We start from the raw sequence: 56,106 nt of genomic DNA, 5'->3' as shown, positions 1-56,106 counted from the left end.
GATGAAAATACATTCAGTTATAAGGAGATAAAATGAATCCTGACTTATCCGGCATCGACGTGCTGTTTGTCGCAGGCTTTGGCCCTATTACCCTGGACACTGACGCCAGTAAGGCTTTTTATGCGGATGCGCTGGGCCTGCCGCTAAAAAGCATGGAGGGCAACAGCGACTATCTGCTCACCGGGCACAACGCGCTGAAAGGTGTAAAACATTTTGCGCTGTGGCCGCTCTCTCAGGCCGCGCTCTCCTGCTTCGGCACCGGACAATGGCCGGTGGATCTCCCTACCCCACAGGCCTGGATCGAATTCGAAGTACGTGACATTGATGCAGCAACCCGGGTGCTCAAAAGCAAAGGCTATCGGCTGCTTGTCGCCCAGCGCGAAGAGCCATGGGGACAGACGGTTACTCGTCTGCTGAGCCCGGAAGGACTGCTGGCGGGTGTGACAATTACCCCCTGGCTGCGCCAGGATCAAAAGACGGAATAGTCACGAGCCCATTCAGTTGCGGTCTTCATGGCGTCCGTCACCCCGGCTGCGGTAATTCCCAGCGCCTCGCTGATTTTTGAGGCGCTTTCCCAGTCCAGTTGCTCATAATACCGACAGACGCTGACGATATCGGTAAGTATGCCGGGCTGGCCACACAGCGCTTCGCTGACGTCGGGTGGAACCGCAACCTGCTTTATCAATTCCTCCATCGGGAATTCCAGAATAGTCTCGAGCAAGGAAAACAGCCCCGTCAGAAAGGCACTATATATAAGCGCATCTTTGCCGATATACCCCACCATTAGCTCACAGAACTTTCTGCGCACCATGCTTAAATGATAGAGCTCGCTCACGGAGTCATGGCTCAGATTCGCCAGGGCGACAACCGCGACGAAGCGGCGTAACCCGTCTTCGCCAAGGTACATCAGGATCTCTTTTAACGTTAACTTGTTGAAATTGCAGACGCCATATTGCTTACACACGATATGCTTCATATAACGCATGATTTTATACGATAGCGTCAGGTCGGTTTTCAGCAGCGCTTCTATTCTGGGGAAATCAAGGTTATGGCGGCTCACTTCCATCTGAAGTCTGAAAATCGTTAGCTGATTATGCGATAAACGCCGGTTCTTTATTATTTCCGGCTTACAGAAAAAGAACCCCTGAAACAATGAGAAACCCGCGGCTCTGTATTTTCTGTACTCCTCCTGCGTTTCCACTTTCTCAGCCAGAAATTGGATACGCGACAGCAATGGCCTTCGCTCATTGATATACTGAAAGATCTCATCCGGCGTATTTTTTCTGATATCAAATTTGATAACGGAAACATAGGGCAGGAACGCGTCCCAGTCCGGCGATAGCGTGCAGTCGTCGAGCGCAAAGCAGGCTCCCCGGGCATGCATCGCCCGAACCGCCTGTAACAGCTCAGCGCCTGGGACAGACTCCTCAAGAAGTTCTATCACCACACGGTCGTTTGGCAATGCTTCTCCGCATCGGTTAACAATCATTTGCGCGGGGAAATTAATATACGCCGTATGGCTGCCGGTGATTCGCAGCGACGGTATGCACAGAAACTGGTCGGAAATCATCCGTGACGTGGCGTATTCCGCCGAAACGTCGGGAAAGCGGTTCTCCATCCCATCGCGAAACAGCAGCTCGTAGGCGACGGTTTTCATATTTCTGTCGAAAATCGGTTGCCGCGCGGTGAATGCATACATAAGCAGGCTCCCTCTGGCCAATGTTATAATTATTAGACCCTAACCTGAGAAGCGGTATACCATGCAATATGCGTCATTATTTTGATGTATTCTACAGATTGCCCGCATGCTCACAGCTGGAATATATAAGAAAAAATATCTCGCTGACCTAAGCTAAACCAGAAATCATTTATACGATGCGCCGGATATTCGAGCGATATACCGGAGCAAAGCTGAACGACGGCCCCGCCGCTTCCCTTGCCCCTGTCACCGGACTATAATCACAAAAATCGGAAAATACCGGACTCCACATGACCGCTCACACTTCTAAAGACCCGCTGCATGGCGTAACGCTTGAAATGCAAGTCAATGCGCTGGTCGCCCGTTTTGGCTGGGTTCAGCTTGGCAAACGTATTAATATCAACTGCTTTAAAAGCGACCCTAGCGTCAAATCGAGCTTAAAGTTTCTTCGCCGCACGCCGTGGGCCCGCGCAGAGGTCGAGGCGCTGTACCTTGCGTCTCTGACCGACGAGGCGCCGGTAACGGCGGACACTCCTGAGGTGAATCCCTGGGCTAACAGTCGCTTCACTAAGAGCTAATTCTCTGATGCCGCAACAATCTTCAGCAACAACGGTAAAACGGTTCGCGGCGCTGGCGGGCTGCGCGCTGTTGCTTATCAGCTGTACATCAAAACCGCCGCAGTCGCTGGTGACCCCGCTGCCTTCCGCAAAGCCGCCCGTCGCGCAAAACGGGGAGCCGGTACGCGGCGTCTGGCTGACGACCGTTTCTCGTCTTGACTGGCCGCCGATATCATCGGTCAATGCAAGCCCCAATATTCGTGAAAATATGCAGAAACAGGCGCTTACCGATAAGCTGGACAAGCTGAAGAGCCTGGGCGTCAATACCGTATTCTTCCAGGTAAAACCGGACGGTACGGCGCTGTGGCCGTCAAAGATTTTACCGTGGTCCGATACGCTAACCGGAACGATAGGCGAAGATCCGGGCTACGATCCGCTGCAGTTTATGCTGGATGAGGCGCACAAGCGCGGGATGAAGGTCCACGCCTGGTTCAACCCGTACCGGGTATCGACCAATACCCGGCCATCAACCGTGGCGGAGCTCAACCGCACGCCGTCCAGCGTATTTGTACAGCATCGTGACTGGATTCGTACGGCCAGCGACCGCTTCGTGCTCGACCCTGGTATCCCGGCGGCCCGCGACTGGATAACCAGCATCGTTGCCGAAGTCGTCACCCGCTACCCTGTCGACGGCGTGCAGTTTGACGACTACTTCTATACCGAAACGCCGGGTTCAGCGCTGAACGACAGCCAGACGTTCCGGGAATATGGCCAGGGTTTCGCCTCGAAAGCGGACTGGCGGCGCCACAACACCCAGCAGCTGATCGCCGAGGTGTCCCGCACCATTAAGCAGATAAAACCCAACGTCGAGTTTGGCGTCAGTCCTGCCGGAGTCTGGCGTAACCGGTCGCACGATCCTGCCGGATCCGACACCCGGGGGGCCGCGGCTTACGATGAATCCTACGCCGATACCCGTCAGTGGGTGCAGCAGGGGCTGCTGGATTACATTGCGCCGCAGATTTACTGGCCCTTCTCGCGAAGCGCAGCCCGCTATGACGTGCTGGCGAAATGGTGGGCTGATGTGGTCAAACCGACGAATACGCGCCTGTACATCGGCATTGCATTCTATAAAGTGGGCGAGCCATCGAGAAACGAACCCGACTGGACGGTTCAGGGCGGCGTTCCGGAGCTGAAAAAGCAGCTCGATTTAAACGACTCCGTGCCGCAAATTCAGGGGACCATTCTGTTTCGGGAGAACTACCTTAATGCGCCGCAGACGCAGGATGCCGTCAGCTATTTGAGAAGCCGCTGGGGGAGCTGAACGCTCCCCGTTGTTTTCAAAAACTCATGGCAAAACCAATCCCATAACCGCTGGTATTGTTGCCAAACATATAACGCGCCACCAGGCGCGTTCGGGTGACGAATACGTTATATTTGCTGCTGTCGAGCTCCAGGCCAACCCCCACTGAGCTCAGATTGTCAAAGCCGAGCTTGCCGCGCTGATCGCCCAGATATTCCGTATGCGCCCCCTCCAGAACATAGCGTACCGGGCTTTGCAGCAGCGTCCAGTCAGAGATCGGCGCGCGGCGGCGAACGTACAGCCCAAGGTTTTCCGCGCTGGCCTGCCCCTGAACCGCTTCGGCGGTATCGCCGAACGTTTCCAGGTTCATTCCGGAGTAGCGAAGCTCCACGTCAATATCCTGAGATTCCGAGAACAGCTCGTAATCGAGCATTAATGAGCCTCCCAGACCGTAGGCGTTCAGCCTGCCGCCGTCGAGAAACTGCATGTCGGCATCGCGCTTTTGCTGTATGGCCCATGTCCCGACGCGCAGATCGCTCACCATCGTACCCAGCATGACGTTAAAAATGGGGCGAAACACCAGATTACCGCCCCACCTGTCTTTGTATAAATGGAAATCCCAGCCAATGCCGCCAGTGGCCGTCAGGCTGTTCCATTTGGTGGGAATATTGCGCTTTTCGGCGCCATCAGAGAAAACGAACTGCGGATCGTAGCGGCTGTACCCCATCGTACCTTCGAGATACAGGGGAAATGATTCGCTTAGCGTGGCGCCGCCGCCGAACTGGGTAATGGAAAGCGCGTTTTTATCGTTAGTGCCGCTACCGATATTAAGATCGCTGGCGGTAACGTCAGGCACAACCGTATAGCTCATCAGAGACAGTACGGCATCCGCACGTTGCTTAAGGCGGTGACCGTCTGCGGCAATACCGGCCTGGCTGGAAAGCAATAACGCAACCAGCAGGAGACTGCGGGGCATAACCGACGTCGGCAATGACATACCACTCACCTGTAGCGTTAAAGGCTAACGTTATTCTGCGAAAAAGAGATTTGACGAATTAATTGAAGTTAATGGTTATCAAATATTGGTATTAAAGGTGGGAAACGTTCGCTCCCCACCCGAAACACGCTGGCTAAATCATTTTTTCTTATAAATGTTAGCGCTGGCGTGAATCTTCTTGCTGGTGCTGCCAGAAGTCAGAACCAGAACATCAGCCCCTTTTTCGTCAGCCTTTTTAATCAGCTCAGATTTTGCATCAGCCTGAGAGGTCTCATTTGAAACTGAAACGGTACCAATTTTTTTATAGTGAGAAGCAACCTTTTTAAAAGCGTCGTGAGTCATCAGTTCAGCCGCGCTAACGCTGGTGACAAAAGCAAAAGAAGCCATTGCAATCATTAACTTAGGAATAATACGCATGATGTAACCCTTAGTATTGTTTATGGGATAGCCAGTATAATAGTAAGTTCTTCGTAAATTGACATATCGAAATACAGCAGCAAAAAGCCAGTACTCAGGTTATAAAAGAGAGTCATTCTCATATGGAACCTGCTCTCTGCGATCTAAGTGTATTACCTGAATTTCAACCTGTCATTCTTCATGGAAAAAATATTTGTTGTTTTAAAATAAACAAATACGTGTTGCATTTTGACAATGCTCACGGTATCGGCGTCATTATTATGCGCTATGAAGGTAATCGATCGACTGGAGGCGTGACGCCGTCACAGTTTGATTGATAATGTTGACACAGCATCATTTCGCCTGGCATAAATAATGACTTTATTCGCACACATTGGTTTTTCACCTGCCTTACGGGACTCATAATGAATAAAAACGCTTGCTACCACGAACTTACCCTCACCTTTCAGCGCCTTTCCCGCTTCTCTCATCTCTCCGCCATCGCCAGTTGGGACATGTTTGCCATGATGCCCTCCGGCGGCAGCGCGGCGCGCGGTGAAGCGCTGGCGGAGCTGGGGCTCTTGCAACATCAAATCCTCACCGATAAGAAAATCGGTGAGCGCCTTCTGGCCGCATCGCAGGAAGACCTCACCGATGACGAACGGGCGAATCTGCGGGAAATGTCCCGCGCGCATAAGCAGGCCGCCCTGCTTCCTGAAAGCCTGGTTGAAGCCAAAGCGCTGGCCGGCAGCCGCTGCGAACACGCGTGGCGCACGCAGCGTAAAAACAATGACTGGCAGGGCTTTGCGCCAAATCTGAAGGAAGTCGTCAGGCTGAGCCGTGAAGAAGCTCGGCTGCGGGCCGAAGCCCGCGGCGGTTCTCGGTATGACGCCCTGCTGGACATTTTTGAACCCGGAATGACCAGCAAGCGCCTTGATACGCTGTTTGCCGATCTCAAAAGCTGGCTGCCCGAGCTGTTGGCTACCGTAGTCGATAAGCAGGCGTCGCAGCGCGTGGCGACGCCCCAGGGGCCGTTCCCGACGGAAAGCCAGCGTCAGGTCGGGCTGGAAGCCATGAAGATGCTCGGTTTCGATTTTGACGGCGGTCGTCTGGACGTCAGCGCGCATCCGTTTTGCGGCGGCGTTCCTGAGGATGTGCGCATCACGACCCGCTATGATGAAAACGATCTGCTGAGCGCATTGTTTGGCGTAATTCACGAGACCGGCCATGCGCGTTATGAGCAAAATCTGCCCCGCCACTGGCCCGGACAGCCGATCGCGCTGGCGCGTTCGACGGCGATTCACGAATCGCAGAGCCTGTTTTTTGAAATGCAGCTTGGCCGCAGCCCGGCATTTTTACAGCGCATTCTCCCGACGCTCCGCCAGCACTTTGGCGATCAGCCCGCTTTCAGCGAAGAGAATTTCATCGCCTGGAGCCAGCGCGTAGCGCCGGGCTATATCCGTGTGGACGCCGATGAAGTCAGCTATCCCGCTCACGTCATTTTGCGCTACGACATTGAGCGGGCGCTGATCGACGGCGATATTGACGTAGACGATATTCCCGCGCTCTGGGATGAAAAAATGCAGCACTGGCTGGGGCTGTCCACTGCAGGGAATTACCGCAACGGCTGCATGCAGGATATTCACTGGACCGACGGCGGGTTTGGCTACTTCCCCTCCTATACCCTCGGGGCAATGTACGCCGCTCAGCTCTTTCAGGCGGCGCGTAAGGCGCTGCCGACGCTCGACAGCGCTCTGGCTAACGGCGATTTCAGCCCGCTGTTCGGCTGGCTGCAGCAGAATATCTGGCAGCACGGCAGCCGCTACAGCACCTCGGAGCTTATCATCAACGCAACCGGCGAAGACCTTAACAGCCAGCATTTCCGTCAGCACCTGACGTCACGCTACCTGTAATACAGCGCCGGGGATTATCCCGGCGTTGTACATTCGGTTACACGCCGATACTAATCACCAACGGAATCCTCGAAAGGACAAGAATATAGTGTTTTCAACGGCCCCGCAGTGGGGTTGAACATTAGAAACCAATTCGAGGATTTCAGAATGAAAAAAGTATTAGCTCTGGTTGTTGCCGCTGCTATGGGTCTGTCTTCTGCTGCTTTCGCTGCTGACACTGCAACCGCTCCGGCGCCTGCTGCTGCCGCTCCTGCAACTCACGCTGCGCCGGCGAAGACCACCCATCATAAAAAACACAAAAAACACGAAGCCGCTAAACCAGCTGTAGAGCAGAAAGCTCAGGCCGCTAAAAAGCACACTAAAAAGCATCACACTGCTAAACCAGTTGCGCAGAAAGCTCAGGCTGCTAAAAAACATACCAAAAAACACACCAAGCATCACGCTGCTAAACCAGCAGTTCAGCCGGCGGCATAATTTCGCCCCCGGTAGTTCGGTCCTGTATATTAAATCGGCGCTGTTTCAGCGCCGTTTTTTTCTGGAGAGCAATGATGTTGCGCCGCTATCGCTTTGAGCTCATCCTTATATTGCTGATTATCTGCGCGCTGGTTGCCACTCGCTTCTTCCTGTCCTGAGTGTAGCACGCTGATTTTACTCCCACTTTTGACTCGTCCCGTCTATAGTAATCTCATTGGGTTCTACTTTTTATAATCATAATTGCCCCACCAGAGAATGTTATGCGCCAAACCGTAGTGGTATTACTGGGATCGCTTTGCCTGCTCTCCTCTTATGCTCATGCTGATGACAGCACTGACGATGGCCTGAGCGCTAAAGAGGTTAAGACCTTATTTTTCGGCCATGATGACCGCGTTCGCGTCAGCAACCCGGCCGAGTCGCCATGGGACGCTATCGGCCAGCTGGAAACCGCCAGCGGCAACCTTTGCACCGCGACGCTTATCTCTCCGCACCTGGCCTTAACGGCGGGACACTGTCTGCTGACCCCGCCGCGCGGCAAGCCGGATAAAGCCGTCGCGCTGCGGTTTGTCTCACAGAAAGGGAGCTGGCGCTACGAGATCCACGGCATTGAAGGCCGCGTTGACCCGTCGCTTGGCAAGCGGCTGAAAGCCGATGGCGATGGCTGGATCGTCCCCCCCTCCGCGGCACCGTGGGACTTTGGGCTTATCGTATTACGCTATCCGCCTTCCGGAATCACGCCGCTGCCGCTGTTTGACGGTGATAAGGCCGCGCTGACCGAGGCGCTAAAAGCGACCGAGCGCAAGGTCACCCAGTCCGGCTATCCGCTCGACCATCTCGATTCCCTCTATACGCACAATGACTGCGTGGTGACCGGCTGGGCGCAAACCAGCGTGCTATCGCACCAGTGCGATACGCTGCCGGGCGACAGCGGCTCTCCGCTGATGTTGAAAACCGACGCCGGCTGGCAGGTGATCGGCGTCCAGAGCTCAGCGCCTGCGGCAAAAGACCGCTGGCGGGCCGACAACCGGGCCATCTCGGTGACCGGGTTTCGCGATAAGCTCGAAGCGCTGGCCAACGAATAACCGGCTAGCACTGTCGCTGCTGTCGAATCTGCAGCAGCGACGCCAGGGGCATCGGCTCGCTGAACAAAAAGCCCTGCAGCTGATCGCACCCGGCGAGGCGCAGCAGCTTCATCTGTTTTTCATTCTCCACCCCTTCTGCGATCACCGTCATACCTAACGCGCTGGCGATACGGATAGTGCCGCTGACCAGTGCCGCCGCCTGATCGTCATCGTCAACAAGACCCGCCAGCGATTTGTCGATTTTGATGGTGTCGAAATTGAAGCGACGCAGATAGCCAATGCTTGAATAGCCGGTGCCAAAATCATCCAGCGCCACGTCGGTACCAAGCATTTTCAGATTGGAAATTGCCGAATGCGCCCGTTCCGGGTTTTCCAGCACATAGGTTTCGGTAACCTCCAGCTGCAGCCTTTGCGCCGGAAAGCCGCTGGTCACAAGCACCTGTGAGACTTTGTCCTCAAACTCCGGGTCGCGAAACTGCGCCGGTGAGATATTGACCGACAGCTTCAGGTCGCCCAGATTTTTCATGTCGGAACAGGCGCGGCGTAAGACGAACTGGCCAAGGGAATAAATCAGGCCGCTGCTTTCGGCAATGGCGATAAAAGCATCCGGTTTTAGCTCACCGGCGGGCCGGCGCGGCCAGCGTACCAGCGCCTCGACGGCCGTCATCGTCAGGCTGCGGGCATCCACGATCGGCTGATACCAGACGTCAAATTCGTTACGCTCCAGCCCTGCGCGGATATCATTTTCGATGGTGAGCTGATGCTCCCGGGCGCTGTTGAGCTCAGCGTCATAATGGGTGATGCGCCCTTTGCCGGTAATTTTTGAATGGTACATCGCGATATCCGCCCGCCGGAAAAGCTCCGAGGTGGTGCATTCCCGCAGTATGCCGCTGGCGATACCGATACTGGCGCTGATATGGATGGTGCGCCCGCGGATGCGAAGGGGGCTGTTGAGAAAATCAAGCACGCTGCCGGCAAATGCCGCCGCGTGTTGCTCCGACAGCGCGCCGCCGAGGGTCATGGCAAACTCGTCGCCGCCCATTCTGGCCAGCATCCCGTCGTCCGGAACCAGCGCGTGAAGCGTATGCGCAATATGGACGATCAGCGCGTCGCCGACGTCATGACCATAGATATCATTCACGTCCTTGAAGCCGTCGAGGTCAATAAACACCACGGTTTTGAGCTCATCATCGCCGTGTTTTCTTACCCGTTCCAGTTGCTCAATCAGCGCCCGTCGGTTTGGCAGATGGCTGAGCCAGTCGGTCAGCGCAATCTCCCGCGCCTGCTTTTCGCCGCGCGCCAGCTTATACAGCCCAAGGCTGCTCAGCACGATAAAAAACAGAATGAGCCCGGCGGCGAGCGCCACTATCTGGCGAATTTCCGCGGAGGCAGCGGCTGCGGCCTCAGCACCTGGCAGCCGCGGCTGCCAGTTAAGAAATCCCACCGGTTTCCCGCCGGAGGTCAGCAAAGGGATACTGTACTCGCTGCTTTTTTCGCGGGTCAGATGAAGGTTGGCAATCTGAAAGGTATTGCCCAGATCCCGCAAAATTTGTGCATTGATGTGCCGGGTAATCACCAGATACCGGCGGGTAGCGTCATAAATCTGCAGGCGTCCGGTCATTGGCCGTATCAGCCCAATGCCGACAAACGCAATACCGGCGCTGGTTTGGGTGATGCCTGCAAAAATGTGTTTCCCCGTCAGCAGGTCGTTGCGATGATGTGCGATCAGCGCCTGCAGCCCCTCGCCAAAGAAACGGAGATCGTTTTCCTGGAACGGCTGGCGGCGGAACGCGCCCCACAGCACGCGGTACTGCTCATCAAGCACAAAGGTGCCGTCGTAGAGGTCATTAATTTTGTATCCCGCCCCCCAGGTATTGTACAGCCAGGCGGTATCCAGTTTCGGGGCATACGTCTGGTGCACGGCATCGTCCCAGACGGCGTTATCCATCACCAGCGACAGTATCCGGTTAACGGAGGTCTGCAGCGCGCCCTCCACCGACAGCGCCGAGCGATGGGCGTCAATTTCATTGGTTTTACTGCTGATAAGATGCTGTGAGAGATAAAGAAGTGAAACAATAGAGACAATCAAGCCGATACCGGCCAGGAAAATCATGACAAACAACGTCTTGGCTGTTGCTATATTGCGCCAGCCTGATGGATTAAACATTCGCTATCCTCATGCACGCATTGGGCGTCCGGAGGCGTTTTCCCTCCGTTGTACAAGCGTAATACAGCTAGCGTATTTCGCTGCCCGCAAACAGGGGCAGCGATCACATCAGGCAAGTTTAATCATCACCATTCCGACCAGCAGCAGGCCTAAACCAACCCAGCCTTTGGCGTTCAGGCGCTGGCCAAACAGGATCCAGCCTGCCGCAAGCGTGGCCGCGACGCCAAAACCGCCCCAGACGGCGTAGGCGACCGACAGGTCAATACCCTTCACCGCCTGCGACAGCGCGCTAAAGGCGGCGAGCACGGCCAGCAGGGACAGTACGCCGTAGGTTTTACGGCGAAAACCGTCAGAGAATTTGAGGAAAATGTTGGCGACGATTTCCAGAATGATGGACCCGGCAAGCCAGGCCCCGTGAACCCACTCAAACTGTTGCATGATTCACCTCAGCACGCGGCGCTTTCGCTTTGCGAGTGCCCGATTTAATCAGCACAATTCCCGCCACCAGGGTGGCCAGCCCCACCGCTTTCATCGGCGACAGGCTCTCATCAAACAACAGTACGCTGAACAGAGTGATCAGCAAAATACCCACGCCTTCCCACAGCGCGTACGCCACGCCAAGGGCTATTTTTTTAATGGCGAACGACAGAAAAATATACGACAGCGCAATCATTGCCAGCATTAAAATATAGCCGGTGTGGCCATCGCTGACGCTGGCCCATTTCATCGACAGGGTGCCAGTAATTTCAGCAACGATCGCCAGGCCTAATAAAATCCAGTAGAACATGATGTTTCTCCTGCAAGAGAATATAAATCGCCGCGGCTCACGCTGCGCGCAAACCGAAAAAAAGCTTAAAATTCAGATGATGCAGAAGAGACGACTAAAGCGCTGAGCGCCAGTGTTTTTCACCAGATAGCAGGCAGAAAGAGGGAGATAAAACAGAAGTAGTAAAAGTGAACGTCCTGAGTACGTTGTCCATAAAATTACAATTATCCGCGGTGTTGCTTCTCGTCATTGCGGATGAAAATTGTCCTCGGTAGTTAAACACACCATGATTCTGGCATAGCGCTACAATAAACACAAAGTCTTTGCACTTCTTTACCCAGAATATTTGCTGTGAATACGTTTATTCTGTCGGAGTTCACCTTTATGATGCATTCCCGGATTATTTGCAGGAGTTGCTATGGCAAAGCCCATCATTACGCTTAATGGATTAAAGATAGTCATCATGCTGGGCATGCTGGTCATCATCCTCACCGGTATCCGCTTCGCCGCTGATATCGTTGTCCCCTTTATTCTCGCCCTGTTCATTGCGGTGATCCTTAATCCGGCGGTGCAGTTTATGGTGCGCTGGCGGATCCCGCGCGTTGTGGCCGTTACGCTGCTAATTGCGTTCATTATCCTGCTGGCGGTGCTGCTGCTGGCCTCGCTCGGCACCTCGTTGAATGAGCTGGGGCGCACCGCGCCGCAGTACCGTTCGTCGTTGGTTGTCCCGCTGCAAAACGTTGAGCCGATGCTGCAGCGGTTGGGTATTCAGGTGTCGGTCGAACAGCTGAGCAAGTTTATCGATCCCAACGCCGCTATGCTGCTGGTCACGCGGTTTTTGACGCAGTTATCTAACGCGATGTCGTCAATTTTCCTGCTGCTGTTGACCGTAGTATTTATGCTGCTCGAGGTTCCTCAGCTCCCCACCAAGCTGCAGCAGCTGATGTCGCGCCCGGTGGAAGGTATGGCCGCTATCCAGCGAGCGATTGACAGCGTAACGCATTATCTGGTTCTGAAAACCGCCATCAGCCTGGTGACAGGGCTGGTCGCCTGGTGGATGCTGGCGCTGCTTGACGTCCGCTTTGCGTTTATCTGGGGGATGGTGGCCTTTGCGCTGAACTATATTCCCAATATTGGTTCTATTCTGGCGGCCATCCCCCCCATTTTGCAGGTGCTGGTTTTCGGCGGTATTTCCGACGCGCTGCTGGTAATGGCTGGCTATCTGGCGATCAATATGCTGTTCGGCAATATTCTCGAACCGCGGATCATGGGCCGTGGCCTGGGGCTATCAACGCTGGTCGTGTTTTTATCGTTGATTTTCTGGGGCTGGCTGCTTGGTCCGGTGGGGATGCTGCTGTCGGTGCCGTTGACCATTATCGTTAAAATCGCGCTGGAGCATTCGGCGGGCGGTAAAGGGATTGCCATCTTGCTGAGCGATCTCAGCAAACCGTAATTACGCTATCCCAGTACGATAGTCTCCCCCGTTGCCGGCGCCGTAACCGCCGGCAACCACCACCGACCCCATTCGCCCGTACAGTGGCACCCCATTAGTTTATCCGGCGATTGCTGCTGTAAAAATTGACGAACTCGCCAGAGCGACCAGGGCGACGCGCTGCGCAAATGAAATCCGCCAATCAGCGCATGAATTCGGGTCACACCGGCGATCTGCTGGCAATGGCGAACGATGTTAATTACCCCCCGATGCCCGCAGCCGACAATAATCACCAGACCTCGGTCGGACTTATAAATCAGAGCCCCCTCATCCACCACGTAGTCTGTTGAGTCTCTGTCGCCGGTAATAACACCGTAGGCGTTTGGCGCAGGGACGGCAATTTCCCCCGACCATATAAAGCGTTCGCTTAATGCTACCGGATGACTGCTGTACTCCATGCGATGGCGGCCATAATCGACCTCGCGCGAGAGTTTTTTTATTTTTCGGCTAAAACCAGGAAAACGGAAGGCCGAATAACGTTCATCCGCAATGCGGGGGTGACAAACGATGCGGCTGTTATCCGGAAGCCAGGGCACCCCACCGCAGTGATCGTAATGACCATGGGAGAGCACCGTCGCCGTTATTGCGGACAGGTCGACGCCCATCAGCGCGGCATTATGCAGAAAACTACCGTCCGGACCGGTATCAAACAGAATCGCATCTGACTCATCCTGGAGCAGCAGGCTTAATCCGGCTTTCGCCTGTAAACGCGAGTCCGCGCCAGGGGCTCGTCGATTCTCCAGCAGGACCCTGATAGTTAACGCCATATTCCTCAACCTCCATGCTCGAAAGATGTCGTATGATATTCACCCTCTGAACGCCATTCTATGTTGAGCCGATGCGTTATGAAAAGTGAGTTAAACGCCCTGCCCATTTTTATCGCCGCGGCGGAATAAGGCTATCACCGTTTATCAATCCCCGTTGTTGATTGTTTTATTTTCATGGGTTCTCCTGAGGAACCCATGAGCCCCATCACCCCGCAGGCGACAGCGAAGAGCGCCATGATCCACGCCATCGTCCACGGCGTGCCGTCGCTAAACCACGTCAGCAGCAGCGATGAAATAATACCGCTACCGTACTGCAGCGCGCCAATGAGCGCGGAGGCGGAACCGGCAATGTGCGGAACCTCGTCCAGCGCGGCAGCGGTCGAGGTGGCGGCGAGAATGCCGTTCATGGCAAAAAAGATGAACACCGTCGCCGCAATCACCACAATGCCACCAGTCTGTAATTTCACCGCGACGGCCAGCAGCAGCGCGGCAATAGCGGCTGCGCCAGCCGCCGCTTTCAGCAGCGTATCCAGAGAGTGGCGCTGAACCAGATGGCGATTTACGACGCTCATCGTCATTACGCCGACGATATTCAGTGCAAACAGCCAGCCGTAATGCTGCGGGGCAACGCCGTAGAAGCGGATATAAACAAAAGGCGAACCGGTGATAAACGCATACGCCGCCACGTAGAAGAAAGTCAGACAGAGCGTATAGCGCATAAAACGACGGTTTCTCAGCAGCAGCAGGTAGTTGTGAAACGCACCGGTTAGCGAGGTTTTCACCCTCTTCTCCGCCGGCAGCGTTTCCGGCAGCCAGAATAACGAACAGAACATGACGGCGCCAATCAGCGCCAGCAGCCAGAAGATGGCGTGCCAGGAGCTAAAGCGGATCATCTGTCCGCCGATAAGCGGCCCGGCGATGGGGGCTATCGCCATGATCAGCATCAGCGTCGACAGCATCTGCGCTGCGCGGGTTCGCACGAATAAATCGCGGATCATGGCGCGCGCCAGCATCGGGCCGGTACAGGCGCCCAGCGCCTGGAAAACGCGCCAGAAGACGATTTGCTCAATCGACGTTGAAAGCGCGCAGCCTGCCGAACCGATGATGAAGAGCAGCATGCCGATGAGCAGCGGCAGGCGGCGGCCATAGCGGTCGCTGATGGGCCCCCAGACAAGCTGAGCCACGGCAAAGCCAATCAGAAAACCGGTGATAGTGAGTTCGGTATTGCCCCGTAGCTCATTCGCCATGACCGGCATCGCCGGAAGATAGATATCGGTGGATAACGAGGTAAACGCCATCAGCCCGCTGAGGATAAGAATAAACAACAGCCCGCCAGTAGCGGGTTTCTGCCCGTGGGAGGTATTCATGATGCGATGATATCCAGAGTAAAACGTGACAATGTCACTTATCGGTGACGCAGGAATACCATCTTACTCTGGCGCTGAATAGCAATAATCCCCATAAATTCGCTTAGGGTTATGAACAGCATTCATTAATAGGGGGGTTAGCGGCTACGTTTGGCGTGTCGTTCCCAGTTTTCCTGTTTTGCTTCCGCCGATTTCTTCAGCGCCACATAGCACGCCCCGCTGCCGCCATGATGTGGTAGCGCCGCGCAAAAAGCCTGTACATCTTCAAATTCGGTCAGCCAGCGCGCCAGATAGCTGCGAATAATATTGGCATGCGAGCGATCGTCACGGCCCTTGCCATGAATAATGAGGATATTGCGTAGCCCGTCCTGCCTGGCCTGATGGATAAAGGCAAATAGCGATTGTCGACACTGCTCGACCGGCTTCCCCAGAAGGTTGAGGCTTGCCTGCTGGCTGTATTTGCCCTGCCGCAGCTTATCCAGTACGCCCGTTTGCAGCCCTTCGCGCTTAAACGTCAACGGCTCGCCAAGCGGCAGCACGTCCAGAAACCCGGTGGTCAGGAAGTTATCCAGCTGTAGCATATCAATACGCTGCACGGTGCGGGTGTTGCGGCTGGGCTGCCAGCAGATATCGCTGCTGCACCGCTTCAGAGGCTGGACATCCTCCATGGCGTCAAGAAACAGCGATTTGTCGTCAGGGTTCATGATCTCTCCTCCGCGTACAGCGACGACGCTACTATAGCGCCCGTCAGGTCCCTGCTCAACGCGTTTTAAGTTCGCAACCTTCGCGCCGGTTTGTCCGGTATGCAAACCTTTGGGGGTATGGTTGCAGGTACACGAGCATGATATTGTGGCGCTATGCCTGCGATGCATAATATCGTTGCCGCTCAATGAAAAGGAACCGCCATGCTGACACTGCTTGAAGACAAAATCGCCACGCCGGTAGGGCCGCTGTGGATCCTGTGCGATGAGCAGTTTCGCCTGCGCGCGGTCGAGTGGGAAGAGCACAGCGACCGTATGGAGCAACTGCTGGAAATCCACTATCGCCGCGAAGGCTATCAGCGCCGCGCCTCAGACAACCCGGGCGGGCTGAGCGCTCAGCTGCGGGCCTACTTTGACGGCGATCTCGCCGTCATCGACACGCTGCCAAGCGAAACGGCGGGAACGCCTTTTCAGCGCGAGGTCTGGAAGACCTTACGCTCCATCCCCTGCGGTCAGGTGATGCACTACGGGCAGCTGGCGGAGCAGCTTGGGCGCCCAGGCGCCGCCCGCGCGGTAGGTGCCGCAAATGGCTCGAATCCCGTCAGTATCGTTGTGCCCTGCCACCGCGTCATTGGCCGTAATGGCACCATGACCGGATACGCCGGCGGCGTACAGCGCAAAGAGTGGCTGTTGCGTCACGAAGGGTATCTGCTGCTTTGATTTTCTGTGCCTTATCTGGAAAGCCCGAGGAACTTTACATTCAAAAAAGACCTAATAAAACCATAGATATCAGCACGATATAATCCATATCTCATTTCCCATTCCAATATTGTGTGAATCGGGTTTTCGAGACTTACTTGCTCACCAAAAAGATGTTAAAATTGACTAATATCAATTACGGCTTGAGCATATCTATGATCCCGGAAAAGCGAATTATACGACGCATTCAGTCTGGCGGTTGTGCTATCCACTGCCAGGATTGCAGTATCAGCCAACTGTGTATCCCGTTCACCCTGAACGAGCATGAGCTTGATCAACTCGATAATATTATTGAGCGGAAAAAGCCAATTCAGAAAGGGCAAACGCTATTCAAAGCAGGTGACGAACTGAAATCGTTATATGCCATTCGCTCCGGTACCATTAAGAGCTATACCATCACCGAGCAGGGTGATGAGCAGATAACGGGCTTTCATCTCGCAGGCGACCTGGTCGGCTTCGATGCTATCGGCACTGGCCACCACCCGAGCTTTGCACAGGCGCTGGAAACGTCCATGGTCTGCGAAATCCCCTTTGAAACTCTGGATGACCTGTCCGGCAAGATGCCAAACCTGCGCCAGCAGATGATGCGTCTGATGAGCGGCGAGATCAAAGGCGACCAGGATATGATCCTGCTGCTGTCGAAAAAGAACGCGGAAGAGCGTCTGGCGGCCTTTATCTATAACCTCTCCCGCCGCTTTGCGCAGCGCGGCTTTTCACCGCGTGAGTTCCGCTTAACGATGACCCGCGGCGATATTGGTAACTACCTCGGCCTGACCGTGGAAACCATCAGCCGTTTGCTGGGCCGTTTCCAGAAAAGCGGAATGCTGGCGGTAAAAGGCAAATACATCACTATTGAAGATAGCGATGCGCTGGCGCTGCTTGCCGGCCACGCCCGCAACGTCGCCTGACCCTTTCGCCCTTCCTTCGTCGGATCGTTAAATTTTCCTGATTTATTGATCTGGCGGAGGTTCACCTCTGTTTCATTCCTGCCATATGGGTTATCTTTTAATTACAGACTGTGGTTACAGTTGTAAGGAGACCCTGTATGGCGAAATATCAAAATATGCTGGTTGCCATCGATCCGAACCAGGACGATCAGCCTGCATTACGGCGTGCTGTTTATTTGCATCAACGGATTGGTGGCCGCATCAAAGCCTTTTTGCCGATCTATGATTTTTCCTACGAGATGACCACCCTTCTGTCGCCCGATGAGCGCACCGCGATGCGCCAGGGCGTCATCAGCCAACGCGCCGCATGGATCCGCGAGCAGGCGAAATATTACCTCGACGCCGGCGTGCCGATTGAAATTAAAGTGGTCTGGCACAACCGTCCTTTTGAAGCGATTATTCAGGAAATTATCAGCGGCGGCCACGACCTGCTGCTGAAAATGGCGCACCAACACGACAAGCTAGAAGCCGTTATTTTCACCCCGACCGACTGGCATCTGCTGCGCAAATGCCCTTGTCCGGTATGGATGGTTAAAGATCAGCCGTGGCCGGAAGGCGGCAAAGCGCTGGTGGCAGTCAACCTTGCCAGTGAAGAAGAGTACCACAACGCCCTCAACGAGAAGCTGGTTCGCGAAACGCTACAGCTGGCGGAACAGATTAACCATACTGAAGTGCACCTTATCGGCGCCTATCCGGTTACCCCGATTAACATCGCCATCGAGCTGCCGGATTTTGACCCCGGGGTCTATAACGACGCGATTCGCGGGCAGCATCTGCTGGCAATGAAGGCGCTGCGGCAAAAATTCAGCATCTCTGAAAATATGACGCATGTTGAAAAAGGCCTGCCTGAAGAGGTGATCCCGGACCTGGCGGAGCATCTGCAGGCGGGGATTGTGGTGCTGGGCACCGTTGGACGCACCGGGCTTTCCGCCGCGTTCCTCGGCAATACCGCCGAACAGGTTATCGACCATCTGCGCTGCGACCTGCTGGCGCTGAAGCCCGATCAATACCAGAGTCCGGTTGAGCTGGATGATGACGAAGACGACTGATTTCACCGTGCAATAAACAGAAAATCCCGGTGGGAATACCTGCCGGGATTTTTTTTAGCCGCCACCGGCGGCTTAGTGGATACCCAGGCGCCAGGCGAAATCGATCTCTTCTTTGAGCTCAAGCGAGGAAAGCGACATCAGGTCAGCAAATTCCAGTTCAAGCTGTTTTACGCGTTTCAGGTACTGTGCCGGGGTTAAAACGCCGGGGTCGCGACGGAGATATTCGACGGCCAGCTGCGCGGGGGTTAACTCGGTATCCATAACATCCTCATTTATGTTGAAAACCTGTTAAGTATATCACGCCTGGCTGCCGTCTTTTTGACCAAAAGCAATTCGCGAAGAATATTTTTTAACCACCGCATCGCTTATGTTTTAACGGCATAAGCGATGCCGCTATGCCGCTATGCCGTTTTGGCTGTCAGAACGTTTCCCAGTTATCCCCGCCGGCCGTCGCCTGGCGAGAGGCGACAAACTGCGCGCTGGATGGCGCTTTGTGCTGGCGAGCGGCGCTTACGCCGCCCTGCAGGCGAAATACCCCAACCGCTTCGGTCAGGCGTGCCGCCTGCTCTTCCAGCGACAGTGCTGCGGCAGAGGATTCCTCAACCAGCGAGGCGTTTTGCTGGGTCACGTTATCCATTTCAGAAATGGCCTGGCTCACCTGCTGGATCCCCCGGCTCTGCTCGTCAGAGGCTGCCGCGATCTCCAGCATAATGTCGGTAACGCGCTTCACCGCTTCCACGATATCCTTCATCGTGCTGCCCGCCGCCACAACCTCGCCTGACCCGCGTTCGATCAGGGTAACGGATTCGCTGATAAGCCCTTCAATCTCTTTCGCCGCCTGCGCGCTTCGGCTGGCCAGCGTCCGCACTTCGCTGGCGACGACCGCAAATCCGCGTCCCTGCTCGCCTGCGCGCGCGGCTTCTACCGCGGCATTCAGCGCCAGAATATTGGTCTGGAAGGCGATGCTGTTGATCACCGCGGTAATCTCCGAAATTTTCTTTGAGCTGCTGGAGATATTGCCCATTGTCGACACCACGCCGGAAACAATCTGGCCGCCGCGCGTAGCCTTACTGGAGGCATCCTCCGCCAGCTTGCTGGCATGATGCGCATTATCGGCGTTCTGCTTCACCGTAGCGGTCAGCTGTTCCATGCTGGCCGCAGTCTCCTCAATAGCGGCCGCCTGCTGTTCTGTTCGGGATGACAGGTCGGTGTTTCCGGCGGAGATTTCGCTGGTACCGCGATAGATCTCTTCCGTCCCCTGGCGAACGGTGCCCACGGTTTGCGACAGCGCGTGCTGCATTTTCTGCAGCTCATGGCTCAGTTTGCCAATTTCGCTGCGCCCGGCGGGCTCATCCGGCAGCGTTAAGTTACCGCCGGCAATCTGCTCGATGCGCTCCAGGGTGCGCTTAAGCGGGCTTACCACCGTACGGCGTAGCGCGATAAAGGTCATTAACGTTAGCGCCAGCGCCAGCACAAAAGCGCCAATCATAAACGCAATACCCAGCTGCGTACGGCTATGCGCCGACGCCGAAAGGTGGGTCGCTCTGTCGCTGCGAATCTGAATAGCCTTCAGCAGCACGTCGTTGTACGCGGCATCAAGCTGGCGGGCCTGCTCGTTCTCGTGGTTGATAATCGCCTCGAACATGCCGTTTTTGGCATATTTCAGCATCGGCTGAAGGCCCGCGACGTAGGCGCTGTAGCGCGCGTTGATTTCGCCATCCAGCGCTTCATCCGCCGCCGTTTTGACCCGCCGGTTCACATACTCCTGAAAGCCCTGCTGAGATTGCTTAATGCGCAGTTCGGCGTCGGCAATGTTCTGCTTCATATCCTCCATTTCCGCGATGCGGCTGGCCGCGCCGGCATGGATCATATTAATACGTGCGGTACGCAGGTGGTTTGAGCTGTTTGACAGTCCCGTGCGCACCTGCAGTTCTTCGGTCACGTCACGCTGGTCGCGGTCTGCCTGCAGCAAAAAATACCCGGCGAGCCCTGAACTTAATGCGAATAGCAGCAAAATACCGCCCAGAATGGAGGAGAAAAGCGGAACCAACCTGATGTGGTGCAAAAAACTGACTTTTTGTGGCTTGAGCATCGCTGCTGTTTTGTCCATGGCTATCGACTCTCTTTGGGTAAGAGGCGTACCAACACGCCCGTAAGATAGTCATCGGCCTGGCGGCAGAATCTCTTACCGGTAAAAGCGCAACATCGATCACAGTTCCTGCAAAAGAGAAAACCAGCGGGAGAAGCCCGCTGGCTGCCCGCTTAGTTATCGCCGAAGTGGATAACGGTGCGGATTGATTTGCCTTCATGCATCAGGTCAAAGGCTTCATTGATCTGCTCAAGCGGCAGGCGGTGGGTAATAAATGGATCGAGACGAATTTTCCCCGCCATCGCGTCCTCCACCATGCCCGGCAGCTGGCTACGGCCTTTTACGCCGCCGAAGGCCGAACCGCGCCATACGCGGCCGGTTACCAGCTGGAACGGACGGGTGCGAATTTCCTGCCCCGCGCCCGCCACGCCGATAATCACGCTCTCGCCCCACCCTTTATGGCAGCATTCGAGGGCGGCGCGCATCACGTTTACGTTGCCGATACACTCAAAGCTGAAATCCACGCCTCCGTCGGTCATGTCCACAATAACGTCCTGCACCGGCTTATCGAAATCATTGGGATTCACGAAATCCGTCGCGCCCATCTCTTTCGCAAGAGTGAATTTATCCGGATTGGTGTCAACGGCGATAATGCGCCCGGCATTTGCCTGTACCGCGCCCTGAATAACCGCCAGCCCGATTCCGCCAAGGCCAAATACCGCGACCGTATCACCGGCCTTCACCTTCGCCGTATTGTGAACCGCGCCGATCCCGGTGGTCACGCCGCAGCCCAGCAGGCACACTTTGTCGAGCGGCGCCTGCGGATTGACCTTCGCCAGCGAAATCTCTGCGCAGACGGTATATTCACTGAAGGTGCTGGTGCCCATGTAGTGGTAAATCGGCTGACCTTCGTAAGAGAAGCGCGTGGTGCCGTCCGGCATCAGCCCTTTCCCCTGGGTAGCGCGTACCGCCTGGCAGAGGTTGGTTTTGCCGGATTTGCAGAACTTACACTCGCCGCATTCCGCGGTATACAGCGGGATCACGTGGTCGCCTGGCTTCAGGCTGGTTACGCCCTCGCCGACCTCAACCACAATCCCGCCGCCTTCATGACCGAGGACCGCCGGGAATACGCCTTCCGGGTCATCGCCGGACAGGGTAAACGCATCGGTGTGACAAACGCCGGTATGGGTTATCTTAACCAGCACTTCGCCCTTCTTCGGCGGCGCGACGTCAATCTCAACAATCTTGAGCGGCTGGCCGGGGCCAAACGCAACTGCAGCACGTGATTTCATCGTTGTCTTTTCCTGTCGCAGGGTGATTTATTCTCACCAGGATAGTAGCAAATAAAAAAACCACGCCAAAGCGTGGTCGGTTGCCCGGTGTTCTTTTATGACTGCAGGAACGCCAGGCGCGCGGCGAACCCCACAAAGACCAGGCCAATCAGGCTGTTGCCAATCTTCGCCAGCTTCTTACGGGTACGGACATAGCGCGTAACCAGCGAACCGGAAACGATCAGAAAGCTGAGGTAGGCAAAGCTCACCGCCTCCAGGGTAATCGCCAGAATCAGAAACGCCAGACCCGGCGTCTGGGCCTGCACATCGATAAACTGCACAAAAAACGAGACGTAAAACAGGATAGCCTTCGGGTTCGTGAGGCTCAGGGTCAGCGCGCGTTTGAGAATCGCCCCCGGCAGCTCCGCCTGAGACTCATGGGCGCCCGGCTGTTTTTTCAGTACCGACCAGAGCATTTTACCGCCCAGATACAGCAGATAAATCGCCCCGAGATAGCGCACGACGTTAAACAGGACCGGCGTCGTTTTGATCAGCGTCGCCACTCCGGCGTACGACAGAAACATCAGCACCGCATCGCCGACGAATACGCCCAGCGCCGCCAGGTAGCCGATTCGGATACCGTGCGCCGCGCCGGTGCGCAGAACAAAAAACGTATTCGGGCCTGGCACCAGAATGATGAAAATCGCGCCAATCAGGTAGGTCCAGTAGTTCAACACGCCGAAATCAGAAAACACCCTGCTCTCCCTTGTCTGTGTATTCACGAAGTGTGATCTGTATCATAACAAAAAAGCCGCCTCCCTTTTACCGGAGGCGGCTTATATTTTTATGCTATCGCTTACAGCGACTTCAGAATCGCATCCACGCTGGCTTTGGCGTCGCCAAACAGCATATGGGTGTTTTCTTTGAAGAACAGCGGGTTCTGCACGCCGGCATAGCCGGTATTCATCGAACGCTTAAAGACGATAACGTTCTGCGCTTTCCAGACCTCAAGCACCGGCATACCGGCGATCGGGCTCTTCGGATCGTCCTGCGCCGCCGGGTTAACGGTATCGTTCGCGCCGATGACCAGCACGGTGTCGGTATCGATGAAATCATCATTGATTTCGTCCATTTCCAGCACGATATCGTACGGAACTTTCGCTTCCGCCAGCAGAACGTTCATGTGGCCAGGCAGACGTCCGGCAACCGGATGAATACCAAAACGCACCTTCACGCCGCGCGCGCGCAGTCTTTCGGTAATTTCCGCTACCGGATACTGCGCCTGCGCTACCGCCATGCCGTAGCCCGGGGTAATGATGACCGAGTGCGAATTTTTCAGCATTTCAGCGGTGTCTTCCGCGCTGATTTCGCGGTGTTCGCCCATCTCTTCATCGCTACCGGTTGAGGAGCCATCGGTGCCGAAACCGCCAGCGATAACGCTGATGAACGAGCGGTTCATCGCTTTACACATGATGTAGGAGAGGATCGCACCGGAAGAACCGACCAGAGCGCCGGTGACGATCAGCAGGTCATTGCTCAGCATGAAGCCCGCCGCCGCCGCCGCCCACCCGGAGTAGGAGTTGAGCATCGAAACCACGACCGGCATGTCGGCGCCGCCGATAGAGGCGACCAGATGCCAGCCGAAAGCCAGCGCGATAACGGTCATGATGAGCAGCGCCAGCACCTGCATACCCACGCTTTCGGTGCGCACGAAGGTGACCAGCAGCAGGAAGGAGACGACCAGCGCCGCGAGGTTCAGCTTATGACGGTTCGGCAGCATCAGCGGTTTAGAGGAGATCTTACCGCGCAGTTTACCGAAGGCCACGATAGAACCGGTGAAGGTCACCGCGCCGATGAAGATCCCGAGGAAGACTTCGGTCAGGTGAATGTTCACCAGGATCTGCTCCATCCCCGTTTCGTGCTGCAGGTAGCTGTTAAAGCCGACCAGCACCGCCGCCAGGCCCACGAAGCTGTGCAGAATCGCCACCAGTTCCGGCATTTCGGTCATTTCGACGCGCTTCGCCAGACGGATGCCAATAGCGCCGCCGACGATCATCGCGACGATAATCCACGCAACGTTGCCGGTATCCGGCCCGAAAATGGTGGCAATCAGCGCGATCGCCATCCCGGCGATACCGTAGTAGTTCCCCTGCTGGGAGGTTTCGTGCTTGGAAAGCCCCGCCAGACTGAAAATAAACAGGATCGCGGCAACAATGTATGCAGCTGTAACTAATCCTCCAGACATTTGTTACCCCTTAACCTTTGCGGAACATTTTCAGCATGCGCTGAGTGACGGTGAAACCACCGAAAATATTGATGCTGGCAATCAGTACGGCGATAAAGCTTAAGAAACTTACCCAGCCGCCGTGGCCGATTTGCAGCAGCGCCCCAACAACGATGATCCCGGAAATGGCGTTGGTGACCGACATCAGCGGGGTATGCAGCGCGTGGGACACGTTCCACACCACGTAATAGCCGACCACGCAGGAGAGCGCGAACACGGTGAAGTGGCCAAGGAACTCTTTCGGCGCGACGTTCGCCAGCCAGCCGAATAGCACGATAGCCAGCGCCATCAGCGCATATTTACGCCACGGCGAGGCCGGTTTCGCTGGCTCAACCGGCGCAGTCTCGGCTTTAGCCGCCGCTTTCGGCTGTGCGGAAACCTGAATCGGCGGCGCAGGCCAGGTAACTTCACCCTCGCGGATAACCGTTACGCCGCGCACCACGACGTCGTCAAAATCAATCTTGATGTTGCCGTCTTTTTCGCTGCACAGCAGCTTCAGCAGGTTGACCAGGTTGGTGCCATACAGCTGCGAGGATTGTGTCGGCAGGCGCCCGGCAAGGTCGGTGTAGCCGATAACCCGCACGCCGCCTGGGGTGGTGAAAATTTCTCCCGGCACGGTGTATTCGCAGTTGCCGCCGTTTTGCGCCGCCAGATCGACGATCACGCTGCCCGGGGTCATGGAGTCCACCATTTCACGGGTAATCAGCTTCGGCGCCGGTTTACCCGGAATAAGCGCGGTGGTGACGATGATATCCACCTCTTTCGCCTGGGCGGCGAACAGCGCCATTTCCGCTTTGATAAAGGCCTCGGACATGACCTTGGCATAGCCGTCGCCGCTACCGGCCTCTTCTTCGAAATCCAGCTCAAGGAACTCTGCGCCCATACTCTGGACCTGTTCCTTCACTTCCGGCCGCGTATCGAATGCGCGAACGATAGCGCCAAGGCTGTTGGCGGCGCCGATAGCGGCAAGCCCGGCAACGCCGGCGCCGATAACCATCACTTTCGCTGGCGGCACTTTGCCCGCGGCGGTGATTTGCCCGGTGAAGAAGCGGCCAAACTCATGCGCCGCCTCAACGATAGCGCGATAACCCGCGATGTTGGCCATTGAACTTAACGCATCAAGAGACTGGGCGCGGGAAATACGCGGCACCGAGTCCATCGCCATGACGTTAATGTTCCGCTCGGCAAGCTTTGCCAGCAGCCCGGCATTCTGCGCCGGCCAGATAAAGCTGATAAGCGTCGTGCCCGCGTTGAGCAGCGCGATTTCGTCCTCGGTCGGCGCATTCACTTTAAGAATGATATCCGCCTGCCAGATAGCGTTTCCCTCGACAATTTCCGCCCCAGCCCCGACATAGGCCTGGTCGTCAAAACTCGCCAGCTTTCCGGCCCCGCTTTCAATGGCCACGGTGAACCCGAGTTTGCACAGCTGCTCCACCGTTTTCGGTGTGGCTGCGACTCGCGTCTCCAGGGCCAGGGTCTCTTTTGGTACCGCAATACGCATAGTTTTCCCTTCCATCGAATTTAAATGATGGTTTGTTGTTTCACCGGATCGGCCCGTCTACCCTTTATCAAAAGAAGGCGGCGAATCCCGAAAAATAAAACAGTAACAAACTTTCTATAACCTACTGAAAATGCCGATTGTGATCCACCGTCAGAAAACAGGAATTGTGATTTTATTGAGGAAAAGCCGCTTCTTCAGCATTCGGGTAGCAATATTTACCTGAAATTAATCCTCAAGCCTGATAATTCGCTTAAGCGAGGCGGTAAAACATGATTATTTTCGGTGCAAAATACATATTTTAACATTACATTAACTTATAAAACGCATGACGATTATCAATTTTATTGGTCAACCGCCTGTTTTTTCAACATATCATCAAAAGTTATCGTCACCTGTTATCAGGGTCGCACTTGAAGTGAAAAATGACGCAGACAGTGACGCAAATTAAATGCAATAATCAGCGACGTTTTCTAGTCAACAACAATACCAGTACCTGGTTTGCGCAAGGCGAAGGATTATTTTTATGAAGCTTAAGAACACTCTCCTGGCGTCAGCCCTCCTGTCTGCAACCGCGTTTACCGCCAATGCAGCCACCGAGTTGACACCGGAGCAAGCAGCAGCCCTCAAGCCATACGATCGCATCGTGATTACCGGTCGTTTTAACGCTATTGGCGATGCCGTTCAGGCCGTTTCGAATAAAGCGGATCAAGAAGGCGCTGCCTCTTTCTATGTTGTTAGCAACTTTGACTATGGCAACAGCGGCAACTCGCGCGTTACCGCCGACCTTTATAAGCAGGATGCGCCGAAAGCCGATGCGCCGAAAAACCGTGTGATTGACGGCGTGACCGAATTACCAAAAGATCAGGCTGCTCAGCTTGAACCTTTTGATACCGTGACCGTACAGGGCTTCTATCGCAGCCAGCCGGACGTCAACTCCGCTATCGCGAAGGCCGCGAAGGAGAAAGGCGCAGCTTCGTTCTTCATCGTACGCCAGATTGACGCTAACGATGGCGGCAACCAGCGCGTCACCGCTTACGTCTACAAAGCCGATGCGAAAAAACGCGTAGTGCAGAGCGCCGACGCGATTCCGGCCAACTCTGACGCAGGCCGCGCAGCGCTGGCGCAGGGCGGTGAAGCCGCTAAAAACGTTGAAATCCCGGGCGTCGCCAGCTCCTCCACCGTCGGTTCAGCCACGGGCGTAGGTCTGTTCTATGAAACCCAGTCGTCGAAAGGCGGACGTTACAGTGTCACGCTGCCAGACGGTACCAAAATTGAAGAGCTGAACAAAATCACCGCGGCACAGATGGTGCCGTTTGACAGCGTTCAGTTCACCGGCAACTACGGCAACATGACCGAGATCTCCTATCAGGTTGCCAAGCGCGCCGCGAAGAAAGGGGCGAAATACTATCACATTACCCGTCAGTGGCAGGAACGTGGCGGCAACATGACGATCAGCGCCGACCTGTATAAATAAGCGAAATTTTTTTCGTCAAAGGCAGCTTCGGCTGCCTTTTTTGTTTTTTTCTGGTCCTTCTCATTGCATGCCCGCAACTCTCTTCGTAAAATCCCGCGCCTTAGCGTAATCATCCATGTTTATGCGATTTAGCAAAATAAATATTCTGGGACTTTCCTCTCTTACAACAGGATGCCAATGGAAAAGAAACTCGGCCTTAGCGCCCTGACGGCCCTGGTACTTAGCTCAATGCTGGGTGCGGGCGTTTTCAGCTTACCGCAGAACATGGCGGAAGTTGCCAGCCCGGCCGCGCTATTGATCGGTTGGGCCATTACCGGGGTGGGCATTCTGTTTCTCGCCTTCGCCATGCTGGTATTGACCCGTATCCGCCCTGACCTGGACGGCGGGATCTTTACCTATGCCCGCGAAGGCTTCGGCGAGCTGATTGGGTTCTGCTCCGCCTGGGGATACTGGCTCTGCGCGGTCATCGCCAACGTCTCGTATCTGGTGATCGTCTTTTCCGCCCTGAGCTTTTTTACCGATACGCCTGAGCTGCGCCTGTTCGGCGACGGTAATACCTGGCAGGCTATGGCAGGCGCCTCTGTTCTGCTGTGGGTCGTGCATTTTCTGGTGCTGCGCGGCGTGCAAACGGCGGCCGGGATAAATCTGGTCGCGACGCTCGCCAAGCTGGTGCCGCTGGGCCTGTTCGTGGTGCTGGCGGCGATGGCCTTTAGCAGCGATATTTTCAGTCTGGATTTCCACGGCATTGCGCTCGGCGTTCCGGTCTGGGAGCAGGTGAAAAGCACGATGCTTATCACGCTGTGGGTATTCATCGGCGTGGAGGGCGCAGTCGTTGTCTCCGCCCGCGCGCGCAATAAAAAAGATGTCGGTCGCGCGACGCTTCTCGCCGTGCTGTCAGCGCTGTGCGTTTATCTGCTGGTGACGCTGCTCTCGCTGGGGGTCGTTGCCCGCCCAGAGCTCGCAGAAATGCGCAACCCGTCGATGGCCGGTCTGATGGTGCGCCTGATGGGCTCGTGGGGCGAGGTGGTCATTGCCGCCGGGCTGATTGTCTCGGTGTGCGGCGCCTACCTGAGCTGGACGATTATGGCCGCTGAAGTGCCGTATATCGCGGCGACGCATAAAGCGTTTCCTCGGGTTTTCGCGCGGCAGAATAAAAACAACGCGCCGTCCTCGTCGCTGTGGCTGACCAACGTCAGCGTACAGATTTGCCTGATTCTGATTTGGCTGACCGGCTCCGATTACAACACGCTGCTGACCATCGCCTCTGAAATGATCCTGGTGCCCTATTTCCTTGTTGGCGCATTCCTGTTAAAAGTTGCCAGCAAACCGCTGCATAAGGCGGTAGGTATCGGCGCATGCATTTATGGCCTATGGTTGTTGTATGCGTCAGGGCCTATGCACCTGCTGCTGTCCGTTGTGCTCTATGCGCCGGGGCTGATGGTGTTTATCTATGCCCGCCGAACTCACGAGCTGGACAAGATGCTGAACCGCCGTGAAGTGGCGCTGATTGGGTTATTATTGGTTGCTGCAATTCCAGCAACGTGGCTGTTAGTGGGGTAACGCGAAATTACCCCATCGCAATTTGTTAAGGAGAATACGATGGGGCATCACCAGTCGCGCCCAGTGCTTATTACAGGCGGAGGCCGTCGCATCGGTCTCGCCCTTGCCCACCATTTTCTCAACCAACGGCAGCCGGTGATCGTCAGCTACCGTACCCGCTATGACACCATTGATACGCTCGAAGCCGCAGGCGCCCTGTGCCTGAAGGCGGATTTCGCCACCACCGACGGCGTGCTGGCCTTCGCGGAATCCGTGAAGGCGCGGACGGACGGCCTGCGCGCTATTCTGCATAACGCCAGCGACTGGAAAGCGGAGAAACCCGGCGCACCGCTGGCGGACGTCATGCAGCAGATGCTGCAGATCCACGTGCAGACGCCCTACCTGCTGAACCATGCGCTGGAGCCGCTTTTACGCGGCCACGGCCATGCCGGCAGCGACATCATCCATTTCACCGACTATGTGGTTGAGCGCGGCAGCGACAAGCATATCGCCTATGCCGCCAGCAAGGCCGCGCTCGATAATATGACCCGCTCGTTTGCCCGCAAGCTGGCGCCGGAAGTAAAGGTGAACGCTATTGCGCCGTCGCTGATTCTGTTTAACGACAGTGACGACGCCGAATATCGGCAGCAGGCGTTAAACAAGTCGCTGATGAAAATAGCGCCGGGTGAAAAAGAGATAATCGATCTTGTCGATTACCTGCTGACCAGCTGCTATGTCACAGGCCGTTCGTTTGGCGTGGATGGCGGCCGCCCGCTGCGTTAGTGCAAGCGGCTCCAGAGCAGAATAAGCAGCCAGGCGCTGAGACTCCAGCACGCAACTGCGCCCGCCAGCGCCAGCGGCAGGCGCAGAAATCCGGTGAAGTACCACAGCGACAGCAGATAAAGAAAATAGGGAACGATCGACCACATTCCGAACACGATGGTGGCGCGTAGCGCCTCAACGCCCCGCTCGCTGGCGACAATGTAGTGCGCAATCATCGCAAAGGTGGGAAACAACGGAATCAGTCCGGCAATGTAGTAATTTTTGGTTTTCGCCAGTATCCCTATCAGCACGACGACCAGCGCGCCTAGCGCGGCCTTAATCAGTAATCCCATTTCCTGCGCCCGTATTTCACGTAATAATGTTGGCAGGATAACGGAAGTCGCTTTATTTATGAAAGATTAATGGATCGGGGGTTTCCTGCGGTGTATGTTACCTTTTTTCTCGATGTGTCTCGGTTATGAATAAGATAGTCTTTGTTGAAGATGATCCGGAAGTCGGCTCGCTGATTGCCGCTTACCTGAATAAACACGATATGGACGTTATCGTCGAACCTCGCGGCGATCGCGCCGAAGAAGTTGTACTGCGCGAAGATCCGGACCTGGTGCTGCTGGATATCATGCTGCCGGGAAAAGACGGGATGACGATTTGCCGCGACCTGCGGGCGCAATGGCAGGGACCTATCGTACTGCTTACCTCCCTTGACAGCGACATGAACCATATTCTTTCGCTCGAAATGGGCGCCAGCGACTACATTCTGAAAACCACCCCGCCCGCCGTGCTGCTTGCGCGCCTGCGCCTGCACCTGCGCCAGCATATTGCCGTCGTTCCAGGCGAAAAGAGCGCGTCGTCGCTGACCCCACATAAGGCCATTCGCTTCGGGACGCTCGCTATCGATCCGGTCAACCGCCAGGTGCTGCTGAGCGGCGAGAATATCGCGCTGTCGACCGCGGATTTCGATCTGCTGTGGGAGCTGGCGACGCACGCCGGACAGATTATGGATCGTGATGCGCTGCTGAAAAACCTGCGCGGCGTCTCTTATGACGGTATGGACCGCAGCGTCGATGTGGCGATTTCCCGCCTGCGCAAAAAGCTGCTTGATAGCGCCACCGAGCCCTATCGCATCAAAACGGTACGTAATAAAGGATATCTGTTCGCCCCACATGCCTGGGATAACTGATTCACCACTCGCTTTGGGCCGGAAATGAAAAAACTCTTCGTGCAGTTCTATCTGCTGCTGTTCGTCTGCTTCCTCGTGATGACCATGCTGGTCGGCCTGGTGTATAAATTTACCGCCGAACGCGCAGGCCGCCAGTCGCTTGACGATCTGATGAAAAGCTCGCTGTACCTGATGCGCAGCGAATTGCGCGAAATTCCCCCCCGCGACTGGAGCAAAACGCTAAAAGAGCTGGACCTGAATCTGTCATTCGATCTGCGCATTGAGCCGCTGAGCAAATTTCACCTTGCGGAAGACTCTATGCAGCATCTGCGCGCGGGCGATATCGTCGCGCTGGATGACCAGTACACCTTTATCCAGCGTATTCCGCGCAGCCACTACGTGCTGGCCGTAGGACCGGTCCCTTATCTTTATTTTCTGCATCAGATGCGGCTGCTGGATATGGCGCTGATGGCGTTTATCGCCGTTTCGCTGGCGTTTCCCGTATTCCTCTGGATGCGCCCGCACTGGGAGGATATGCTCAAAATCGAAAGCGCCGCCCAGCGTTTCGGCGAGGGGCATCTGAGCGAGCGTATCCACTTTGACAGTACCTCCGGCTTTGAGCGGCTGGGCGTGGCCTTTAACCAGATGGCGGATAACATTAACGCCCTGATCGCCAGTAAAAAACAGCTGATCGACGGCATCGCCCACGAGCTCAGAACGCCGCTGGTGCGACTGCGCTACCGCCTTGAGATGAGCGAGAACCTGTCCGAAGCCGAATCACAGGCCCTCAACCGCGATATCGGCCAGCTTGAGGCGCTGATTCAGGAGCTGTTGACCTACGCCCGCCTTGACCGCCCGCAAAACGAACTGACCCTAACCACGCCGGATTTTCCGGCATGGATTACGACCCATATTGAGGATATTCAGACCGTTAACCCACAGCGCGACGTGGTTCTCAGCGAGCTGACGGCGGGCGATTACGGCGCGCTCGATATGCGCCTGATGGAGCGCGTGCTGGATAACCTCGTCAATAACGCCATGCGCTACAGCAACCAGCGTATTCAGGTGAGCCTGCTGCTGCAGGATTCACGCGCCACTCTGCTTGTTGATGATGACGGTCCGGGGATTGCAGCCGACGAGCGCGAACGCGTGTTCGAGCCCTTTGTCCGTCTCGATCCCAGCCGCGATCGCGCCACCGGCGGCTGCGGGCTGGGTCTGGCCATCGTTCACTCTATTGCCCAGGCGATGTCCGGCAGCGTCTCGTGCGACGCCAGCCCGCTCGGCGGCGCCCGCTTCTGTTTTAGCTGGCCGATATATCATAACGTTGCCCTGCCGCTCCCTGTCTGACAAGCGTTTGCACGATGCCCGGACAGGGGCTATAGTAAAGCCATTAGTATGTTGTAACTAATGGAAGTGCTATGGCCAATTACGATCTGATTGAGCGACTCACGTCGACGTTTCGCGAACTGGAACACGAGCTGCTGGCCGTTCAGCGCCAGATACAGGCGTGCCGTCTGCTGGCGGCGCGCGTTTTCGCGCTACCGGAAGTCAGCAAAGCGCGGGAGCATGACCCGCTGAACACCATTGCCGTCAAACAACATCTGGGAGCCACTGCCCTGACGATGGCCCTGCAGCACTTTAGCCACCTGTTTATCCACCAGCAGTCGGAAAACCGCAGCAGTAAAGCCGCTACGCGCCTGCCCGGCGTAATCTGCCTGCAGTGCGACAGCGATCAATATCAGGCGCTGGAAGAGCGTATTGGCCGTGTGAATACCTTAAAAGCGGCGTTTGAACAGATGGTTACCGTGGAGTCCGGCCTGCCCTCCGCCGCCCGCTTTGAGTGGGTTCACCACCACCTGCCGGGATTGATCACCCTCAACGCCTACCGCTCCCTGACGCTGCTGCGCGACCCGGGGACGATTCGCTTCGGCTGGGCGAACAAACATATCATCAAGAACCTGACCCGTGACGACGTACTGGCCCAGCTGGCGAAAAGCCTGAAAGCACCCCGCGCGGTGGCGCCGTTTACCCGTGAGCAGTGGCAGGCTAAGCTTGAGCAGGAGTATCAGGACATCGCCGCCCTGCCCGAACGGGCAAGGCTGAAGATAAAGCGGCCGGTAAAGGTGCAGCCCATCGCCCGCGTGTGGTACACCGGGGCGCAAAAGCAGGTGCAATACGCCTGCCCCAGCCCGATGATTGCGCTCATCTCCGGCAGCAAAGGCGTCAGTATTCCGGATATCGGCGAGCTGCTGAATTACGATGCCGATAACGTGCAGTACCGCTATAAACCTGAGGCGCAGCCGATGCGGTTAATGATCCCCCGGCTGCACCTGTGGCTGGCTAACGACTGATCTTCATGCTGCCGACCATATCCTGCGGGCGTACCCAGGCGTCAAACTCCGCCTCCGTCAGGTAGCCAAGCTGCAGCGCCGAAGCCTTTAACGTCAGCCCCTCTTTGTGCGCTTTCTTGGCTATCTCTGCGGCTTTGTCATAGCCGATATGGGTATTCAGCGCCGTCACCAGCATCAGCGACTCGTTCAGCAGCCGATCGATACGGGCGCGGTTGGGCTCAATACCTACCGCACAGTGCTCGTTAAAGCTTTCCATCCCGTCGGCCAGCAGCCGGACGGACTGCAGAAAGTTATGGATGACCATCGGCCGGTAAACGTTAAGCTCAAAGTTCCCCGACGCGCCGCCGAGGTTCACCGCCACGTCGTTGCCCATCACCTGACAGCACAGCATCGTCACCGCTTCGCACTGGGTCGGGTTCACCTTCCCCGGCATAATGGAGCTGCCCGGCTCGTTTTCCGGAATAGCGAGTTCGCCAATTCCGCAGCGCGGCCCGGATGCGAGCCAGCGCACATCGTTAGCGATTTTCATCAGCGACGCCGCCAGCCCCTTCAGCGCCCCGTGGGCATGCACCAGCGCATCGCAGGTCGCCAGCGCTTCAAACTTATTCGGCGCCGTCACAAACGGCTGACGGGTAATCGCCGCCAGCTCATCGGCGACCCTTTTCGCGTATTCCGGATGGGTATTCAGCCCGGTGCCGACAGCGGTGCCCCCCAGCGCCAGCTCGCACAGGTGCGGCAGCGCATGCTCCAGGTGCTTCTGATTATGCTCCAGCATCGCCACCCAGCCGGACATCTCCTGCCCGAGGGTCAGCGGCGTGGCGTCCTGCAAATGGGTGCGGCCAATTTTGACGATATCCGCAAAGGCATGGGATTTATCGCTTAACGTTTTTTTCAAAACACCGAGCGCAGGCAGCAGATGCTCGCGCAGGGCAATCACCGCAGCAACGTGCATGGCGGTCGGAAAGACGTCGTTCGAACTCTGGCTTTTGTTGACGTCGTCGTTCGGATGCACCTTGCGCTCCATACCGCGCACGCCGCCAAGCAGCTCGCTCGCCCGGTTCGCCAGCACCTCGTTCATGTTCATATTGCTTTGGGTGCCGGAGCCGGTCTGCCAGATGGCCAGCGGAAATTCGTCGGCATGTTTTCCGGCCAGCACCTCGTCCGCCGCGCTGACGATAGCATTCGCCTTTTCATCAGCCAGCAGATGCAGATCCTGGTTCACCTTCGCCGCCGCGCGCTTGGTCAGCGCCAGCGCCGAGATAAGCGCGTTCGGCATTTTCTCCGTCGAGATTCGAAAATGTTCCAGCGAGCGCTGGGTCTGCGCCCCCCAGAGTTTATCTGCCGGGACATCAATCGCCCCCATCGAATCTTTCTCACTGCGATACGTGGTCATTACTCTCTCCTTGAAAATAAAGTGAAGGAACTCACCGACACGGCTCACCGGACATCACTGCGATGACACAAGACTTAGTATTAAAGATCTTCTCATTTTGTTTTGGTACTTTGTGCCAAAACGAGAGGTAACGCCAGCAGGAAGACGTCGCAACGGCAGGCATAAAAAATCCGGCGATGCGGGCAGCGCCGGATACCAGGATTTCACGACGTCCCGTTACGACTGTAAATAAACCATCTGCGTCTGCAGATACTCCTCCAGCCCGTGACGCCCGTCGGCACCGCCGATGCCGGATTTCCGCCATCCGGCGTGGAAGCCCTGCATCGCTTCAAAGTTTTCGCGGTTAATGTAGGTTTCGCCGAATTTCAGCCCCTTAATCGCCTTCATCGCCTGATTGAGATCCCGGGTATAGACCGATGACGTCAGGCCGTAATCGCTGTCGTTAGCCAGCGCCAGCGCCTCATCAAGGGTGTCAAACGCCATGACCGGCAGCACCGGTCCAAACGTCTCTTCATGCATGATGTCCATCTCCTGACGCACGTCCAGCAGCAGCGTCGGCGGGTAGAAGTACCCTTTCCCCTCCACCGTCTTGCCGCCCAGCGCGATCCGGGCGCCCTGCGACACCGCTTTCGCCACCTTCTGCTCCACGCGCGCCAGCGCGGCGGCGTTGATTAGCGGCCCCATCGCAATATCGGTACGCTGGGCTGGGTCGCCAAACGCCACCGCCTTCAGCGCATCCCCAAGACGGTTCACAAAGCTGTCGTAAATCCCTTTCTGCACATAGACGCGCTCTGCGCAGTTGCACACCTGCCCGGAGTTGATCACCCGGGAATCAACAATGGCTTTTACCGCCAGCTCAAGATCGGCATCGTCCAGCACGATGGCGGGCGCCTTACCGCCCAGCTCAAGGCACACTTTGGTGATATTCTTCGCCGCAGCCGCCATAATTTTCTCCCCGGCGACAACGCTTCCGGTCATGCTGACCATCGCCACCTTCCGGTTGCCCGCCAGCTCCTGACCCACCGTTTCCCCGCGGCCCAGCACCAGGTTAAAAACCCCTTTCGGCAGGCCGATGTCGTGCACGATCTGCGCAAAGGCGATGGCGCTGTTCGGCGTGAATTCGCTGGGTTTAATGACGATGGTATTGCCGGTAATCAGCGCGGGCGCCAGCTTGCGGGCAATCAGGAAAAACGGGAAATTCCACGGCAGGATGCCGGTGGTGACGCCGAGCGCGCGTTTGAAGACGAAGATATTCTCACCTGGACGGTCGCTTTGCAGGATTTCGCCTTCATAACGGCGGGCCCATTCGGCCATATAGTCGAGGTAATCGGCGGTGAACGCCACCTCCACCCCGGCAAGCGGCTGGACCTTACCGCCCTCGGCGACGATAAGCGCGCTGATGTCAGCGGCGCGTTCGCGAATCCCGGCGGCAATTTTACGCAACCATCCGGCACGCTGAATCGCCGGCAGCGCTTCCCATGCGGGCTGCGCCCGTTCTGCCGCATCGATAGCCCGGCGGGCGTCTTCCGCCGTGCCGTCCGGTATGCGGGAAATCAGCGCTTCCGTCGCCGGGTTAATCACATCAATCCAGCTGTCGCCCTGGGAAGTCACGAACTGGCCATCGATATACATCGGGTGCTGCACGGGTGCTGTCATGGTCTGCTCCTGTAAACGTTTCGCTTTTAACAAGTAAAATCATTGTTAAATATCGAGAGTCACAGGCGCGGCTTCCCATCGCATCATGCTATTTTTGTGAAACAACGCATAAAAGAAGCCGTTTTGGCGTCGAAAAAACTAACATAGACGTAACACAAAAATGCCCGTTTACGGTGCAGCGATCGCAAACGGGCATCGCTTTACAGGGAACGACTGGCAAGCGCGTCGCACAGTGAAGCATCCTGGCGCAGGGTGCGCCAGGCCTCCTGCAACGCCTCCGGGATATCGACGTGAGCAATAAACCCGCGGCCGCGCGGCCCGTAGCCGTTTGCATCGTCCTGCAGACGGGGAAGCTCGCCCAACAGCAATGAGAGATAGCGATCTACCGGCCAGACGTCCTGCGCCGCGTGGGTGAACGCCAGTCCGTCAGCGCCGTTGCGCAGTACCGGCAGGTACCCCGGATAGCTCACCCATCGCGGCGCGTTATCCGCCCCTTCCCAGACGCGGGCAAAAGTCGCCATCGTGCGGCGCTGCATGGTCGGGTCCTGCACCACAATGCCGCGCCCCACGGTGATGCCCTGCGATGTCAGCATGTCGCGCGTAAAGCGGGCGTTTTCCCCGCAGTTAGTCGACTTATCCTCCACGAGGATGCGCTCACGGGGAATGTTCCAGAAGCGATGAGCGATATCCGCAAGAATATCAGCTTCCGCCCGCCCGGCGGTTTGCAGCACGTTATAGCGCGGATGGCGGGCAACGGCGGCATACAGAAAGGGGGTAGAATGACCAATGCCGCCGCTTATCAGCAGCAGCCGGTTTGCGGCGCTCAGCCGACAGGCGGCGTCTATGGTCGGGATAACGGCGTTACCGGCCAGCACCACGCAGTCGGCGTCAACGTCCTGCTGCGGTGAGGTAAAATCATTTTGCGCCAGCCATTCGCCAATACGGTTCGCGGCATTCAGCGTTGTTTCAGCCAGGTGTGGAAAGGTCATCAATGAACACTCCTTGAGTTTGCCAGCTATACAGCAGAGTAACATTGGCGCACATGCATCACACCAGACCACTCTGTAAACCGGATGAATTGTACCCTGTAGCAATCTGCGATAACAGGTGACATTGTCACTTAGATTAATACGCAGGATGTCCAACGTACGCTATTCTCAATTCAGCACAGCGTTATGCCGATGAAAAATAACGTCCTGCCGATGTCCATCGATCTCTACCGGCCGCCCGGAGGCGACAACACTCCCCCCACAGAGAGGAATCTACCGTTATGCAGAATGTCTGGAGTAAGGTTGATCAGTACCTGATTGATGCGCTGATCCCCCAGGACGCCGTACTGGAGGCCGTGCTGGAAAACAACCAGCGTGCCGGGCTGCCCGCCATCGACGTCGCGGCCAACCAGGGGCAACTTCTGGCGCTGTTAGTGCGTATTTCAGGCGCCACGCGTATTCTGGAGATCGGTACGCTTGGCGGCTACAGCACCATCTGGATGGCGCGCGAACTGCCCGCGAGCGGCAGGCTCATCACCCTTGAAGCCGATGAACACCATGCCCATGTTGCCCGACAGAATCTCCGCCTTGCTGGTGTAGAGGGACGGGTCGAGGTAATAGAAGGTCCGGCGCTGGCCTCACTTTCCGCGCTTGGGGAGATAGCCCCTTTCGATATCATTTTTATCGATGCGGACAAACCGAACAATCCCAACTATCTGCAGTGGGCGCTCCACTATTCCCACCCCGGGACACTGATTATCGGCGACAACGTGGTTCGCGAGGGAAAAGTCACCGATCCTGACTGCGATGACGAACGGGTTCAGGGCGTGCGGGAGTTTATCTCGCTGATGGGAAATAACCCGCGGTTGACCGTTACGGCGCTGCAGACGGTCGGAGTTAAGGGCTGGGATGGCTTTACCCTGGCGCGGGTAAACGCTTGAGATAATTCAGCCGCCCGCAGGATACGGGCGGCTGACGGTTAGCGCATCACGCGGTCGTCAACGTAGTTCCGTTTGTCCGGCGCGGGCGGGAAATACTGATAGAGCCAGGTTTCGCTGATGGCGTCGCCCTGACAGCGCAGGAACATGCGCATTTCTACCGGATCGGTCGACCCGGAGGTCGGGTACCAGTCAAAGAGAATACGGTAACCGTCAAACGGCTCCACGTAGAGGATCTCAATCTGTTTCGCTTCGCCGCTGGAGAGCGTGATAACCGGCTCGATGCCTTTCGGCGCCGCGGCCTTCAGGTCGCCACCGACGAAATCCACCGCAAATCGGCGCGCCCATTTTTCCGGATAGTGTTCTCCCGGCGCCCAGCCTTCCGGGAAACCGCCCATCCCGGTGCGCGTCGCCATTACCCGCGCCAGCGGCGAACGGACCGGCGGCTGCGCGCTCCAGTAAAGACGATATTTGAAGTCCAGCTCGTCGCCGGCCTTCACCGCCTTTTTCGGCTGCCAGAAGCAGACGATGTTATCAAGCGTTTCGCCGGTGGTCGGGATTTCCATCAGATCCACCGAACCTTCGCCCCACTGATTGCGCGGCTCGACCCACAGGCTTGGGCGCTTGTTGTACCAGCCCATCACGTCCTGATAGTGGGTAAAATCGCGATCCAGCTGCAGCAGGCCAAACCCGCGCGGGTTCTTGTCCTGATAGGCGTTAAACTGCAGCTTCTGCGGGTTGTTCAGCGGGCGGCATATCCACTCGCCGTTGCCGCGCCACATCGCCAGACGGTCGGAGTCGTGAATCTGCGGATGAATGGTATCGCACATGCGGCGCTCGTTATTACCGCAGCTGAACATACTGGTCATCGGCGCGATGCCCAGCTGTTTAATGTCCTTACGCGCATAGATGTGGTTTTCAACATCCATGATCACCTGCGTCTGCTGGCAGCTGATGACGAACTTGTACGCCCCGGTGACGCTCGGGCTGTCGAGCAGCGCATACACGGTAAAGGCCGTGGCGTCGGCTTGCGCCGTCTCAAACCAGAATGAGGTGAAATCGGGGAACTCTTCCGGCGTATCGGTGAAGGTGTCGATTGCCAGGCCGCGGGCGGATAGACCGTACTGGTAAGTATCGTCAACCGCACGGAAGTAGCTGGCGCCAAGGAACGAGACGATGTCGCGACGGGCAAGCTCCGGCGCCTTAAACGCGCGGAACCCGGCAAAGCCGAGGTCGCTCTGCCCTTCAAGCTGCGAGGTATCCACGCCCGCGTCGTTATATTTAAACAGCTCATGGCGGAAATGAATTTCACGCGCCTGCTGCGTTTTCGCGTCCAGCGAGAACATCCGCACCCGGCGGCGGAAACCCATTCCGACGTGGAAAAACTGGATATCGAGCTGGCGGTTATCAATGTTGTTCCACAGCGAGTGCGCCGCATCGTACTGGATGCTGTTATAGGCCTGCGGCGTCAGGTTTGCCAGCGTCGGCGGCAGCGCTTTCGGCGCCCCGCCCCACGGCTGACGCGAAAGGTCGTGCGCCATGGACTGCAGCACGGAATAATCAAAGCGGCGGGTCTGGCCGTCGGCGATATTCGAGTCATCCGCCAGCGCCGCCCGGGAAAAGAGAGAAGCCACGCCGGATGTACCGCACACCGCGGCAACAGCCATTGAGGATTTTAAAAAGTGTCTGCGGTTCATGCCTGAAAGAGCATCCTTCTTTGGAGAAACGGTAACAACGCAACGGCGTCGTCAAGAGCGCCCACTCTAGACAAAAATGATTGATAATCCAATTGTTGGCCGTTGAAAATACGTCCAAAGCTGGAAAAAATTTCTGTAGCCGCGCGAGAAAGCGGCAGGCGTAAAGGCTCACGCTTAAGCCTTGAGAACAGCACGGGCCGCTATACCGTTTTTTTCGCCGTATACATTGCCTTATCCGCACAATTTAGCAGCGAATCAGCATCCTGCGCATCCCTGGGAAATACCGCCACGCCGATGCTTCCGGAAATACTGATGACAATATCATTAATCAGAAACGACTGTGAAAGCGCAGCGGTCATGCTGTCGATCGCCGGCTGAAGGGACATGTCATCGTTATTTAAATCCGGAAGCAGAGCAACAAACTCATCCCCGCCCAGACGGGCAAGCGTATCTTCCTCATGCAGGCAGCTTTGCAGGCGAAATCCGACCAGACGCAGTAATTCATCGCCGACAGAATGACCATACGTGTCATTCACGGGTTTGAAGCGATCGAGATCGATAAACAAAAGCGCCACATTTTTCTGCCCTGAAATTGCCAGCGTAATGGCCTGCTCCAGACGGTTCACCAGCAACCGGCGATTTGGCAGCCCCGTCAGCGTATCAAAATTGGCATGAAGCCAGGCGAGGTGTTCACGCTGCTTCCTGTCGGTAATATCGCGGATAAACGCCGAAAAAAGCTGTTTACCGGACTGCTGGTGCGGCCAGATTGACAGTTCAATGGGGAACTGGCCTTTAACGCGGTGCATCGCCATGATTTCAATCGTGCGGTTCAGAATGGTCGACGGCTGAGAAGCCTGAAAGCGCATGAGGCCGCGCTTGTGCTGCTCGCGGAATTCTTGCGGAATAATCATATCGCTCAGGTCGCTGCCGATGGACTCTTCGGCACGCCAGCCAAACATCCTTTCTGCCGCGTGATTCCAGTTAATCACCTGCCCGGATAAATCGATGGTGATGACCGCATCCTGCGCCGTTTCAACCAGCTGGCGATGATTCAGCTCGCTTTCCGCCAGTGCGTGCTGCATGGACTCAATCTGCGCGATGCTTTCCTGCAATTCGCGATGTACCTCTGCCAGGGAGAGTGAAAAGAAACGGATCCTTTCCTCCACCGTCATGCATTTCATCTCTTCATACAACTCTGTCGCCGTGCGTGCGCTCATCGCCGTTTCCTGCCCATGACTGCCCTTGCTTCAGTATATGCAACCAGGCCAGATTCATCAGGCGACGCAAGCAGTGGTGAGCAAATGGGGGACCGAAAGCGGGAGGCGTGGCCTGTGCCGGATGGCGAAGCAGGCGCCTCGCCATCCGCTACGCTGGCAAGGGATTATTTTACGCTGACGTTAATACCCGGGAAGTATTTCGCCGCCAGCTTGTCGATAGTGCCGTCAGCGCGAACCTTATCGATGGCCGCATCAAGCTGCTTTTTGGTGGCGTCATCGCCTTTGCGCAGACCAAAGCCGATGCCGCTGCCGAGAATGGTATCATCCGCCACCGGTTTGCCGATAAAGCCAAACCCTTTGCCCTGCGGCTTGCTGAGGAACCCGGCCTGGCCCGCGGCGGACATCACCAGCGAGGCGTCAATGCGCCCGTTGAGCAGGTCGGCCCACGCCAGGTTCTGATCTTTATACGAAACCACGGTGACGCCCTGCTTTTCCCAGTGCTCTTTGGCGAACGTTTCCTGGATAGAGCCCTGCAGTACGCCTATCGTCTTGCCTTTCAGCCCTTCCGGGGTGGCTTCCATCCCGCTGCCGGATTTCCCCACCAGCTGCGACGGAATGCGGTAAATCGGCTGGGTGAAGTCAATGCTCTTACGGCGCTGCTCGGTGATGTTCATCGCCGAGTTAATCGCATCGAATTTTTTCGCCACCAGCCCCGGGATCAGCGCATCAAATGAGGTTTCCACCCAGCTGCATTTGAGCTGCGCGGCCTGGCAAATGGCGTTGCCTAAATCAATATCAAACCCCTGCAGCTCCCCGGCGGCGTTACGGCTTTCAAACGGCGGATACTCCGCCTCCACGCCAAAGCGCAGCTCGCCGGCCGCAAAGGATGACAGCGAACACAGCAGGCCCATGCCCAGAATTAATGCTTTTAGTTTCATGGCTTACATTCCTTAACGTGGTTTAACCCGGCACAGGGCTTCAGCGCCCGCCCGTAACGTCGCTTCATCTTTGGCAAAAGACAGGCGAATAAGTTTGTTATCAGTACCATCGGTATAAAACGCCGACAATGGGATCGTGGCGACGCCGTGATCCACAATCAGCCGTTTCACCATCTCGCTGTCGCTCTCCTCGCTGAAGTGGCGATAATCGGCCAGCAGGAAAAAGGAGCCCTGGCTCGGCAGCAGACGAAACGGCGATTCAGCGAGCAGCGTCTGCAGCAGGTCGCGCTTGCGCTGGTAAAACGCGGGAAGCGCAAGCCAGGTCTGGGGATCGTTCATGTGCTCGACGAACGCGTGCTGCATCGGCGTATCGGCAGAAAACATTAAAAACTGATGGACCTTACAGATTTCATCCATCAGCGCGGCGGGCGCGACGCAGTAGCCTACGCGCCAGCCGGTCACATGGTACGTTTTACCGAAGGACGAGATGATTACGCTGCGCTCGGCAAGCTGCGGGTGCGTCGCCATGCCGTGGTGCGGCTGCCCGTCGAAAACCACATGCTCGTACACTTCGTCAGACAGAATAACGATATCGGTATTGCGGGTTATCTGCGCCAGCTGCTGTAAATCCTCAGCGCTGAACACCTTACCGCTCGGGTTGTGCGGCGTGTTCACGATGATCATCCGGGTACGCGGCGTGATGGCGGCGCGCACTTCATCCCAGTTCACCGTAAATTCCGGTACCGTCAGCTTAATGGCGACCGGCGTGGCGCCCTGCAGCCGGACGATCGGCGCATAGCTGTCGAACGACGGCTCAAAATAGATAACCTCATCGCCAGGATGCACCAGTCCGCTGATGGCCGAGTAGATCCCTTCGCTGGCGCTGGCGGTGACCAGAACTTCGCTCTCCTCGTCATAGCGGGCGCCGTAGAGATCGGCAATCTTCTGCGCGATGCGCGCTTTCAGGGCGCGCAGCCCGGTCATCGGTGCGTACTGGTTATGCCCTTCGCTCATCGCCCGCGTCACGCCCGCGACCAGCTTAGGATCGCAGGCAAAATTCGGCGCGCCCTGAGAAAGGTTGATGGCGTTATGCTGAGCGGAAAGTTGCCCAATCACGGTAAAAATAGTGGTGCCCACATCGGGCAGTTTGGAGCGGGTTTTCACCACGGAACGCAGAGTCATTGCCAGGTCCTTCTCAAGAAATATGCATAAGTATTCAAACCAATGCTACGAGAGCCGACAATCGAATTGTTGTCATAATAGCCATGAGAAAAAATCATGGCTCAGGCGGGTACGGCTACGGATCGAGCTTCACCAGCGCTTTGCGGTAGAGATAGAAATCCAGATGCACCAGCCAGGCGGAGAGCGCCAGCATAAGCAGCGACGGCAGGCGGGTAAGAAAATCGGCGATAAACTCAAACGAACTGCGCTCGAAAACGCCAACCACCGCCAGCCAGAAGGGATGAGGGATGCTGTTGACGAAGACCACCGTCAGCAATGCGTACCAGCACAGGAGCTGGATTGCCGATGAAAGTAAAATGATGCTGATGCGCACGGCGTCGTCCTGAGTAGCCTTCAGAATGGCGTACAGTATCACGCAGGATGTAATGCCGGTGTGTAACTCTGTTTCAGTTGTTTACAGCGGCGCGCTGTCTCGTTTACTTTCAGGTAACGAAACTGTCATCTCATAATAGCCATGAGCGAACTGCATAGCTGGAGCCACGATGTCGCGTAGCACATTGCCGCTGAGCGCGGTGGAAACCTTTCTCGTCACCGCCCGTCACCTGAACCTGACGCACGCCGCCCGCGAGCTGTGCCTGACCCAGGGCGCCGTCAGCCGTAAGATTGCGACGCTGGAAGCCTGGTTTGGTTTTCCGCTGTTTGAGCGCCTGGCACGCGGGCTGCGGCTGTCGCCGCAGGGCAGCGCCCTGTACCCTGAGCTGCTGAGCGCGTTCGGCCATCTGCTGAACGTTGCGGATAAAGCGCGCCAGCAGCAGACGGTGGTGCGACTAAAAGCGCCGACCTGCGCCATGCGCTGGCTGGTGCCGCGGCTGGTGGCCATTGAACGGCGTTACCCCGATCTACAGATAGCCCTTACCACCACGACCGATCACACGGTGAATTTCAAAACGGAACCCTACGACGCCGCCATCATTTTCGGTACGCACATGAACGCCGGGGAGCTGCTGTTTGAGGAGGCGCTGACGCCGGTGTTAAGCCCGTCGCTGGCGGGTGACGCGCGGTTTCGCGGCATGACCTTCCTGCACCCGACCCGCGATAAAACCGACTGGACGCTGTGGCTGGCGCAGCTGCCGGAGCCGCTGCCGGCGGTGATGTTAAAAAACCAGCACTTCGACACCATGGATCTGGCCATCACCGCCGCCATCCAGGGCTTTGGCGTGGCGATAGCCGATGAGACCCTGGTCGATGAGGATCTGAACAGCGGCCGCCTCGCCCGTCCTTATGCGCTGAGCGTCAAAACGGGCGCCAGCTACCGGCTGGTGGTTCGCGATACCGCGGCCAAAGCGGGCGGGCTGGCGCAATTTCGCGACGGCCTGCTTAATCCAGCGTAACGTGGTGGCGCATCACCCGGCGGAACAGCGCCAGCCGGGCGCGCATAAACCGGTTTTCCACGCGAAATCCTGCATGTTTATTCAGTCCGATACGCAGCAGGCGATCGCGCCCGCGGCGGCTGGCGGGCCAACGAACCGGCCCGTGCAGCACATCGCTGTTCGCGCTGGCATCGCGGGCAAAGCTCACCCAGTAGTCCGTGACGTGGGCGGAAAACGCCAGATCGTTCTGGTTGGCATACTGCCGCGCAGGTTCCGACAGCATCAGCGTGCCGAACACATAGGGCACCTCGTTGCCGTGCCAGGCGCCATTCTGATAGGTCTGATGCTCCGCCTGCGCGACATAATCAAACCAGTACCGCCAGCACGGCTGCCCTACCCGCTGCTGGGCCTGCATCACCACATAGCCCAGCGTGGTGAACGCCATATCGCGGCACACCTGGCGGCCCAGCTCCTCATCGCCTTTGACGCCAGGATACAGCAGACGGATAAGCCCAAGCCCCAGCCGCCGCTCGCGGCGCAGCTTGCGGATTTGCCCGGCGAGGTCAACGCCAAACACCGCCATAACGCTGGCCTCATCGCTGTTGGAGCCAATCATTACCGGCAGCGGATGCTGGCGGGCGGCGAAGAACGTCTCCAGCATCGGCTGGGGCAGCACCGCATCGCCGGAGACGGGCACCGGCCCCTGCTTGAGCTCGCCCTCCAGCGGCCAGAATGCCTGCGCCGGAATCGCCCGCAGCTGCTCCGCAGTTGCATTCTCTAATCCGAAGTGCGCGGCCAGACGCTCGCTTTTGCGTTCAGCCTCCGGTAACGGCGTATCCGGCAGGGTATAGCCGCTTTGAATAATGGCCTTATGAAACAGGCCGCCCGCCTTCGGCGAGGCCATCAGCGACAGCACGCTGCGCGCCCCGGCCGACTCGCCAAACAGCGTCACATTGCCCGCATCGCCGCCGAAGGCGTGAATATTCTCCTGCACCCACTGCAGCGCGGCGATCTGGTCCAGCAGCGCGAAGTTGCACACCCGTTCGCCCTCTTCGCCCGCCAGCGCCGGATGGGCAAAAAAGCCCAGATGCCCCAACCGGTAGTTGACGGTCACCACCACCACCTCCCGCGACGCCAGCGCGCTGCCGTCGTACGGCGGCAGACTTGCCGCGCCGATGGTATATCCGCCGCCGTGCAGCCAGACCATAACCGGCAGCGGCTGAGAACGGCTGGTGGGCGACCAGACGTTGAGATACAGACAGTCTTCGGAAAAGGCGCCCGGATCACCGCCGCCCAGCTCAATGCAGTAATCGATGTTTTGCCAGCTGGCGGGAGAAAAGGTATCGGCCATGCGGATCCCCTGCCAGGGAGAGAGCGGCTGGGGCGAACGCCAGCGCAGCGGGCCGGTGGGCGGCGAAGCATAGGGAATGCCGCGCCAGACATGGTTGTGCGCCTGCGTCACGCCCAGCAGGCTGCCCTGCCGGGTGGTGACAAGCGGTGTTGAGGGATTATGCATAACCACATTCCTTTATCTGCATTTCCCCCAGTCTGGCGGGTTTCAGAGCAGACCGCAACGCCGTTTGCTGCGCGCTTCGGCCTCCTCGTACAGCTGAAACTCATCAAATACCTGCGCACCAAGCGCCTCTTCGAACGCGGCCTTGCTGGCGTTGCCGTGGCTACGGGCCTGGGTTTCGTTGCCGAGGTTGGACTGGAAAATCCCGGCGGCGCTCACCGGCAGGAAGTCCTCATAGGTGATTGGCTGCGCCACCAGCCAGCCGCGCTCGATCAGCGGCTGGGGATCTTCGCCCTGGCGGATGGCCTGACGATGAGCCTCGCCGGCGGGCGTCAGACGGTAGCGGAAGTAGGCCAGCTCCTGGCGACGCAGGAACATTTCGCTGTCCGGGAACGCCCTGAAAATCTCCTGCATATGCTGCTGATGGGCAATGTTGTCCCTGCCGGTGCCGGCACGCGCCAGCAGCGAATCATACAGCTCGCGGCCCTTCGGCGTCAGCGCTACGCCCCGCTGCTCTATCTCGCCAAAGCGCGCGGTATGGGTGCCGCGGTGCTCCCCGGCGAACAGCACCGGCTCCTCCAGCGCTTTAAAACTGGTCTGGCGCAGCAGCACCGGCACTTCGCGGCGCGGCGGCCCTTCAATCAGCACTTTCGGCTCAATGCCGTATTCCGGCATCAGCGCCTGCACGCGGTCAATATCCAGCGTACGCGGCGTCAGGTGGTTAATATGGCAACCCGGGAAACACACCACGTCGGCGATCAGCCGATGCTCGTTATGCAGCGCCTGATAGGTCTCGAGATCCACCGTCGCATGGCGGTGCCAGCGAAAGGTTTCCAGCGCCTCGCGGACAAACTCCTCGCCCTGCGCCTGGGTAAACCCGCCGTTCACCTCGTGCAGCGCGATAAGCTCGCGGCAGCGACGGGTAAAAATATCGCGCTTCGCGAGGATAGCCGCCGCTTTCTCGCGCAGCGCGACGTTTTCAATCAGCTCGAGACGCAGCAGCGAGGTAAAGACCCGGAAAGGATTGCGCAGCAGCGCGGCGTCATCGACCGGGCGAAACGCGGTAGAATGCACCGGCACCCCCGCCTGCGACAGGTCATAGTAGCTGACCGGGTACATCCCCATGATGGCAAACATGCGGCGCAGGGTTGCCAGCTCATCGGCGGTACCGACGCGGATCGCGCCGTGCCGTTCAACGTTCAGGCGCGCCAGCTCGTCGGCGTTCGCCAGTTGTTCATGCAATCGTGGGTTATTTTCCAGTACCGCCAGATTAACGTCCGCCACCAGTTCCAGCAGCGTGCCGTACTGTGGAACTTCCTGCTGGTACATCGCCGACATAGCCTGCGAAAAATGTTCCCGAATATCATCAGCCGTGATGGTGTTCGCCATGATGTCTGCCTCCAGTGAATACTCCCTGGAGTTTACCTAAGCGCGCTGGCCGCGGGGGGAAGAATTTCCGAATTGTGATCGCGGATAACCTCTGCGTTTTTTTGCAACTTTGCTCACGATATAACCCAAAGTTATGCAAAAAACCTCATAAATTAACTTTTTATAAACAATAAAGCCACACAATACACCGATAACCGCAACGTATCAGGCAGACTATTTCTATAACCATGCGTAACACAATCACATTCAATGTTAATAATATTTTGCTAGCAAGTTATCAAATTTAAACAACTTCCCTTGAAAGCCGTCCCGCTCTGTTTTTAACATCCGGTTATGGAAAAGAACGGTCTCTTTAGTCAGCGCATTCGCTTGCGCCATCTGCATACCTTTGTCGCCGTCGCTCAACAGGGCACTCTGGGGCGAGCGGCGGAAACCCTTAACCTCAGCCAGCCCGCGCTGTCAAAAACGCTCAATGAGCTGGAGCAGCTGACGGGGACCCGCCTGTTTGAGCGCGGGCGCCTCGGCGCGCAGCTGACGCTGGTGGGCGAACAGTTCCTCACCCATGCGGTGAAAGTGCTCGATGCGCTGAATACCGCAGGCCAGGCGCTGATGCGCAAAGAAAGCCTCAGCAACGACGTGGTGCGCATCGGCGCGCTGCCGACCGCGGCGCTGGGCATTTTGCCCGCCGTTATCGGCCAGTTCCACCAGCAGCAAAAAGATATCACCCTGCAGGTTGCCACCATGAATAACACCATGCTGCTGGCGGGGCTGAAATCAGGCGAGCTGGACCTCGGCATCGGCCGGATGTCCGATCCGGAGCTGATGAGCGGGCTCAATTACGAACTGCTGTTCCTTGAATCGCTGAAGCTGGTGGTGCGCCCGGATCACCCGCTGCTGCAGGAGACGGTCACCTTAAGTAAAGTGATGGAGTGGCCGGTGGTGGTTTCGCCGAAAGGCACCGTGCCGCGGCAGAACGCCGAAACGCTGCTGCAAAATCAGGGCTGCAAGATGCCGGCAGGCTGTATCGAGACGCTGTCGGCTTCGCTTTCCCGCCAGCTGACGGTCGATTATAACTACGTGTGGTTCGTACCGTCGGGCGCGGTCAAAGACGATCTGCGGCGCGGCACCCTTACCGCCCTGCCGGTATCCACCCAGAGCGTAGGAGAGCCGATCGGCATCCTGACGCGGGTGGACGCGACGGTATCCACGGGCGCGCAGACGCTGCTTAGCGCGATCCGCAAGTCCATGCCGGGCTGACCGCCCGGCACGACCCACTCATTTTCGCGGCATCATGCGCAGCAGCGTATTGTCCTTCCAGAAATAGTGGTGCACCAGCGCGGCCAGCGCGTGCAGGCCAATTACGTAGTAGCCAAGGTTCGCCAGCAGAACGTGGTACTCCTGCAGGTTGTCCGCCAGGTCGAAGTTGGCCTCCGCGGCGTGCGGCATGGTCATGCCAAAGGCTATCCACGGATTACCGCGGCTGTACATCATCGCCAGGCCAAGCACCGGCAGCACGATGAACAGCAGGTAAACGACCAGATGCCCGAGGTGCGACATGCCGGTCACCATCGCTTTTGGCTTCGGAACAATCGGCGGCGCCGGGCGTTTCAGGCGCACCAGCAGGCGCGTCGCCATCAGCAGCAGAATCGCAATCCCGCCGGAAACGTGGACCATATTAAAGTAAGGACGATAGTCCCGCGGGAAAAAGCCCCGCAGCTCCATCGCGCAATAGGTGACGATCACCAGTAAAAACACCATCCAGTGAATGCCGATCTGCAGGCTGGAATATTTATCTCGCATAGCTAATCCCGGGTAAACGCGGTAAAACGGCTAACATAACCACTTTTGCTTAAATTTTCTTTAACTTTTCCGCAATGGATGTAAATAACCTGGCAGAGAAATAAATAAGGGGGCATCCGCCCCCTCGTAGACTTATTTCAGCCGTTTACCTGCGTTATCAACGACCTGCTCGCCATCTTCCTTGGCAAAAGCGCCTTTTTGCGCATCCGGAAGGATATCGAGCACAACCTCCGACGGCCGACACAGGCGCGTTCCCAGCGGCGTCACCACAATGGGACGGTTAATCAGGACAGGATGCTGCAGCATAAAGTCGATTAACTGCGCGTCGGTAAATTTATCTTCCGCAAGCCCCAGCACCTCATAAGGTTCAACGTTCTTACGCAGCAGCGCCCGTACCGTGATCCCCATATCGGCAATGAGCCTGACCAGCTCATCGCGCGACGGGGGGTTCTCAAGATAATGAATCACGGTCGGTTCAACCCCGCTGTTGCGGATCATCTCCAGCGTGTTGCGCGAGGTACCGCAGGCCGGGTTGTGGTAAATGGTAATATTGCTCATATCAGTATCTCATTACAAAGTGAAAGAGAGACGTAGCGCCAGCGCGGTCAGCGTTACAAACAGCACAGGCAGCGTCATGATAATCCCGGTACGGAAGTAATATCCCCAGGTAATCGTCATGTTCTTCTGTGAGAGTACGTGCAGCCAGAGCAGCGTGGCCAGGCTACCAATCGGCGTAATTTTTGGCCCCAGATCGCAGCCAATGACGTTGGCATAAATCATCGCCTCTTTAATAACGCCTGATGCCGTGCTGCCGTCAATAGACAGCGCGCCAACCAGAACGGTCGGCATATTGTTCATGATGGAGGAGAGGAATGCGGTCAGGAACCCCGTCCCCAGCGTAGCGACCCAGAGTCCTTTATCCGCCAGCACGTTCAGTACGCCTGAGAGATATTCTGTGAGCCCCGCGTTGCGCAGGCCATAGACCACCAGATACATCCCCAGCGAGAAAATCACAATCTGCCAGGGCGCGCCGCGCAGCACTTTGCCGGTGTTAATGGCATGGCCTCGTTTCGCCACCGCAAACAGGATGACAGCCCCGACAGCGGCAATCGCACTGACCGGAATACCCAGCGGCTCAAGAACAAAAAAGCCAATCAGCAGGAGAATCAAAACGATCCAGCCGGTTCTGAACGTTGCCAGATCTTTAATCGCTTTTGCCGGTGCTTTCAGAAGCGCTAAATTGTAGGCTGGCGGAATATCTTTGCGGAAAAACAGGTGCAGCATCGCCAGCGTGGCGACAATGGCGGCGATATCGACCGGTACCATCACCGATGCATACTCCGTGAATCCTAAATCAAAGAAGTCTGCCGACACGATATTCACCAGGTTCGACACGATAAGCGGCAGGCTGGCGGTATCGGCAATAAACCCGGCGGCCATGACAAATGCCAGCGTCGTGCCTTTGCTGAATCCTAACGCCAGCAGCATGGCAATCACGATCGGCGTCAGAATTAACGCTGCGCCATCGTTGGCAAACAGCGCCGCTACCGCCGCACCGAGCAGGACGATATACGTAAATAGCAGGCGACCGCGGCCATTCCCCCAACGAGAAACATGCAGCGCCGCCCATTCAAAAAAGCCGGACTCGTCGAGCAGCAGGCTGATGATAATGACGGCAATAAAAGTCGCGGTCGCATTCCAGACGATATTCCACACCACGGGAATATCCGCCATGTTAACCACGCCGAAAGCCAGCGCCAGTACGGCCCCTGACGTCGCGCTCCAGCCGATCCCTATCCCTTTCGGCTGCCAGATAACCAGCACAATGGTCAGGACAAAAATAGCGCCTGCCAGAAACATAATCCCTCCTGACAGAGCGGCTCTGCCGCCCTGTAAACACAAAAAAATTAAACCGTCAGCGCTCTGAGCTTTTCGATACCGGCGGGCTCTGACGCCAGTACCGGAACAAGCGCGATACGGTCTGCGTGCTGGCGCTTAACGGCCTCAATCTGCGGAAGCTCCTGTCGGGCACGCTGGCAAAGCAGCGGTGAACGAGTATCCGCAATGGCAAAACTGTTATTGATAATCCAGCCCCACGGATGAATTCCCGCCCGCTCGAGGTCGGCCTGCAAATTTGCCGCCTCCAGCACAGGGGTTGTTTCTGCATGCGTAACCAGCAGCACTTTGGTTCGTTCCGGGTCCTGAAGCTGCATCATCGGCGTGGTAAAATGACCGTTATCGCCCATTTTTCTCGCAATCTCGCGGTGATAAGCTCCGGTCGCGTCAAGCAATAACAGCGTGTGTCCCGTGGGCGCCGTATCCATAACGACAAAGCGTTTCCCCGCTTCACGAATCACACGGGAAAACGCCTGGAACACGGCGATTTCTTCAGTGCAAGGTGAGCGGAGATCTTCTTCCAGCAGCCGTTTCCCTGCCTCATCCAGATCCCTCCCCTTTGTCGCAAGGACATGCTGGCGATAGCGTTCGGTTTCATCGTGCGGGTTTATCTTGCTGACCTGAAGATGGTTAAGACTACCGTTGAGCGTTGTGCTGAGATGCGCTGCGGGATCTGACGTTGTCAGATGTACATCAAACCCCATATCCGCCAGCCTGACGGCAATAGCGGCCGCCATCGTTGTTTTACCGACGCCGCCTTTCCCCATCAGCATAATCAGACCGTGTTCACTGCGGGCGATGTCATCAACCAGCTCAGAGAGCGACAAATTATCGGTTTTGTCCGGCGTCGTCGTTTCAGGGAGCATCGCGGCTGCAGAACCAGGGGTGAGCAGCCCTTTCAATGCGGACACGCCGACCATATTCACTGGCTGAAGGAATAAGGTATCTGTCGGCAATGCGGATAAGCCTGCTGGAAGATGCGCCAGCGCCTCCTGCTCCCGTTGCCATATCGCAACGGCTAATGCGTCAGTTTCCGTTTCGGTTTCGGGCAGAACCCCATTAATGACCAGATACTGATTTTTAAGGCCAATCGCAGCCAGTTCTTCATGCGTGCGGGCAACTTCCAATAGCGTTGATTTTTGCAGCCGCGCGACCAGCACCAGCCGGGTACGTTCGGGGTCGGATAATGCCGCAACGGCCTGCGCGTACTGCTCGCGCTGCTTTTCCAGCCCAGCCATGGGGCCCAGGCAGGAAGCGCCATCCGGGTTACTGTCAATGAAGCGGCTCCAGGCGCCGGGAAGCTGGAGAAGGCGAATGGTGTGGCCGGTTGGCGCAGTATCAAAGATGATACTCTCAAAACGGGTCAGCAGATCGGCATCGGTCAACACACCGGTGAACTCATCGAACGCCGCAATCTCCGTTGTGCATGCTCCCGAGAGCTGCTCGTTAATGCTGCTGACAACGTCATCCGGCAGAAGTCCCTTAACAGGATTAACGATTCTTTCCCGGTATTGCTGGGCGGCTGCCTGTGGGTCAATCTCCAGTGCGCAGAGCCCAGGCACCGCAGCCACCGAAACAATCGTGTTCCCAATAGTCTGACCGAATACCTGACCGACATTGGAGGCGGGATCGGTGCTGACAAGCAGTACTCGTTTGCCCTGTTCCGCCAGCCGGATAGCAGTAGCGCATGATATTGAGGTTTTACCCACCCCGCCTTTGCCGGTAAAAAACAGGTAAGGCGGAATATTCTGTAAGAATTTCATCTGTCCTCCCGACATACTCAACAACAGGAAGTGTTACCGTCACAGCAGCGCGTGGGGGCCATTCCCACCTTCTCCAGCGGAATACCCAGCCAGCGAGCCAGCTCAGCGCGTTTTGGGTAACGTCCTGCCATCACCGTTTCCCCATCCAGCAGCAGCAATGGAAGCCCTTCCGCTCCAGAAACGTCGAGGAACATCTTCGCTTTCTCGTTCTCAACAAAGCTCATAGGTTGCTGCGCCAGGTTGTAACGTTCAACCGATACGCCACGCCCTTTCAGCCATTGGACATCCGCGGAGAAATCGACCAGAACCCGATCGACATCTGAACCGCACACTCCGGTACTGCAGCACATCGCCGGATCAAACACCGTTAACGTTTTCATTCCCAACACCTCACATTTGAAAAATCATATATGTTCAGGCAAATTTTTTAGATGCAAGCCGCCTTGCCGCTACCCGAGCAGTTTGCCGATGCCAGCTTACGGGCGATGGCCTGTACGTCGTCCTGCTGGCTTAACCAGGCTTGCTCAATAACCTGAGCGGCCCACGAGGGAATATGCGGAGATAAGCGGTAATGAACCCATTTCCCCTGCTTGCGATCCAACAATATCCCCTTTTCCCGGAGCATTGCCAGATGGCGGGATATCTTGGGCTGCGACTGGTCCAACGCCGTGCAAAGATCGCACACGCACAGCTCCCCCATCTCCCTGAGGAGCAATACGATACCCAGACGGGTTTCATCGGACAGGTTTTTGAAGAGTTGTAAGGAAGTCATTTGCGTCATCGCGCCCTCCTGTAATCGCTTATTAGTGTCTCTGCCCGCGAAAAGAATGTCAAAACATATTCGATTACTCATATGCGATATCTTAAATAAGCACGGACGGTCGATTTTTTCAGTTGCCCATTGGCCGCGTCTGGTCTAAGCCTGGAGGAGTTTCCTCGCCATATCCCCCCACATTAGGAGATCCTCAATGAGCAAGATTGGTATTAATGGCTTTGGCCGCATTGGACGCCTGGTGCTGCGCCGCCTGCTGGAGGTCAAAAGCCCGCTGGAGGTCGTTGCCATCAACGATCTGACCTCGCCGAAGGTGCTGGCCTATTTACTCAAGCATGACTCCAACTACGGCCCGTTTCCCTGGAGCGTGGATTTCGCCGAAGACGCGCTGATTGTCGACGGCAAAAAAATCGCGGTTTACGCGGAAAAAGACGCGAAAAATATCCCCTGGAAAGCCGCAGGCGCTGAGCTTATCGTCGAATGCACCGGCTTCTATACGTCGACCGATAAGGCGAAAGCGCACCTGGAGGCCGGAGCACGAAAAGTGCTGATCTCCGCACCGGCGGGCGACATGAAAACCATCGTCTATAACGTCAACGACGATACGCTTGATAGCCAGGACACGATTATTTCTGTCGCTTCCTGCACCACCAACTGCCTGGCGCCGATGGCGAAAGCGCTGCACGACGCGTTCGGCATTCAGCTAGGCACCATGACCACCATCCACGCCTATACCGGCACCCAGGCGCTGGTGGACGGCCCGCGCGGTAAGGATCTGCGCGCCTCCCGCGCCGCGGCGGAAAACATTATTCCCCATACCACCGGGGCGGCCAAGGCGATTGGTCTGGTTATCCCGGCGCTCAGCGGCAAGCTGAAGGGCCATGCGCAGCGCGTGCCGGTGAAAACCGGATCGGTAACGGAGCTGGTCTCGATACTGGGCAAAAAGGTCACGGCCGATGAGGTGAACGCGGCGCTGAAAAAAGCGAGCGAGAGGAATGAATCCTTTGGCTATACCGATGAGGAGATCGTCTCCTCGGACGTTATCGGCAGCCATTTCGGTTCAGTTTTCGACGCCACCCAGACGGAAATCACCGAGGTCGGCGACCTGCAGCTGGTGAAAACCGTCGCCTGGTATGACAACGAGTACGGCTTCGTCACACAGCTGATTCGCGTACTGAATAAGTTCAACGCGCTCTGACCTGCGACAACAGCAAAAACGGATGGCCAGGCCATCCGTTTTTTTATATCGCCTCAGACGGCCGTCACTTCACGCAGCGCGCGCACTGCGAGGTGCTGATCTGCTGGAAGAAGTCGTTGCCTTTGTCATCCACCAGAATGAACGCCGGGAAGTCTTCGACCTCGATTTTCCAGATAGCCTCCATCCCCAGCTCCGGGTACTCCACGCACTCCAGGCGCTTGATGCTGCCCTGCGCCAGGACCGCCGCCGGACCGCCGATGCTGCCGAGGTAGAAGCCGCCGTGCTTGTGGCAGGCATCCGTCACCTGCTGGCTGCGGTTGCCTTTCGCCAGCATGATCATGCTGCCGCCTTCCGACTGCAGCTGATCGACGTAGGAGTCCATGCGTCCTGCGGTAGTCGGACCAAGCGAACCGGACGCGTACCCTTCCGGCGTTTTGGCCGGTCCGGCGTAGTAGATCGGGTGATCCTTAACGTACTGCGGCAGACCGTCGCCGTTGTCCATACGCTCTTTCAGTTTGGCATGGGCGATATCGCGCGCCACGATGATAGTGCCGTTGAGCGACAGGCGGGTAGAGACCGGATACTGCGACAGCTGGGCGAGGATCTCGCTCATCGGACGGTTCAGGTCGATACGTACCGCTTCCCCCTCTCCGGCGTTGCGCAGCGCTTCCGGAATATATTTGCCCGGATTATGCTCCAGCTTCTCCAGCCAGACGCCGTGGCGGTTGATCTTCGCCTTGATGTTACGGTCGGCGGAACAGGAAACGCCCATCCCGACCGGGCAGGACGCGCCGTGGCGAGGCAGGCGGATCACGCGGATATCATGCGCGAAGTATTTCCCGCCAAACTGCGCGCCGAGGCCGAGATTCTGCGCCTCCACCAGCAGCTCCTGCTCCAGCTGTACGTCGCGGAACGCCTGACCGTGCTCGTTCCCTTCCGTCGGCAGGCCGTCGTAGTAGTGGGTTGAGGCGAGCTTGACGGTTTTCAGGGTCGCCTCCGCCGAGGTGCCACCAATCACGAAAGCGATATGGTACGGCGGACAGGCTGCAGTACCGAGGGTGCGCATTTTCTCCACCAGGTAGTTCTTGAGCTTCGCCGGGGTGATAAGCGCTTTGGTTTCCTGATACAGGTAGGTTTTGTTGGCCGAGCCGCCGCCTTTGGCGATGCACAGAAACTTGTACTCGTCGCCATCAACGCTGTAGAGATCGATCTGCGCCGGCAGGTTGGTGCCGGTGTTGACCTCTTTATACATATCCAGCGGCGCATTCTGCGAGTAGCGCAGGTTATCCTCGATATAGGTGTCGTAGACGCCGCGCGCCAGCGCGGCTTCATCACCGCCGCCGGTCCACACGCGCTGTCCTTTCTTACCGACGATGATCGCGGTGCCGGTATCCTGGCAGGTAGGCAGAATCCCCTTCGCGGCGATATCGGAGTTACGCAGGAACTGCAGCGCCACATACCTGTCGTTTTCGCTGGCTTCCGGGTCGCCAAGGATATCGGCAACCTGCTGCTGA

55 protein-coding genes (1 of these 55 running past the window's edge) are annotated in these 56,106 nt (G+C 56.9%); 21 read left to right on the top strand and 34 right to left on the bottom strand.

Translation table 11 applies throughout. The features are described 5' to 3' along the window. Positions 1-32 precede the first annotated feature (32 nt). On the top strand, positions 33-485 hold the full coding sequence (locus tag ENTCL_RS11310; RefSeq protein ID WP_013366256.1) for a VOC family protein: 453 nt from the start codon (positions 33-35) through the stop codon (positions 483-485). On the opposite strand, the gene ENTCL_RS11305 is transcribed toward ENTCL_RS11310, so the two are convergent. After that, on the bottom strand, positions 470-1,699 hold the full coding sequence (locus tag ENTCL_RS11305; protein WP_013366255.1) for an EAL and HDOD domain-containing protein: 1,230 nt from the start codon (positions 1,697-1,699) through the stop codon (positions 470-472). The genes ENTCL_RS11310 and ENTCL_RS11305 overlap by 16 nt on opposite strands. 290 nt (positions 1,700-1,989) lie before the next feature. Here ENTCL_RS11305 and ENTCL_RS11300 point away from each other — a divergent pair, with 290 nt between their 5' ends. Both ENTCL_RS11300 and ENTCL_RS11295 read left to right on the top strand, forming a co-directional pair. Next, positions 1,990-2,277: a VF530 family protein gene (locus ENTCL_RS11300; RefSeq protein ID WP_013366254.1), complete on the top strand. Its 288-nt coding sequence runs from the start codon at positions 1,990-1,992 to the stop codon at positions 2,275-2,277. Between the two features lie 7 nt (positions 2,278-2,284). Continuing rightward, positions 2,285-3,577 (top strand): glycoside hydrolase family 10-like protein, encoded by a 1,293-nt coding sequence (locus ENTCL_RS11295; protein WP_013366253.1) that lies wholly within the window; start codon positions 2,285-2,287, stop codon positions 3,575-3,577. Between the two features lie 16 nt (positions 3,578-3,593). On the opposite strand, the gene ENTCL_RS11290 is transcribed toward ENTCL_RS11295, so the two are convergent. Together ENTCL_RS11290 and yahO are read right to left on the bottom strand one after the other, a co-directional pair. Next, positions 3,594-4,532, bottom strand: a complete 939-nt coding sequence (locus ENTCL_RS11290) for a hypothetical protein (protein ID WP_044612117.1) — start codon at positions 4,530-4,532, stop codon at positions 3,594-3,596. A gap of 159 nt (positions 4,533-4,691) precedes the next feature. Next, entirely contained in the window at positions 4,692-4,970 is a 279-nt protein-coding gene (gene yahO, locus ENTCL_RS11285) for a DUF1471 family periplasmic protein YahO (RefSeq protein ID WP_013366251.1), read from the bottom strand. A gap of 404 nt (positions 4,971-5,374) precedes the next feature. Here yahO and ENTCL_RS11280 point away from each other — a divergent pair, with 404 nt between their 5' ends. The 4 genes from ENTCL_RS11280 (at position 5,375) to ENTCL_RS11270 (ending at position 8,418) form a co-directional block, all read left to right on the top strand. After that, positions 5,375-6,862, top strand: a complete 1,488-nt coding sequence (locus ENTCL_RS11280; RefSeq protein WP_013366249.1) for a carboxypeptidase M32 — start codon at positions 5,375-5,377, stop codon at positions 6,860-6,862. A 147-nt stretch (positions 6,863-7,009) separates the two neighbouring features. Next, positions 7,010-7,336, top strand: coding sequence for an acid resistance repetitive basic protein Asr (gene asr, locus ENTCL_RS11275; RefSeq protein ID WP_044611951.1), 327 nt, complete (start codon positions 7,010-7,012; stop codon positions 7,334-7,336). Positions 7,337-7,407: 71 nt separating this feature from the next. Then, entirely contained in the window at positions 7,408-7,494 is an 87-nt protein-coding gene (gene ydgU / locus ENTCL_RS24225; protein WP_459543222.1) for a small membrane protein YdgU, read from the top strand. Between the two features lie 102 nt (positions 7,495-7,596). Next, positions 7,597-8,418 (top strand): trypsin-like serine peptidase, encoded by an 822-nt coding sequence (locus ENTCL_RS11270; RefSeq protein WP_013366247.1) that lies wholly within the window; start codon positions 7,597-7,599, stop codon positions 8,416-8,418. 4 nt (positions 8,419-8,422) lie between these two features. Here the strand turns inward: ENTCL_RS11270 and ENTCL_RS11265 are convergent, their stop codons facing one another. The 4 genes from ENTCL_RS11265 to ENTCL_RS24220 all read right to left on the bottom strand — a co-directional run bounded on the left by ENTCL_RS11265 (position 8,423) and on the right by ENTCL_RS24220 (position 11,634). Beyond that, the gene (locus tag ENTCL_RS11265; RefSeq protein WP_013366246.1) at positions 8,423-10,585 is read right to left on the bottom strand and encodes a putative bifunctional diguanylate cyclase/phosphodiesterase; all 2,163 of its coding nucleotides are present in this window, start codon (positions 10,583-10,585) and stop codon (positions 8,423-8,425) included. 108 nt (positions 10,586-10,693) lie between these two features. Further along, the gene (gene mdtI / locus ENTCL_RS11260; RefSeq protein ID WP_013366245.1) at positions 10,694-11,023 is read right to left on the bottom strand and encodes a multidrug/spermidine efflux SMR transporter subunit MdtI; all 330 of its coding nucleotides are present in this window, start codon (positions 11,021-11,023) and stop codon (positions 10,694-10,696) included. Then, positions 11,010-11,375 carry a multidrug/spermidine efflux SMR transporter subunit MdtJ gene (mdtJ, locus tag ENTCL_RS11255; protein ID WP_203415277.1) on the bottom strand — a complete coding sequence of 122 codons (366 nt, stop codon included), beginning with the start codon at positions 11,373-11,375 and terminating at the stop codon, positions 11,010-11,012. The genes mdtI and mdtJ overlap by 14 nt, the downstream gene beginning before the upstream one ends. A 91-nt stretch (positions 11,376-11,466) precedes the next feature. Next, the gene (locus ENTCL_RS24220; RefSeq protein WP_471633755.1) at positions 11,467-11,634 is read right to left on the bottom strand and encodes a protein YdgV; all 168 of its coding nucleotides are present in this window, start codon (positions 11,632-11,634) and stop codon (positions 11,467-11,469) included. A 135-nt stretch (positions 11,635-11,769) separates the two neighbouring features. Here ENTCL_RS24220 and ENTCL_RS11250 point away from each other — a divergent pair, with 135 nt between their 5' ends. Beyond that, positions 11,770-12,804, top strand: coding sequence for an AI-2E family transporter (locus ENTCL_RS11250; protein ID WP_013366243.1), 1,035 nt, complete (start codon positions 11,770-11,772; stop codon positions 12,802-12,804). A 5-nt stretch (positions 12,805-12,809) separates the two neighbouring features. Here ENTCL_RS11250 and ENTCL_RS11245 read toward each other — a convergent pair whose 3' ends face one another. From ENTCL_RS11245 to smrA, 3 genes are all read right to left on the bottom strand, one after another. Then, on the bottom strand, positions 12,810-13,610 hold the full coding sequence (locus tag ENTCL_RS11245) for an MBL fold metallo-hydrolase (RefSeq protein WP_013366242.1): 801 nt from the start codon (positions 13,608-13,610) through the stop codon (positions 12,810-12,812). A gap of 134 nt (positions 13,611-13,744) precedes the next feature. Beyond that, positions 13,745-14,977, bottom strand: coding sequence for a multidrug effflux MFS transporter (locus ENTCL_RS11240; protein ID WP_013366241.1), 1,233 nt, complete (start codon positions 14,975-14,977; stop codon positions 13,745-13,747). Positions 14,978-15,114: 137 nt separating this feature from the next. Further along, positions 15,115-15,681 (bottom strand): DNA endonuclease SmrA, encoded by a 567-nt coding sequence (gene smrA, locus ENTCL_RS11235; protein WP_013366240.1) that lies wholly within the window; start codon positions 15,679-15,681, stop codon positions 15,115-15,117. A 201-nt stretch (positions 15,682-15,882) separates the two neighbouring features. Here smrA and ogt point away from each other — a divergent pair, with 201 nt between their 5' ends. From ogt to uspE, 3 genes are all read left to right on the top strand, one after another. Next, on the top strand, positions 15,883-16,398 hold the full coding sequence (gene ogt / locus ENTCL_RS11230) for a methylated-DNA--[protein]-cysteine S-methyltransferase (protein ID WP_013366239.1): 516 nt from the start codon (positions 15,883-15,885) through the stop codon (positions 16,396-16,398). A 194-nt stretch (positions 16,399-16,592) separates the two neighbouring features. Continuing rightward, the gene (fnr, locus tag ENTCL_RS11225; protein ID WP_013366238.1) at positions 16,593-17,345 is read left to right on the top strand and encodes a fumarate/nitrate reduction transcriptional regulator Fnr; all 753 of its coding nucleotides are present in this window, start codon (positions 16,593-16,595) and stop codon (positions 17,343-17,345) included. 137 nt (positions 17,346-17,482) lie between these two features. Beyond that, positions 17,483-18,433, top strand: a complete 951-nt coding sequence (gene uspE, locus ENTCL_RS11220) for a universal stress protein UspE (protein WP_013366237.1) — start codon at positions 17,483-17,485, stop codon at positions 18,431-18,433. Positions 18,434-18,505: 72 nt separating this feature from the next. On the opposite strand, the gene ENTCL_RS11215 is transcribed toward uspE, so the two are convergent. From ENTCL_RS11215 to pntA, 6 genes are all read right to left on the bottom strand, one after another. Further along, positions 18,506-18,694 (bottom strand): YdiH family protein, encoded by a 189-nt coding sequence (locus tag ENTCL_RS11215; RefSeq protein WP_013366236.1) that lies wholly within the window; start codon positions 18,692-18,694, stop codon positions 18,506-18,508. Positions 18,695-18,851: 157 nt separating this feature from the next. Beyond that, positions 18,852-20,543, bottom strand: coding sequence for a methyl-accepting chemotaxis protein (locus ENTCL_RS11210; RefSeq protein ID WP_013366235.1), 1,692 nt, complete (start codon positions 20,541-20,543; stop codon positions 18,852-18,854). 152 nt (positions 20,544-20,695) lie between these two features. Continuing rightward, positions 20,696-21,814: an S-(hydroxymethyl)glutathione dehydrogenase/class III alcohol dehydrogenase gene (locus ENTCL_RS11205; protein ID WP_013366234.1), complete on the bottom strand. Its 1,119-nt coding sequence runs from the start codon at positions 21,812-21,814 to the stop codon at positions 20,696-20,698. 95 nt (positions 21,815-21,909) lie between these two features. Beyond that, entirely contained in the window at positions 21,910-22,548 is a 639-nt protein-coding gene (gene leuE / locus ENTCL_RS11200) for a leucine efflux protein LeuE (protein WP_013366233.1), read from the bottom strand. A 101-nt stretch (positions 22,549-22,649) separates the two neighbouring features. Next, entirely contained in the window at positions 22,650-24,038 is a 1,389-nt protein-coding gene (pntB, locus tag ENTCL_RS11195) for a Re/Si-specific NAD(P)(+) transhydrogenase subunit beta (protein ID WP_013366232.1), read from the bottom strand. Positions 24,039-24,048: 10 nt separating this feature from the next. Next, positions 24,049-25,578, bottom strand: a complete 1,530-nt coding sequence (gene pntA / locus ENTCL_RS11190; RefSeq protein WP_013366231.1) for a Re/Si-specific NAD(P)(+) transhydrogenase subunit alpha — start codon at positions 25,576-25,578, stop codon at positions 24,049-24,051. A gap of 523 nt (positions 25,579-26,101) precedes the next feature. Here pntA and ydgH point away from each other — a divergent pair. From ydgH to folM, 3 genes are all read left to right on the top strand, one after another. Then, on the top strand, positions 26,102-27,052 hold the full coding sequence (gene ydgH, locus ENTCL_RS11185; RefSeq protein WP_013366230.1) for a DUF1471 family protein YdgH: 951 nt from the start codon (positions 26,102-26,104) through the stop codon (positions 27,050-27,052). Between the two features lie 177 nt (positions 27,053-27,229). Further along, positions 27,230-28,612, top strand: coding sequence for an amino acid permease (locus ENTCL_RS11180; protein ID WP_013366229.1), 1,383 nt, complete (start codon positions 27,230-27,232; stop codon positions 28,610-28,612). A gap of 39 nt (positions 28,613-28,651) precedes the next feature. Then, positions 28,652-29,374, top strand: coding sequence for a dihydromonapterin reductase (gene folM / locus ENTCL_RS11175; protein ID WP_013366228.1), 723 nt, complete (start codon positions 28,652-28,654; stop codon positions 29,372-29,374). Here folM and ENTCL_RS11170 read toward each other — a convergent pair. Then, a complete protein-coding gene (locus ENTCL_RS11170; RefSeq protein WP_013366227.1) occupies positions 29,371-29,706 on the bottom strand; it encodes a GlpM family protein in 336 nt (111 codons plus the stop codon). The two genes, folM and ENTCL_RS11170, sit on opposite strands and share 4 nt — an antisense overlap. Before the next feature lie 125 nt (positions 29,707-29,831). Between ENTCL_RS11170 and rstA the strand changes: the two genes are divergently transcribed. The 3 genes from rstA (at position 29,832) to tus (ending at position 32,881) form a co-directional block, all read left to right on the top strand. Then, positions 29,832-30,551 (top strand): two-component system response regulator RstA, encoded by a 720-nt coding sequence (gene rstA / locus ENTCL_RS11165; protein WP_013366226.1) that lies wholly within the window; start codon positions 29,832-29,834, stop codon positions 30,549-30,551. 24 nt (positions 30,552-30,575) lie between these two features. Further along, positions 30,576-31,877 (top strand): two-component system sensor histidine kinase RstB, encoded by a 1,302-nt coding sequence (gene rstB, locus ENTCL_RS11160; RefSeq protein ID WP_013366225.1) that lies wholly within the window; start codon positions 30,576-30,578, stop codon positions 31,875-31,877. Between the two features lie 71 nt (positions 31,878-31,948). Beyond that, positions 31,949-32,881, top strand: coding sequence for a DNA replication terminus site-binding protein (tus, locus tag ENTCL_RS11155; protein ID WP_013366224.1), 933 nt, complete (start codon positions 31,949-31,951; stop codon positions 32,879-32,881). Here tus and fumC read toward each other — a convergent pair. From fumC to ENTCL_RS11140, 3 genes are all read right to left on the bottom strand, one after another. Beyond that, complete coding sequence (fumC, locus tag ENTCL_RS11150) at positions 32,871-34,274, bottom strand: class II fumarate hydratase (RefSeq protein ID WP_013366223.1); 1,404 nt, start codon at positions 34,272-34,274, stop codon at positions 32,871-32,873. The two genes, tus and fumC, sit on opposite strands and share 11 nt — an antisense overlap. Positions 34,275-34,490: 216 nt before the next feature. Continuing rightward, positions 34,491-35,930, bottom strand: coding sequence for an aldehyde dehydrogenase (gene aldA, locus ENTCL_RS11145; RefSeq protein ID WP_013366222.1), 1,440 nt, complete (start codon positions 35,928-35,930; stop codon positions 34,491-34,493). Positions 35,931-36,130: 200 nt separating this feature from the next. Further along, positions 36,131-36,919, bottom strand: coding sequence for a YdcF family protein (locus ENTCL_RS11140; RefSeq protein WP_013366221.1), 789 nt, complete (start codon positions 36,917-36,919; stop codon positions 36,131-36,133). A gap of 281 nt (positions 36,920-37,200) precedes the next feature. On the opposite strand from ENTCL_RS11140, the gene ENTCL_RS11135 reads away from it, so the two are divergent. Beyond that, the gene (locus ENTCL_RS11135; protein ID WP_013366220.1) at positions 37,201-37,860 is read left to right on the top strand and encodes an O-methyltransferase; all 660 of its coding nucleotides are present in this window, start codon (positions 37,201-37,203) and stop codon (positions 37,858-37,860) included. 38 nt (positions 37,861-37,898) lie between these two features. Here the strand turns inward: ENTCL_RS11135 and ENTCL_RS11130 are convergent, their stop codons facing one another. The 5 genes from ENTCL_RS11130 to ENTCL_RS11110 form a co-directional block, all read right to left on the bottom strand. Then, positions 37,899-39,554, bottom strand: coding sequence for a glucan biosynthesis protein D (locus ENTCL_RS11130; protein WP_013366219.1), 1,656 nt, complete (start codon positions 39,552-39,554; stop codon positions 37,899-37,901). A 200-nt stretch (positions 39,555-39,754) separates the two neighbouring features. After that, positions 39,755-40,771, bottom strand: a complete 1,017-nt coding sequence (locus tag ENTCL_RS11125; protein WP_013366218.1) for a diguanylate cyclase domain-containing protein — start codon at positions 40,769-40,771, stop codon at positions 39,755-39,757. Positions 40,772-40,935: 164 nt separating this feature from the next. Further along, on the bottom strand, positions 40,936-41,709 hold the full coding sequence (locus ENTCL_RS11120) for an ABC transporter substrate-binding protein (protein WP_013366217.1): 774 nt from the start codon (positions 41,707-41,709) through the stop codon (positions 40,936-40,938). Positions 41,710-41,721: 12 nt separating this feature from the next. Next, entirely contained in the window at positions 41,722-42,891 is a 1,170-nt protein-coding gene (locus tag ENTCL_RS11115) for a pyridoxal phosphate-dependent aminotransferase (protein ID WP_013366216.1), read from the bottom strand. 115 nt (positions 42,892-43,006) lie between these two features. Then, on the bottom strand, positions 43,007-43,306 hold the full coding sequence (locus ENTCL_RS11110; RefSeq protein ID WP_044611949.1) for a hypothetical protein: 300 nt from the start codon (positions 43,304-43,306) through the stop codon (positions 43,007-43,009). 127 nt (positions 43,307-43,433) lie between these two features. On the opposite strand from ENTCL_RS11110, the gene ENTCL_RS11105 reads away from it, so the two are divergent. Next, positions 43,434-44,282, top strand: coding sequence for a LysR family transcriptional regulator (locus tag ENTCL_RS11105; RefSeq protein ID WP_013366214.1), 849 nt, complete (start codon positions 43,434-43,436; stop codon positions 44,280-44,282). On the opposite strand, the gene ENTCL_RS11100 is transcribed toward ENTCL_RS11105, so the two are convergent. Both ENTCL_RS11100 and hglS read right to left on the bottom strand, forming a co-directional pair. Next, entirely contained in the window at positions 44,269-45,777 is a 1,509-nt protein-coding gene (locus tag ENTCL_RS11100; protein WP_013366213.1) for a carboxylesterase/lipase family protein, read from the bottom strand. The genes ENTCL_RS11105 and ENTCL_RS11100 overlap by 14 nt on opposite strands. Positions 45,778-45,819: 42 nt before the next feature. Further along, positions 45,820-47,163 (bottom strand): 2-oxoadipate dioxygenase/decarboxylase HglS, encoded by a 1,344-nt coding sequence (gene hglS / locus ENTCL_RS11095; protein ID WP_013366212.1) that lies wholly within the window; start codon positions 47,161-47,163, stop codon positions 45,820-45,822. A 333-nt stretch (positions 47,164-47,496) separates the two neighbouring features. Here hglS and ENTCL_RS11090 point away from each other — a divergent pair, with 333 nt between their 5' ends. After that, the gene (locus tag ENTCL_RS11090; RefSeq protein ID WP_013366211.1) at positions 47,497-48,420 is read left to right on the top strand and encodes a LysR substrate-binding domain-containing protein; all 924 of its coding nucleotides are present in this window, start codon (positions 47,497-47,499) and stop codon (positions 48,418-48,420) included. A gap of 18 nt (positions 48,421-48,438) precedes the next feature. Here the strand turns inward: ENTCL_RS11090 and cybB are convergent, their stop codons facing one another. From cybB to arsR, 6 genes are all read right to left on the bottom strand, one after another. Next, positions 48,439-48,963, bottom strand: a complete 525-nt coding sequence (gene cybB, locus ENTCL_RS11085; protein ID WP_013366210.1) for a cytochrome b561 — start codon at positions 48,961-48,963, stop codon at positions 48,439-48,441. Positions 48,964-49,095: 132 nt separating this feature from the next. After that, complete coding sequence (gene arsC, locus ENTCL_RS11080; RefSeq protein ID WP_013366209.1) at positions 49,096-49,521, bottom strand: glutaredoxin-dependent arsenate reductase; 426 nt, start codon at positions 49,519-49,521, stop codon at positions 49,096-49,098. 12 nt (positions 49,522-49,533) lie between these two features. Beyond that, entirely contained in the window at positions 49,534-50,823 is a 1,290-nt protein-coding gene (locus ENTCL_RS11075; RefSeq protein ID WP_013366208.1) for an arsenic transporter, read from the bottom strand. Positions 50,824-50,870: 47 nt separating this feature from the next. After that, a complete protein-coding gene (arsA, locus tag ENTCL_RS11070; protein ID WP_013366207.1) occupies positions 50,871-52,622 on the bottom strand; it encodes an arsenical pump-driving ATPase in 1,752 nt (583 codons plus the stop codon). Between the two features lie 17 nt (positions 52,623-52,639). After that, the gene (gene arsD / locus ENTCL_RS11065; protein WP_013366206.1) at positions 52,640-53,002 is read right to left on the bottom strand and encodes an arsenite efflux transporter metallochaperone ArsD; all 363 of its coding nucleotides are present in this window, start codon (positions 53,000-53,002) and stop codon (positions 52,640-52,642) included. A 47-nt stretch (positions 53,003-53,049) separates the two neighbouring features. Next, positions 53,050-53,403 carry an As(III)-sensing metalloregulatory transcriptional repressor ArsR gene (gene arsR / locus ENTCL_RS11060; protein ID WP_013366205.1) on the bottom strand — a complete coding sequence of 118 codons (354 nt, stop codon included), beginning with the start codon at positions 53,401-53,403 and terminating at the stop codon, positions 53,050-53,052. A gap of 187 nt (positions 53,404-53,590) precedes the next feature. Here arsR and gap point away from each other — a divergent pair, with 187 nt between their 5' ends. After that, entirely contained in the window at positions 53,591-54,592 is a 1,002-nt protein-coding gene (gene gap / locus ENTCL_RS11055; RefSeq protein ID WP_013366204.1) for a type I glyceraldehyde-3-phosphate dehydrogenase, read from the top strand. A gap of 64 nt (positions 54,593-54,656) precedes the next feature. Here gap and fumA read toward each other — a convergent pair whose 3' ends face one another. After that, positions 54,657-56,106 carry the 3' portion of a class I fumarate hydratase FumA gene (fumA, locus tag ENTCL_RS11050; protein WP_013366203.1) on the bottom strand. It continues 197 nt past the right edge of the window, so only the last 1,450 of its 1,647 coding nucleotides appear in the window; the start codon falls outside the window, past its right edge — the gene reads right to left on this strand; it ends in the stop codon at positions 54,657-54,659.

The organism is [Enterobacter] lignolyticus SCF1 (assembly GCF_000164865.1).
GTDB lineage: Bacteria > Pseudomonadota > Gammaproteobacteria > Enterobacterales > Enterobacteriaceae > Enterobacter_B > Enterobacter_B lignolyticus.
Note: the sequence above shows the minus strand (reverse complement) of the source record. Positions and strands in the feature narration are given on the sequence as shown.

Coding starts and splice junctions, on each gene's coding strand:
- ENTCL_RS11310 (WP_013366256.1), top strand. CDS start 33: ATGAATCCTGACTTATCCGGCATCGACGTGCTGTTTGTCGCAGGCTTT.
- ENTCL_RS11305 (WP_013366255.1), bottom strand. CDS start 1,699: ATGTATGCATTCACCGCGCGGCAACCGATTTTCGACAGAAATATGAAA.
- ENTCL_RS11300 (WP_013366254.1), top strand. CDS start 1,990: ATGACCGCTCACACTTCTAAAGACCCGCTGCATGGCGTAACGCTTGAA.
- ENTCL_RS11295 (WP_013366253.1), top strand. CDS start 2,285: ATGCCGCAACAATCTTCAGCAACAACGGTAAAACGGTTCGCGGCGCTG.
- ENTCL_RS11290 (WP_044612117.1), bottom strand. CDS start 4,532: ATGCCCCGCAGTCTCCTGCTGGTTGCGTTATTGCTTTCCAGCCAGGCC.
- yahO (WP_013366251.1), bottom strand. CDS start 4,970: ATGCGTATTATTCCTAAGTTAATGATTGCAATGGCTTCTTTTGCTTTT.
- ENTCL_RS11280 (WP_013366249.1), top strand. CDS start 5,375: ATGAATAAAAACGCTTGCTACCACGAACTTACCCTCACCTTTCAGCGC.
- asr (WP_044611951.1), top strand. CDS start 7,010: ATGAAAAAAGTATTAGCTCTGGTTGTTGCCGCTGCTATGGGTCTGTCT.
- ydgU (WP_459543222.1), top strand. CDS start 7,408: ATGATGTTGCGCCGCTATCGCTTTGAGCTCATCCTTATATTGCTGATT.
- ENTCL_RS11270 (WP_013366247.1), top strand. CDS start 7,597: ATGCGCCAAACCGTAGTGGTATTACTGGGATCGCTTTGCCTGCTCTCC.
- ENTCL_RS11265 (WP_013366246.1), bottom strand. CDS start 10,585: ATGTTTAATCCATCAGGCTGGCGCAATATAGCAACAGCCAAGACGTTG.
- mdtI (WP_013366245.1), bottom strand. CDS start 11,023: ATGCAACAGTTTGAGTGGGTTCACGGGGCCTGGCTTGCCGGGTCCATC.
- ENTCL_RS11250 (WP_013366243.1), top strand. CDS start 11,770: ATGGCAAAGCCCATCATTACGCTTAATGGATTAAAGATAGTCATCATG.
- ENTCL_RS11245 (WP_013366242.1), bottom strand. CDS start 13,610: ATGGCGTTAACTATCAGGGTCCTGCTGGAGAATCGACGAGCCCCTGGC.
- ENTCL_RS11240 (WP_013366241.1), bottom strand. CDS start 14,977: ATGAATACCTCCCACGGGCAGAAACCCGCTACTGGCGGGCTGTTGTTT.
- smrA (WP_013366240.1), bottom strand. CDS start 15,681: ATGAACCCTGACGACAAATCGCTGTTTCTTGACGCCATGGAGGATGTC.
- ogt (WP_013366239.1), top strand. CDS start 15,883: ATGCTGACACTGCTTGAAGACAAAATCGCCACGCCGGTAGGGCCGCTG.
- fnr (WP_013366238.1), top strand. CDS start 16,593: ATGATCCCGGAAAAGCGAATTATACGACGCATTCAGTCTGGCGGTTGT.
- uspE (WP_013366237.1), top strand. CDS start 17,483: ATGGCGAAATATCAAAATATGCTGGTTGCCATCGATCCGAACCAGGAC.
- ENTCL_RS11215 (WP_013366236.1), bottom strand. CDS start 18,694: ATGGATACCGAGTTAACCCCCGCGCAGCTGGCCGTCGAATATCTCCGT.
- ENTCL_RS11210 (WP_013366235.1), bottom strand. CDS start 20,543: ATGGACAAAACAGCAGCGATGCTCAAGCCACAAAAAGTCAGTTTTTTG.
- ENTCL_RS11205 (WP_013366234.1), bottom strand. CDS start 21,814: ATGAAATCACGTGCTGCAGTTGCGTTTGGCCCCGGCCAGCCGCTCAAG.
- pntB (WP_013366232.1), bottom strand. CDS start 24,038: ATGTCTGGAGGATTAGTTACAGCTGCATACATTGTTGCCGCGATCCTG.
- pntA (WP_013366231.1), bottom strand. CDS start 25,578: ATGCGTATTGCGGTACCAAAAGAGACCCTGGCCCTGGAGACGCGAGTC.
- ydgH (WP_013366230.1), top strand. CDS start 26,102: ATGAAGCTTAAGAACACTCTCCTGGCGTCAGCCCTCCTGTCTGCAACC.
- ENTCL_RS11180 (WP_013366229.1), top strand. CDS start 27,230: ATGGAAAAGAAACTCGGCCTTAGCGCCCTGACGGCCCTGGTACTTAGC.
- folM (WP_013366228.1), top strand. CDS start 28,652: ATGGGGCATCACCAGTCGCGCCCAGTGCTTATTACAGGCGGAGGCCGT.
- ENTCL_RS11170 (WP_013366227.1), bottom strand. CDS start 29,706: ATGGGATTACTGATTAAGGCCGCGCTAGGCGCGCTGGTCGTCGTGCTG.
- rstA (WP_013366226.1), top strand. CDS start 29,832: ATGAATAAGATAGTCTTTGTTGAAGATGATCCGGAAGTCGGCTCGCTG.
- rstB (WP_013366225.1), top strand. CDS start 30,576: ATGAAAAAACTCTTCGTGCAGTTCTATCTGCTGCTGTTCGTCTGCTTC.
- tus (WP_013366224.1), top strand. CDS start 31,949: ATGGCCAATTACGATCTGATTGAGCGACTCACGTCGACGTTTCGCGAA.
- fumC (WP_013366223.1), bottom strand. CDS start 34,274: ATGACCACGTATCGCAGTGAGAAAGATTCGATGGGGGCGATTGATGTC.
- aldA (WP_013366222.1), bottom strand. CDS start 35,930: ATGACAGCACCCGTGCAGCACCCGATGTATATCGATGGCCAGTTCGTG.
- ENTCL_RS11140 (WP_013366221.1), bottom strand. CDS start 36,919: ATGACCTTTCCACACCTGGCTGAAACAACGCTGAATGCCGCGAACCGT.
- ENTCL_RS11135 (WP_013366220.1), top strand. CDS start 37,201: ATGCAGAATGTCTGGAGTAAGGTTGATCAGTACCTGATTGATGCGCTG.
- ENTCL_RS11130 (WP_013366219.1), bottom strand. CDS start 39,554: ATGAACCGCAGACACTTTTTAAAATCCTCAATGGCTGTTGCCGCGGTG.
- ENTCL_RS11125 (WP_013366218.1), bottom strand. CDS start 40,771: ATGAGCGCACGCACGGCGACAGAGTTGTATGAAGAGATGAAATGCATG.
- ENTCL_RS11120 (WP_013366217.1), bottom strand. CDS start 41,709: ATGAAACTAAAAGCATTAATTCTGGGCATGGGCCTGCTGTGTTCGCTG.
- ENTCL_RS11115 (WP_013366216.1), bottom strand. CDS start 42,891: ATGACTCTGCGTTCCGTGGTGAAAACCCGCTCCAAACTGCCCGATGTG.
- ENTCL_RS11105 (WP_013366214.1), top strand. CDS start 43,434: ATGTCGCGTAGCACATTGCCGCTGAGCGCGGTGGAAACCTTTCTCGTC.
- ENTCL_RS11100 (WP_013366213.1), bottom strand. CDS start 45,777: ATGCATAATCCCTCAACACCGCTTGTCACCACCCGGCAGGGCAGCCTG.
- hglS (WP_013366212.1), bottom strand. CDS start 47,163: ATGGCGAACACCATCACGGCTGATGATATTCGGGAACATTTTTCGCAG.
- ENTCL_RS11090 (WP_013366211.1), top strand. CDS start 47,497: ATGGAAAAGAACGGTCTCTTTAGTCAGCGCATTCGCTTGCGCCATCTG.
- cybB (WP_013366210.1), bottom strand. CDS start 48,963: ATGCGAGATAAATATTCCAGCCTGCAGATCGGCATTCACTGGATGGTG.
- arsC (WP_013366209.1), bottom strand. CDS start 49,521: ATGAGCAATATTACCATTTACCACAACCCGGCCTGCGGTACCTCGCGC.
- ENTCL_RS11075 (WP_013366208.1), bottom strand. CDS start 50,823: ATGTTTCTGGCAGGCGCTATTTTTGTCCTGACCATTGTGCTGGTTATC.
- arsA (WP_013366207.1), bottom strand. CDS start 52,622: ATGAAATTCTTACAGAATATTCCGCCTTACCTGTTTTTTACCGGCAAA.
- arsD (WP_013366206.1), bottom strand. CDS start 53,002: ATGAAAACGTTAACGGTGTTTGATCCGGCGATGTGCTGCAGTACCGGA.
- arsR (WP_013366205.1), bottom strand. CDS start 53,403: ATGACGCAAATGACTTCCTTACAACTCTTCAAAAACCTGTCCGATGAA.
- gap (WP_013366204.1), top strand. CDS start 53,591: ATGAGCAAGATTGGTATTAATGGCTTTGGCCGCATTGGACGCCTGGTG.